At 42.6% G+C, this 55,859-nt stretch carries 71 protein-coding genes, 1 pseudogene and 2 other annotated features (2 of these 74 cut by a window edge); of the genes and pseudogenes, 71 read left to right on the forward strand and 1 reads right to left on the reverse strand.

The window, feature by feature from the left end; all coding sequences use genetic code 11:
* From NST22_RS00570 to salA, 71 genes and pseudogenes are all read left to right on the forward strand, one after another.
* Positions 1-666 carry the 3' portion of a protein arginine kinase gene (locus NST22_RS00570; RefSeq protein WP_003235007.1) on the forward strand. Its footprint begins 426 nt before the window's first position, so 666 of the gene's 1,092 nt are visible here — the last part of the coding sequence; its start codon lies off the left edge, out of view; the stop codon is at positions 664-666.
* Complete coding sequence (gene clpC / locus NST22_RS00575) at positions 663-3,095, forward strand: ATP-dependent protease ATP-binding subunit ClpC (protein ID WP_003235011.1); 2,433 nt, start codon at positions 663-665, stop codon at positions 3,093-3,095. The genes NST22_RS00570 and clpC overlap by 4 nt, the downstream gene beginning before the upstream one ends.
* A gap of 91 nt (positions 3,096-3,186) precedes the next feature.
* Complete coding sequence (gene radA / locus NST22_RS00580; RefSeq protein WP_004399687.1) at positions 3,187-4,563, forward strand: DNA repair protein RadA; 1,377 nt, start codon at positions 3,187-3,189, stop codon at positions 4,561-4,563.
* A 3-nt stretch (positions 4,564-4,566) separates the two neighbouring features.
* Positions 4,567-5,649 (forward strand): DNA integrity scanning diadenylate cyclase DisA, encoded by a 1,083-nt coding sequence (disA, locus tag NST22_RS00585; RefSeq protein ID WP_003225736.1) that lies wholly within the window; start codon positions 4,567-4,569, stop codon positions 5,647-5,649.
* A gap of 115 nt (positions 5,650-5,764) precedes the next feature.
* Complete coding sequence (locus tag NST22_RS00590; RefSeq protein ID WP_003235014.1) at positions 5,765-6,865, forward strand: PIN/TRAM domain-containing protein; 1,101 nt, start codon at positions 5,765-5,767, stop codon at positions 6,863-6,865.
* Between the two features lie 14 nt (positions 6,866-6,879).
* Complete coding sequence (gene ispD, locus NST22_RS00595; RefSeq protein WP_003235019.1) at positions 6,880-7,578, forward strand: 2-C-methyl-D-erythritol 4-phosphate cytidylyltransferase; 699 nt, start codon at positions 6,880-6,882, stop codon at positions 7,576-7,578.
* The gene (gene ispF / locus NST22_RS00600) at positions 7,571-8,047 is read left to right on the forward strand and encodes a 2-C-methyl-D-erythritol 2,4-cyclodiphosphate synthase (RefSeq protein ID WP_003225745.1); all 477 of its coding nucleotides are present in this window, start codon (positions 7,571-7,573) and stop codon (positions 8,045-8,047) included. Before ispD ends, ispF begins: the two co-directional genes overlap by 8 nt.
* 90 nt (positions 8,048-8,137) lie before the next feature.
* Positions 8,138-9,589, forward strand: coding sequence for a glutamate--tRNA ligase (gltX, locus tag NST22_RS00605; protein ID WP_004399675.1), 1,452 nt, complete (start codon positions 8,138-8,140; stop codon positions 9,587-9,589).
* Positions 9,590-9,591: 2 nt separating this feature from the next.
* Positions 9,592-9,822: a binding site (T-box leader), on the forward strand.
* 68 nt (positions 9,823-9,890) lie between these two features.
* Complete coding sequence (gene cysE / locus NST22_RS00610) at positions 9,891-10,544, forward strand: serine O-acetyltransferase (RefSeq protein WP_003225749.1); 654 nt, start codon at positions 9,891-9,893, stop codon at positions 10,542-10,544.
* Positions 10,541-11,941: a cysteine--tRNA ligase gene (cysS, locus tag NST22_RS00615; RefSeq protein ID WP_004399682.1), complete on the forward strand. Its 1,401-nt coding sequence runs from the start codon at positions 10,541-10,543 to the stop codon at positions 11,939-11,941. The genes cysE and cysS overlap by 4 nt, the downstream gene beginning before the upstream one ends.
* A 3-nt stretch (positions 11,942-11,944) precedes the next feature.
* Positions 11,945-12,376: a mini-ribonuclease 3 gene (locus tag NST22_RS00620; RefSeq protein WP_004399685.1), complete on the forward strand. Its 432-nt coding sequence runs from the start codon at positions 11,945-11,947 to the stop codon at positions 12,374-12,376.
* A complete protein-coding gene (rlmB, locus tag NST22_RS00625; RefSeq protein WP_004399684.1) occupies positions 12,360-13,109 on the forward strand; it encodes a 23S rRNA (guanosine(2251)-2'-O)-methyltransferase RlmB in 750 nt (249 codons plus the stop codon). The genes NST22_RS00620 and rlmB overlap by 17 nt, the downstream gene beginning before the upstream one ends.
* A 6-nt stretch (positions 13,110-13,115) precedes the next feature.
* Positions 13,116-13,628 carry a ribosome-dependent mRNA decay endonuclease Rae1/YacP gene (gene rae1 / locus NST22_RS00630; protein ID WP_003235032.1) on the forward strand — a complete coding sequence of 171 codons (513 nt, stop codon included), beginning with the start codon at positions 13,116-13,118 and terminating at the stop codon, positions 13,626-13,628.
* A gap of 62 nt (positions 13,629-13,690) precedes the next feature.
* Positions 13,691-14,347, forward strand: coding sequence for an RNA polymerase sporulation sigma factor SigH (sigH, locus tag NST22_RS00635; protein WP_003225758.1), 657 nt, complete (start codon positions 13,691-13,693; stop codon positions 14,345-14,347).
* A 92-nt stretch (positions 14,348-14,439) separates the two neighbouring features.
* Complete coding sequence (rpmG, locus tag NST22_RS00640; RefSeq protein WP_003156421.1) at positions 14,440-14,589, forward strand: 50S ribosomal protein L33; 150 nt, start codon at positions 14,440-14,442, stop codon at positions 14,587-14,589.
* A 33-nt stretch (positions 14,590-14,622) separates the two neighbouring features.
* The gene (secE, locus tag NST22_RS00645) at positions 14,623-14,802 is read left to right on the forward strand and encodes a preprotein translocase subunit SecE (protein ID WP_004399676.1); all 180 of its coding nucleotides are present in this window, start codon (positions 14,623-14,625) and stop codon (positions 14,800-14,802) included.
* Positions 14,803-14,980: 178 nt separating this feature from the next.
* Positions 14,981-15,514, forward strand: a complete 534-nt coding sequence (gene nusG, locus NST22_RS00650; protein ID WP_003225764.1) for a transcription termination/antitermination protein NusG — start codon at positions 14,981-14,983, stop codon at positions 15,512-15,514.
* Positions 15,515-15,681: 167 nt separating this feature from the next.
* The gene (gene rplK, locus NST22_RS00655; protein ID WP_003156430.1) at positions 15,682-16,107 is read left to right on the forward strand and encodes a 50S ribosomal protein L11; all 426 of its coding nucleotides are present in this window, start codon (positions 15,682-15,684) and stop codon (positions 16,105-16,107) included.
* Between the two features lie 94 nt (positions 16,108-16,201).
* The gene (rplA, locus tag NST22_RS00660; RefSeq protein WP_003235040.1) at positions 16,202-16,900 is read left to right on the forward strand and encodes a 50S ribosomal protein L1; all 699 of its coding nucleotides are present in this window, start codon (positions 16,202-16,204) and stop codon (positions 16,898-16,900) included.
* A gap of 45 nt (positions 16,901-16,945) precedes the next feature.
* Positions 16,946-17,086 (forward strand) — a sequence feature (ribosomal protein L10 leader region).
* Between the two features lie 65 nt (positions 17,087-17,151).
* A complete protein-coding gene (gene rplJ / locus NST22_RS00665; RefSeq protein ID WP_003235042.1) occupies positions 17,152-17,652 on the forward strand; it encodes a 50S ribosomal protein L10 in 501 nt (166 codons plus the stop codon).
* 45 nt (positions 17,653-17,697) lie between these two features.
* On the forward strand, positions 17,698-18,069 hold the full coding sequence (gene rplL / locus NST22_RS00670; protein WP_003156436.1) for a 50S ribosomal protein L7/L12: 372 nt from the start codon (positions 17,698-17,700) through the stop codon (positions 18,067-18,069).
* An 89-nt stretch (positions 18,070-18,158) separates the two neighbouring features.
* A complete protein-coding gene (locus tag NST22_RS00675; protein ID WP_003235045.1) occupies positions 18,159-18,764 on the forward strand; it encodes a class I SAM-dependent methyltransferase in 606 nt (201 codons plus the stop codon).
* Positions 18,765-19,009: 245 nt separating this feature from the next.
* Positions 19,010-22,591, forward strand: a complete 3,582-nt coding sequence (gene rpoB, locus NST22_RS00680) for a DNA-directed RNA polymerase subunit beta (RefSeq protein ID WP_009966326.1) — start codon at positions 19,010-19,012, stop codon at positions 22,589-22,591.
* A 61-nt stretch (positions 22,592-22,652) separates the two neighbouring features.
* On the forward strand, positions 22,653-26,252 hold the full coding sequence (rpoC, locus tag NST22_RS00685) for a DNA-directed RNA polymerase subunit beta' (protein ID WP_004399688.1): 3,600 nt from the start codon (positions 22,653-22,655) through the stop codon (positions 26,250-26,252).
* A 178-nt stretch (positions 26,253-26,430) separates the two neighbouring features.
* Positions 26,431-26,679 (forward strand): 50S ribosomal protein L7ae-like protein, encoded by a 249-nt coding sequence (locus NST22_RS00690; protein WP_003225778.1) that lies wholly within the window; start codon positions 26,431-26,433, stop codon positions 26,677-26,679.
* A gap of 113 nt (positions 26,680-26,792) precedes the next feature.
* A complete protein-coding gene (gene rpsL / locus NST22_RS00695; RefSeq protein ID WP_003225781.1) occupies positions 26,793-27,209 on the forward strand; it encodes a 30S ribosomal protein S12 in 417 nt (138 codons plus the stop codon).
* 41 nt (positions 27,210-27,250) lie between these two features.
* Positions 27,251-27,721 carry a 30S ribosomal protein S7 gene (gene rpsG, locus NST22_RS00700; protein WP_003225784.1) on the forward strand — a complete coding sequence of 157 codons (471 nt, stop codon included), beginning with the start codon at positions 27,251-27,253 and terminating at the stop codon, positions 27,719-27,721.
* A 53-nt stretch (positions 27,722-27,774) separates the two neighbouring features.
* Positions 27,775-29,853: an elongation factor G gene (gene fusA / locus NST22_RS00705; RefSeq protein WP_003235056.1), complete on the forward strand. Its 2,079-nt coding sequence runs from the start codon at positions 27,775-27,777 to the stop codon at positions 29,851-29,853.
* Positions 29,854-29,972: 119 nt separating this feature from the next.
* Entirely contained in the window at positions 29,973-31,163 is a 1,191-nt protein-coding gene (tuf, locus tag NST22_RS00710; RefSeq protein WP_003235058.1) for an elongation factor Tu, read from the forward strand.
* Between the two features lie 98 nt (positions 31,164-31,261).
* On the forward strand, positions 31,262-32,218 hold the full coding sequence (locus tag NST22_RS00715) for an alpha/beta hydrolase (RefSeq protein WP_003235060.1): 957 nt from the start codon (positions 31,262-31,264) through the stop codon (positions 32,216-32,218).
* 236 nt (positions 32,219-32,454) lie between these two features.
* Complete coding sequence (gene rpsJ / locus NST22_RS00720) at positions 32,455-32,763, forward strand: 30S ribosomal protein S10 (protein ID WP_003156464.1); 309 nt, start codon at positions 32,455-32,457, stop codon at positions 32,761-32,763.
* 39 nt (positions 32,764-32,802) lie between these two features.
* Positions 32,803-33,432, forward strand: a complete 630-nt coding sequence (rplC, locus tag NST22_RS00725; protein WP_004399671.1) for a 50S ribosomal protein L3 — start codon at positions 32,803-32,805, stop codon at positions 33,430-33,432.
* 27 nt (positions 33,433-33,459) lie between these two features.
* The gene (rplD, locus tag NST22_RS00730; protein ID WP_004399658.1) at positions 33,460-34,083 is read left to right on the forward strand and encodes a 50S ribosomal protein L4; all 624 of its coding nucleotides are present in this window, start codon (positions 33,460-33,462) and stop codon (positions 34,081-34,083) included.
* A complete protein-coding gene (rplW, locus tag NST22_RS00735; RefSeq protein ID WP_003156467.1) occupies positions 34,083-34,370 on the forward strand; it encodes a 50S ribosomal protein L23 in 288 nt (95 codons plus the stop codon). The genes rplD and rplW overlap by 1 nt, the downstream gene beginning before the upstream one ends.
* A gap of 31 nt (positions 34,371-34,401) precedes the next feature.
* On the forward strand, positions 34,402-35,235 hold the full coding sequence (rplB, locus tag NST22_RS00740) for a 50S ribosomal protein L2 (protein ID WP_003225795.1): 834 nt from the start codon (positions 34,402-34,404) through the stop codon (positions 35,233-35,235).
* Between the two features lie 57 nt (positions 35,236-35,292).
* The gene (gene rpsS, locus NST22_RS00745) at positions 35,293-35,571 is read left to right on the forward strand and encodes a 30S ribosomal protein S19 (RefSeq protein ID WP_003156472.1); all 279 of its coding nucleotides are present in this window, start codon (positions 35,293-35,295) and stop codon (positions 35,569-35,571) included.
* A 16-nt stretch (positions 35,572-35,587) separates the two neighbouring features.
* On the forward strand, positions 35,588-35,929 hold the full coding sequence (gene rplV, locus NST22_RS00750; protein WP_003156475.1) for a 50S ribosomal protein L22: 342 nt from the start codon (positions 35,588-35,590) through the stop codon (positions 35,927-35,929).
* Between the two features lie 3 nt (positions 35,930-35,932).
* The gene (gene rpsC, locus NST22_RS00755; RefSeq protein ID WP_003235068.1) at positions 35,933-36,589 is read left to right on the forward strand and encodes a 30S ribosomal protein S3; all 657 of its coding nucleotides are present in this window, start codon (positions 35,933-35,935) and stop codon (positions 36,587-36,589) included.
* Between the two features lies 1 nt (position 36,590).
* A complete protein-coding gene (gene rplP, locus NST22_RS00760; protein ID WP_003225801.1) occupies positions 36,591-37,025 on the forward strand; it encodes a 50S ribosomal protein L16 in 435 nt (144 codons plus the stop codon).
* On the forward strand, positions 37,015-37,215 hold the full coding sequence (rpmC, locus tag NST22_RS00765) for a 50S ribosomal protein L29 (protein WP_003156482.1): 201 nt from the start codon (positions 37,015-37,017) through the stop codon (positions 37,213-37,215). The genes rplP and rpmC overlap by 11 nt, the downstream gene beginning before the upstream one ends.
* Positions 37,216-37,237: 22 nt before the next feature.
* On the forward strand, positions 37,238-37,501 hold the full coding sequence (rpsQ, locus tag NST22_RS00770; protein ID WP_003225804.1) for a 30S ribosomal protein S17: 264 nt from the start codon (positions 37,238-37,240) through the stop codon (positions 37,499-37,501).
* A 40-nt stretch (positions 37,502-37,541) separates the two neighbouring features.
* On the forward strand, positions 37,542-37,910 hold the full coding sequence (gene rplN / locus NST22_RS00775) for a 50S ribosomal protein L14 (protein ID WP_003225805.1): 369 nt from the start codon (positions 37,542-37,544) through the stop codon (positions 37,908-37,910).
* A 37-nt stretch (positions 37,911-37,947) separates the two neighbouring features.
* Positions 37,948-38,259, forward strand: coding sequence for a 50S ribosomal protein L24 (rplX, locus tag NST22_RS00780; protein ID WP_003156486.1), 312 nt, complete (start codon positions 37,948-37,950; stop codon positions 38,257-38,259).
* A 26-nt stretch (positions 38,260-38,285) separates the two neighbouring features.
* Positions 38,286-38,825 carry a 50S ribosomal protein L5 gene (rplE, locus tag NST22_RS00785; protein ID WP_003225809.1) on the forward strand — a complete coding sequence of 180 codons (540 nt, stop codon included), beginning with the start codon at positions 38,286-38,288 and terminating at the stop codon, positions 38,823-38,825.
* 22 nt (positions 38,826-38,847) lie between these two features.
* On the forward strand, positions 38,848-39,033 hold the full coding sequence (gene rpsN / locus NST22_RS00790) for a 30S ribosomal protein S14 (RefSeq protein ID WP_003156488.1): 186 nt from the start codon (positions 38,848-38,850) through the stop codon (positions 39,031-39,033).
* A 31-nt stretch (positions 39,034-39,064) separates the two neighbouring features.
* Complete coding sequence (gene rpsH / locus NST22_RS00795; RefSeq protein WP_003241998.1) at positions 39,065-39,463, forward strand: 30S ribosomal protein S8; 399 nt, start codon at positions 39,065-39,067, stop codon at positions 39,461-39,463.
* Positions 39,464-39,492: 29 nt separating this feature from the next.
* A complete protein-coding gene (gene rplF / locus NST22_RS00800; RefSeq protein WP_004399690.1) occupies positions 39,493-40,032 on the forward strand; it encodes a 50S ribosomal protein L6 in 540 nt (179 codons plus the stop codon).
* A 32-nt stretch (positions 40,033-40,064) separates the two neighbouring features.
* Positions 40,065-40,427, forward strand: coding sequence for a 50S ribosomal protein L18 (gene rplR / locus NST22_RS00805; RefSeq protein ID WP_003225816.1), 363 nt, complete (start codon positions 40,065-40,067; stop codon positions 40,425-40,427).
* Between the two features lie 24 nt (positions 40,428-40,451).
* A complete protein-coding gene (rpsE, locus tag NST22_RS00810) occupies positions 40,452-40,952 on the forward strand; it encodes a 30S ribosomal protein S5 (protein WP_003328273.1) in 501 nt (166 codons plus the stop codon).
* 13 nt (positions 40,953-40,965) lie between these two features.
* Positions 40,966-41,145 (forward strand): 50S ribosomal protein L30, encoded by a 180-nt coding sequence (gene rpmD / locus NST22_RS00815; protein ID WP_003156497.1) that lies wholly within the window; start codon positions 40,966-40,968, stop codon positions 41,143-41,145.
* A 30-nt stretch (positions 41,146-41,175) separates the two neighbouring features.
* On the forward strand, positions 41,176-41,616 hold the full coding sequence (rplO, locus tag NST22_RS00820) for a 50S ribosomal protein L15 (RefSeq protein ID WP_003225819.1): 441 nt from the start codon (positions 41,176-41,178) through the stop codon (positions 41,614-41,616).
* Between the two features lies 1 nt (position 41,617).
* Positions 41,618-42,913, forward strand: a complete 1,296-nt coding sequence (gene secY / locus NST22_RS00825; protein ID WP_004399662.1) for a preprotein translocase subunit SecY — start codon at positions 41,618-41,620, stop codon at positions 42,911-42,913.
* A gap of 54 nt (positions 42,914-42,967) precedes the next feature.
* On the forward strand, positions 42,968-43,621 hold the full coding sequence (locus NST22_RS00830; protein WP_004399686.1) for an adenylate kinase: 654 nt from the start codon (positions 42,968-42,970) through the stop codon (positions 43,619-43,621).
* On the forward strand, positions 43,618-44,364 hold the full coding sequence (gene map / locus NST22_RS00835; RefSeq protein WP_003225828.1) for a type I methionyl aminopeptidase: 747 nt from the start codon (positions 43,618-43,620) through the stop codon (positions 44,362-44,364). Before NST22_RS00830 ends, map begins: the two co-directional genes overlap by 4 nt.
* A 65-nt stretch (positions 44,365-44,429) precedes the next feature.
* Positions 44,430-44,698 (forward strand): annotated as a pseudogene (locus NST22_RS00840) (ribosome-binding protein ybzG).
* The gene (infA, locus tag NST22_RS00845; RefSeq protein WP_003156508.1) at positions 44,676-44,894 is read left to right on the forward strand and encodes a translation initiation factor IF-1; all 219 of its coding nucleotides are present in this window, start codon (positions 44,676-44,678) and stop codon (positions 44,892-44,894) included. The pseudogene NST22_RS00840 and the gene infA overlap by 23 nt, the downstream one beginning before the upstream one ends.
* 33 nt (positions 44,895-44,927) lie before the next feature.
* Positions 44,928-45,041, forward strand: a complete 114-nt coding sequence (rpmJ, locus tag NST22_RS00850; RefSeq protein ID WP_003156543.1) for a 50S ribosomal protein L36 — start codon at positions 44,928-44,930, stop codon at positions 45,039-45,041.
* Between the two features lie 22 nt (positions 45,042-45,063).
* A complete protein-coding gene (gene rpsM, locus NST22_RS00855) occupies positions 45,064-45,429 on the forward strand; it encodes a 30S ribosomal protein S13 (RefSeq protein ID WP_003235095.1) in 366 nt (121 codons plus the stop codon).
* A 20-nt stretch (positions 45,430-45,449) separates the two neighbouring features.
* A complete protein-coding gene (gene rpsK / locus NST22_RS00860; protein ID WP_009966385.1) occupies positions 45,450-45,845 on the forward strand; it encodes a 30S ribosomal protein S11 in 396 nt (131 codons plus the stop codon).
* A 176-nt stretch (positions 45,846-46,021) separates the two neighbouring features.
* On the forward strand, positions 46,022-46,966 hold the full coding sequence (locus tag NST22_RS00865; protein WP_003225835.1) for a DNA-directed RNA polymerase subunit alpha: 945 nt from the start codon (positions 46,022-46,024) through the stop codon (positions 46,964-46,966).
* 77 nt (positions 46,967-47,043) lie between these two features.
* Positions 47,044-47,406, forward strand: coding sequence for a 50S ribosomal protein L17 (gene rplQ / locus NST22_RS00870; protein ID WP_003225836.1), 363 nt, complete (start codon positions 47,044-47,046; stop codon positions 47,404-47,406).
* 127 nt (positions 47,407-47,533) lie between these two features.
* Positions 47,534-48,379: an energy-coupling factor ABC transporter ATP-binding protein gene (locus NST22_RS00875; protein WP_004399689.1), complete on the forward strand. Its 846-nt coding sequence runs from the start codon at positions 47,534-47,536 to the stop codon at positions 48,377-48,379.
* Complete coding sequence (locus NST22_RS00880) at positions 48,355-49,224, forward strand: energy-coupling factor ABC transporter ATP-binding protein (protein ID WP_003235106.1); 870 nt, start codon at positions 48,355-48,357, stop codon at positions 49,222-49,224. The genes NST22_RS00875 and NST22_RS00880 overlap by 25 nt, the downstream gene beginning before the upstream one ends.
* Positions 49,221-50,018, forward strand: coding sequence for an energy-coupling factor transporter transmembrane protein EcfT (locus tag NST22_RS00885; RefSeq protein ID WP_004399656.1), 798 nt, complete (start codon positions 49,221-49,223; stop codon positions 50,016-50,018). The genes NST22_RS00880 and NST22_RS00885 overlap by 4 nt, the downstream gene beginning before the upstream one ends.
* Before the next feature lie 9 nt (positions 50,019-50,027).
* The gene (truA, locus tag NST22_RS00890; protein ID WP_004399657.1) at positions 50,028-50,771 is read left to right on the forward strand and encodes a tRNA pseudouridine(38-40) synthase TruA; all 744 of its coding nucleotides are present in this window, start codon (positions 50,028-50,030) and stop codon (positions 50,769-50,771) included.
* Between the two features lie 161 nt (positions 50,772-50,932).
* A complete protein-coding gene (rplM, locus tag NST22_RS00895) occupies positions 50,933-51,370 on the forward strand; it encodes a 50S ribosomal protein L13 (RefSeq protein WP_003241966.1) in 438 nt (145 codons plus the stop codon).
* Between the two features lie 20 nt (positions 51,371-51,390).
* Positions 51,391-51,783, forward strand: a complete 393-nt coding sequence (gene rpsI / locus NST22_RS00900) for a 30S ribosomal protein S9 (RefSeq protein ID WP_004399691.1) — start codon at positions 51,391-51,393, stop codon at positions 51,781-51,783.
* 463 nt (positions 51,784-52,246) lie between these two features.
* Positions 52,247-53,014, forward strand: a complete 768-nt coding sequence (locus NST22_RS00905) for a class I SAM-dependent methyltransferase (protein ID WP_004399665.1) — start codon at positions 52,247-52,249, stop codon at positions 53,012-53,014.
* Positions 53,015-53,199: 185 nt separating this feature from the next.
* On the forward strand, positions 53,200-53,643 hold the full coding sequence (locus tag NST22_RS00910) for a YbaK family protein (protein WP_003235118.1): 444 nt from the start codon (positions 53,200-53,202) through the stop codon (positions 53,641-53,643).
* A gap of 59 nt (positions 53,644-53,702) precedes the next feature.
* Complete coding sequence (gene cwlD, locus NST22_RS00915; protein WP_004399672.1) at positions 53,703-54,416, forward strand: N-acetylmuramoyl-L-alanine amidase CwlD; 714 nt, start codon at positions 53,703-53,705, stop codon at positions 54,414-54,416.
* Positions 54,417-54,511: 95 nt separating this feature from the next.
* Positions 54,512-55,570, forward strand: coding sequence for an iron-sulfur carrier protein/transcriptional regulator SalA (salA, locus tag NST22_RS00920; RefSeq protein WP_003235124.1), 1,059 nt, complete (start codon positions 54,512-54,514; stop codon positions 55,568-55,570).
* 35 nt (positions 55,571-55,605) lie between these two features.
* On the opposite strand, the gene gerD is transcribed toward salA, so the two are convergent.
* Positions 55,606-55,859 carry the 3' portion of a spore germination lipoprotein GerD gene (gene gerD / locus NST22_RS00925; protein WP_003235126.1) on the reverse strand. The gene runs 304 nt beyond the window's last position, so the window shows 254 of its 558 coding nt (coding positions 305-558); its start codon lies beyond the right edge, outside the window; it ends in the stop codon at positions 55,606-55,608.

Raw genomic sequence — 55,859 nt, forward strand, 5'->3', positions numbered from 1 at the left:
AACCAGGTCGACGACTGGATTGAAGAAAAAGTTGATTATGCATTCAATGAGCAAAGAGGATACTTAACCAGCTGTCCTACAAACGTAGGTACTGGTTTAAGGGCTTCGGTCATGATGCATCTGCCGGCGCTGGTTTTAACTAGGCAAATAAATCGAATTATACCGGCAATTAATCAATTAGGCTTAGTTGTTAGAGGAATTTATGGGGAAGGCAGCGAAGCAGTAGGGAATATCTTTCAAATTTCAAATCAGATCACGCTTGGTAAGTCAGAGCAGGATATTGTAGAGGATCTTAACAGTGTTGCTGCTCAGTTGATTGAACAAGAACGATCTGCCCGAGAAGCGATTTATCAAACTTCTAAAATCGAACTTGAGGATCGGGTATATCGGTCATATGGGGTCTTGTCTAATTGCCGGATGATAGAATCGAAAGAAACTGCAAAGTGCCTTTCAGATGTTCGGTTAGGCATAGACTTAGGCATAATAAAAGGACTTTCAAGCAACATACTTAACGAACTTATGATTTTGACGCAGCCAGGGTTTTTACAGCAATACTCGGGAGGCGCTTTGCGACCGAACGAAAGGGACATTCGAAGAGCGGCTCTCATCAGAGAACGGCTTCACTTAGAAATGAATGGGAAAAGACAGGAGGATGAATCGATATGATGTTTGGAAGATTTACAGAACGAGCTCAAAAAGTACTGGCGCTAGCACAGGAAGAAGCACTTCGGTTAGGTCATAATAACATTGGCACTGAGCATATTTTATTAGGACTGGTAAGAGAAGGAGAGGGCATTGCTGCTAAAGCTCTTCAAGCGCTTGGACTCGGTTCAGAAAAAATTCAGAAAGAAGTAGAAAGTTTGATCGGGCGCGGGCAGGAAATGTCTCAAACGATTCATTATACTCCTAGAGCTAAAAAAGTCATTGAGCTTTCAATGGATGAGGCAAGAAAACTCGGTCATTCTTATGTGGGAACAGAACATATTCTTCTTGGTCTGATTCGTGAAGGAGAAGGTGTTGCTGCGAGAGTTCTGAATAATCTCGGTGTCAGCTTAAATAAAGCAAGACAGCAGGTGCTCCAGCTTCTAGGAAGTAATGAAACAGGATCATCAGCGGCAGGAACAAACAGCAATGCGAATACGCCTACGCTTGACAGCTTGGCAAGAGACTTAACTGCTATTGCGAAGGAAGACAGCCTTGACCCTGTAATCGGCAGAAGCAAGGAGATCCAGCGTGTCATTGAAGTGTTAAGCCGCAGAACGAAAAACAACCCTGTTCTCATTGGGGAACCAGGTGTAGGTAAAACGGCTATCGCAGAAGGTTTGGCACAGCAAATTATCAATAATGAAGTACCCGAAATTTTGCGTGATAAACGTGTGATGACATTAGACATGGGAACAGTTGTTGCCGGCACAAAATACCGCGGAGAATTTGAGGATCGCCTGAAGAAGGTCATGGATGAAATTCGCCAGGCAGGAAATATCATTCTATTCATCGATGAGCTCCATACATTAATCGGGGCAGGCGGAGCAGAAGGTGCTATTGATGCATCTAATATTTTAAAACCTTCACTTGCTCGTGGCGAACTCCAATGTATTGGTGCAACGACTCTTGATGAGTACCGTAAATATATTGAAAAAGATGCAGCACTGGAACGCCGTTTTCAGCCGATTCAGGTTGATCAGCCATCTGTAGATGAAAGTATTCAAATTTTACAAGGTCTGCGTGACAGATACGAAGCCCACCACCGCGTTTCTATCACTGATGATGCCATTGAAGCTGCGGTTAAGCTTTCTGACAGATATATTTCTGACCGCTTCCTTCCGGATAAAGCAATTGACTTGATCGATGAAGCGGGTTCAAAGGTGAGACTGCGCTCATTTACAACGCCTCCTAACTTAAAAGAGCTTGAGCAGAAGCTTGATGAGGTTCGTAAAGAGAAGGATGCGGCAGTGCAAAGCCAAGAGTTTGAAAAAGCTGCTTCCTTGCGTGATACTGAACAACGCCTGCGCGAGCAAGTAGAGGATACGAAGAAATCATGGAAAGAGAAGCAAGGGCAGGAAAACTCAGAGGTTACTGTGGATGATATTGCGATGGTTGTATCCAGCTGGACCGGTGTGCCTGTATCTAAAATCGCCCAAACTGAAACTGATAAGCTTCTCAATATGGAAAACATTCTTCACTCCCGTGTCATCGGCCAGGATGAAGCAGTTGTAGCGGTTGCAAAAGCCGTCAGACGTGCAAGAGCAGGATTGAAAGATCCTAAACGCCCAATCGGCTCATTCATTTTCTTAGGCCCTACAGGTGTAGGTAAAACAGAACTTGCACGAGCACTTGCTGAATCCATTTTTGGCGATGAAGAATCCATGATCAGAATTGATATGTCTGAATACATGGAAAAACATTCAACTTCAAGACTTGTTGGTTCACCTCCGGGTTATGTGGGATATGATGAAGGCGGTCAATTGACAGAGAAAGTCAGAAGAAAACCTTACTCTGTCGTGCTTCTTGATGAGATCGAGAAAGCGCACCCTGATGTCTTCAATATCCTTCTGCAAGTTCTTGAAGACGGACGATTGACTGATTCTAAAGGACGCACAGTCGATTTCCGCAATACCATTCTGATCATGACATCAAACGTCGGAGCAAGTGAGCTAAAACGCAATAAATATGTCGGCTTTAACGTTCAGGATGAAACTCAAAATCATAAAGACATGAAAGATAAAGTGATGGGTGAATTAAAACGAGCGTTCAGACCTGAGTTCATCAACCGTATTGATGAAATCATTGTCTTCCATTCACTTGAGAAAAAACATCTCACTGAGATTGTGTCATTAATGTCTGATCAATTAACGAAACGCCTGAAAGAACAAGATCTTTCTATCGAATTGACAGATGCTGCAAAAGCGAAAGTCGCGGAAGAGGGCGTTGACCTGGAATACGGTGCCCGTCCGTTAAGAAGAGCGATCCAAAAACATGTCGAGGATCGTTTATCTGAAGAACTCCTCAGAGGAAATATTCATAAAGGACAGCATATTGTTCTTGATGTAGAAGATGGCGAATTTGTCGTAAAAACGACTGCTAAAACGAATTAATATAGAAGACGGAAATGAGGCATACAGCATGTAAGTGTATGCCTCACTTTCATATCAAGAAATAGAACAAGGGAGAGGTCTTACACTATATATGGCTAAAACAAAATCGAAGTTCATCTGCCAATCCTGCGGCTACGAGTCTCCAAAATGGATGGGGAAATGTCCGGGCTGTGGTGCTTGGAATACAATGGTGGAAGAAATGATTAAAAAAGCACCGGCCAATCGGAGAGCGGCTTTTTCTCATTCTGTTCAAACTGTACAGAAACCTTCACCTATTACATCAATCGAAACATCAGAAGAACCCCGCGTCAAAACCCAGCTTGGCGAGTTTAACAGAGTACTCGGCGGAGGTGTCGTTAAAGGCTCCCTCGTTTTAATTGGCGGTGATCCTGGTATCGGAAAGTCAACGCTATTACTGCAGGTTTCCGCTCAATTATCAGGCTCATCAAACAGTGTCCTGTATATTTCGGGAGAAGAATCTGTAAAGCAAACGAAGCTGCGAGCAGACCGTCTCGGCATTAATAATCCGTCACTGCATGTTTTATCTGAAACCGATATGGAGTATATTTCGTCTGCTATACAAGAGATGAATCCATCGTTTGTCGTTGTTGACTCTATTCAAACGGTTTACCAAAGCGATATTACATCTGCTCCAGGCAGTGTGTCACAGGTCAGAGAATGTACCGCTGAGCTGATGAAAATTGCAAAAACAAAAGGTATTCCGATTTTTATCGTAGGGCACGTGACGAAAGAAGGGTCTATTGCAGGTCCGAGACTGTTGGAGCATATGGTTGACACTGTTTTATATTTTGAAGGAGAACGCCACCATACTTTCCGTATTTTGCGGGCTGTAAAAAACCGTTTCGGATCTACAAACGAAATGGGCATTTTCGAAATGCGGGAAGAGGGGCTCACTGAGGTTTTGAATCCTTCGGAAATTTTCTTAGAAGAACGCTCTGCTGGTTCCGCAGGCTCGAGTATCACTGCCTCTATGGAGGGCACTAGACCGATTCTCGTTGAAATTCAGGCACTCATCTCGCCAACAAGTTTTGGCAACCCAAGGCGTATGGCAACGGGAATAGACCATAACAGGGTTTCTCTGTTAATGGCTGTGTTAGAAAAAAGAGTTGGACTGCTGCTGCAAAATCAGGATGCTTATTTGAAAGTGGCTGGCGGCGTTAAGCTTGATGAACCGGCAATTGATCTTGCGATTGTGATTAGTATTGCATCAAGCTTTAGAGACACACCTCCAAATCCTGCAGATTGTTTTATTGGAGAAGTGGGATTAACCGGAGAAGTCCGGCGGGTTTCAAGAATTGAACAGCGTGTGAAAGAAGCGGCAAAGCTTGGTTTTAAACGCATGATCATACCCGCGGCAAATCTGGATGGATGGACAAAACCAAAAGGGATTGAGGTTATCGGAGTAGCAAATGTTGCAGAAGCGCTTCGTACTTCATTAGGAGGATAATAGATGGAAAAAGAGAAAAAAGGGGCGAAACACGAGTTAGACCTGTCATCTATATTGCAGTTTGTTGCTCCGGGTACACCGCTCAGAGCGGGGATGGAAAACGTCTTGAGAGCAAATACAGGCGGTCTGATTGTTGTTGGATATAATGATAAAGTAAAAGAAGTGGTGGACGGCGGCTTTCACATAAACACGGCTTTTTCTCCGGCGCATTTATATGAGCTGGCTAAAATGGATGGAGCGATCATTTTAAGTGATTCTGGTCAAAAGATCCTATACGCGAATACTCAGCTGATGCCGGATGCCACAATTTCTTCATCAGAAACAGGAATGCGGCACAGAACTGCCGAAAGAGTAGCTAAGCAAACTGGCTGTCTTGTAATCGCCATTTCTGAAAGAAGAAATGTCATAACGTTATATCAGGAAAACATGAAGTATACACTAAAAGACATAGGATTTATTTTAACCAAGGCGAACCAAGCCATTCAAACACTTGAAAAATATAAGACAATCCTCGATAAAACGATTAATGCACTGAACGCGTTAGAGTTTGAGGAACTTGTTACCTTCAGTGATGTCTTGTCTGTCATGCATCGTTATGAAATGGTACTGAGAATCAAAAACGAAATTAATATGTATATCAAAGAGCTGGGGACAGAAGGGCATCTGATCAAACTGCAAGTCATTGAATTGATTACGGATATGGAAGAAGAGGCCGCTTTATTTATTAAGGACTATGTAAAAGAAAAGATTAAAGATCCGTTTGTTCTCTTGAAGGAGCTGCAGGATATGTCCAGTTATGATCTGCTGGATGATTCCATTGTGTATAAGCTTCTCGGTTACCCTGCTTCTACTAATCTTGATGATTATGTATTGCCGAGAGGATACAGGCTGTTAAATAAGATACCGCGTCTTCCGATGCCGATTGTTGAAAATGTTGTAGAAGCATTTGGAGTCCTGCCAAGGATTATTGAGGCGAGTGCAGAAGAATTAGATGAAGTAGAGGGAATCGGTGAAGTACGAGCCCAAAAAATCAAAAAAGGATTAAAACGCCTGCAAGAGAAGCATTATTTAGACAGACAACTGTGATTTCGGTTAAAACCTTATGAATACGGGTATATTAATGTTGGTTTTTGTTTATTCTGATATTCGTAGGATGCATAAGACTTTGTGAAATTAAAATGTTAAAAAAGGAGGTGGGGGTATGTTAAAACGAATAGTTCAGGCGTTCTTCATTATTTTTGGCGGCGTTGTTGGTATATTTTTGATACCTGAATTGTTTGTACTGTTAAATATACAGGACATACCTTTAATAACAAACGCATATACGTCTGCGGCAATAGGAGCAATTATCTTTTTTCTCATCAGTATATGGGGTACAGAATACGTTGTGAACTGGGTGAAGTGGATAGAGGATTCATTGTTAAAAGCGCCGGTTCCAGATTTGTTATTTGGAAGTCTTGGCTTAGTTTTTGGACTTATAATTGCTTATCTTATCGTAAATGTTATTCCTTTAGACAATATACCTTACCGCATATTCAGCACAATAATTCCTGTATTTTTGGCTTTCTTCCTCGGTTATCTCGGCTTCCAGGTGGGCTTTAAGAAAAAGGATGAATTGATCAGCCTGTTTTCCATTTCCGCCAGAATGCAAAAGAAAAAAGGAACAGCTGATGAAGAACATGAGGTTCAAGACAAGAAGCTGAAAATTTTGGACACTAGTGTTATTATTGATGGGAGAATAGCAGATATTTGTCAGACTGGTTTTTTAGAGGGAGTTATCGTGATTCCGCAGTTTGTCCTTGAGGAATTGCAGCATATTGCAGACTCTTCAGATGTTTTAAAACGAAACAGAGGACGCCGCGGTCTTGATATCCTGAACCGCATTCAGAAAGAATTAGACATTGAAGTTGAAATTTACGAAGGCGACTTTGAAGATATTCAGGAGGTTGACAGCAAGCTCGTCAAACTTGCTAAGCTGACATCCGGGGTCGTTGTGACGAATGATTTTAATTTAAATAAAGTGTGCGAGCTTCAGAAGGTAGCAGTATTAAACATTAATGACCTTGCCAATGCGGTTAAGCCTGTTGTGCTTCCTGGCGAGGAAATGAATGTTCAGGTCATTAAGGACGGGAAAGAGCATAATCAGGGAGTTGCCTACTTGGATGACGGTACGATGATTGTCGTTGAAGAAGGACGGAATTATATCGGCAAGCATATTGATGTACTCGTCACAAGTGTGCTGCAGACAGCAGCGGGACGAATGATTTTTGCGAAGCCTAAGCTGTTGGAGAAGGCGCTGTAAAGGGAGAAGAAACAATGAGTTATGATGTGGTGATTCCTGCAGCCGGACAGGGAAAGCGGATGAAGGCAGGGAGAAATAAACTGTTCATTGAGCTGAAGGGAGACCCGGTGATCATACACACGTTAAGAGTGTTTGACAGCCACCGGCAGTGCGATAAAATCATTTTGGTGATTAACGAGCAGGAGCGGGAGCACTTTCAGCAATTGCTGTCCGATTACCCGTTTCAAACTTCAATTGAGCTTGTTGCAGGCGGAGATGAGCGACAGCACAGTGTGTATAAGGGGCTGAAAGCCGTAAAGCAGGAAAAGATTGTCCTTGTACATGACGGTGCCCGTCCATTTATAAAACATGAACAAATTGACGAACTGATCGCAGAGGCGGAACAGACAGGAGCGGCCATCCTTGCTGTTCCGGTAAAAGATACGATTAAACGCGTTCAAGATTTACAAGTCAGTGAGACGATTGAACGTTCAAGCTTGTGGGCTGTCCAAACGCCACAAGCTTTTCGTCTTTCTTTATTGATGAAGGCTCACGCTGAGGCCGAGCGCAAGGGATTTTTAGGGACGGATGACGCCAGCCTCGTTGAACAGATGGAGGGCGGTTCGGTCCGTGTTGTAGAAGGCAGCTATACAAATATTAAGCTGACGACGCCAGACGATTTGACGTCAGCTGAAGCTATCATGGAATCAGAAAGTGGGAATAAACATGTTTAGAATTGGACAAGGATTTGATGTGCATCAATTAGTGGAGGGCCGTCCTCTCATTATTGGCGGAATTGAAATCCCGTACGAAAAAGGGCTGCTTGGCCATTCTGATGCAGACGTATTGTTGCATACCGTCGCTGACGCCTGCCTGGGAGCTGTGGGTGAAGGAGACATAGGCAAGCATTTTCCTGACACAGATCCCGAGTTCAAGGACGCAGATTCTTTCAAATTACTTCAGCATGTCTGGGGAATCGTGAAACAGAAGGGGTATGTCCTTGGGAACATTGATTGCACCATCATAGCGCAAAAGCCGAAGATGCTGCCGTACATAGAAGATATGAGAAAAAGAATTGCTGAAGGCCTTGAGGCAGATGTTTCTCAAGTAAATGTAAAAGCAACAACGACAGAAAAGCTTGGATTTACAGGCCGGGCGGAAGGAATAGCGGCTCAGGCGACAGTACTGATACAAAAAGGCTAACTTGTTTTGATGCCGGGTCTATTTGGTGGTAGAATAGATTCATACATTTTTGCCTGAGGCCATACATGACATGAAAGGAAGTATTTGAAAATGGGAAACGAAGTACGCGTCCGTTATGCACCGAGTCCAACCGGACATTTGCATATTGGAAATGCCAGAACGGCGCTTTTTAATTATTTATTTGCCCGCAATCAAGGCGGTAAGTTTATCATTCGAGTTGAGGATACTGATAAAAAGCGCAATATTGAGGGCGGAGAACAAAGCCAGCTGAATTATCTGAAGTGGCTAGGTATTGACTGGGATGAGAGTGTGGATGTCGGAGGAGAGTACGGTCCATACCGTCAGTCAGAGCGTAACGATATCTATAAAGTGTACTATGAAGAGCTTCTTGAAAAAGGGCTTGCTTATAAATGTTACTGTACGGAAGAAGAGCTTGAAAAAGAGCGTGAAGAACAGATTGCCCGCGGAGAAATGCCTCGTTATTCCGGAAAACACAGAGACCTGACTCAGGAAGAACAGGAGAAATTTATCGCCGAAGGCAGAAAACCAAGTATTCGTTTCCGTGTGCCGGAAGGAAAAGTCATCGCCTTCAACGACATCGTAAAAGGCGAAATTTCTTTTGAATCAGATGGCATCGGCGACTTCGTTATTGTGAAAAAGGACGGAACGCCTACTTATAACTTCGCGGTAGCTATTGATGACTACTTAATGAAAATGACACACGTGCTGCGCGGTGAGGATCATATTTCTAACACACCGAAACAGATTATGATCTATCAAGCATTCGGGTGGGATATTCCTCAGTTCGGACACATGACGCTGATTGTAAACGAAAGCCGTAAAAAGCTCAGCAAACGTGATGAATCCATTATTCAATTCATCGAGCAGTACAAAGAGCTTGGCTACCTGCCAGAAGCGCTGTTCAACTTTATCGGCTTGTTAGGCTGGTCACCGGTTGGAGAAGAAGAGCTTTTCACAAAAGAGCAGTTTATTGAAATTTTTGATGTAAATCGTTTATCTAAATCACCAGCTTTGTTTGATATGCATAAGCTAAAATGGGTTAACAACCAATATGTGAAGAAGCTGGATCTTGATCAGGTTGTTGAACTGACGCTTCCGCATTTGCAAAAAGCCGGCAAAGTTGGCACTGAGCTTTCTGCTGAAGAACAAGAATGGGTTCGTAAACTGATTTCCCTGTATCATGAGCAATTAAGCTACGGTGCGGAAATTGTTGAGCTGACTGATTTGTTCTTTACGGATGAGATCGAGTATAATCAAGAAGCGAAAGCTGTTCTGGAAGAAGAACAGGTTCCTGAAGTGCTCAGCACATTCGCAGCGAAGCTTGAAGAGCTTGAGGAGTTCACTCCGGATAATATCAAAGCATCGATCAAAGCAGTGCAGAAAGAAACTGGCCATAAAGGGAAAAAACTGTTTATGCCGATTCGTGTTGCTGTAACAGGGCAAACTCACGGTCCGGAACTGCCGCAATCAATTGAATTGATCGGTAAAGAGACTGCAATTCAGCGTTTAAAGAATATCTAAATAAATGATTGTTGACAGGGAAGAGTATAAAGCTTTAGGCCATTACAGAAAGGATCTTCATTGGCTGAGAGAGATCCATGAGCCGGGTTTTAGAAGTGCGCCCTTAAGACCTTTGAAGAACGTTTTTTGAAATCAGTATTCAAAGGCGGCCGCCGCCGTTACAGGCTGAAGTTGGGAGAGCAGAAGTCTGCTTTTCAAACAGAGTGGAACCGCGCGGTTAAAGCGTCTCTGTCATGTTTACATGCAGAGACGCTTTTTTTATTGGGTAGAGGAAATCAGATAGAGAAACGGGGGGAAGCATGTGTTTTTTAGAATGCTCAAAGAAGACATTGATACTGTGTTCGATCAAGATCCCGCAGCAAGAAGCTATTTTGAAGTGATTTTAACTTATTCCGGTTTACATGCTATATGGGCGCATCGGATTGCACATGCTTTATATAAACGAAAATTTTATTTCCTTGCACGCCTTATATCTCAAGTAAGCCGATTTTTTACCGGGATAGAAATCCACCCCGGCGCTACAATCGGGAGAAGATTTTTCATAGACCACGGCATGGGGGTTGTCATTGGGGAGACATGTGAAATCGGCAATAACGTAACCGTTTTTCAGGGGGTTACCCTCGGGGGAACGGGAAAAGAAAAGGGAAAAAGGCACCCAACGATTAAAGATGACGCATTGATAGCCACAGGTGCTAAAGTGCTCGGTTCTATTACGGTCGGTGAAGGCTCAAAGATTGGCGCTGGTTCAGTAGTGCTGCATGATGTTCCTGATTTTTCAACAGTTGTCGGTATCCCTGGACGGGTCGTTGTACAAAATGGCAAGAAAGTAAGACGCGATTTAAACCATCAGGATTTGCCCGATCCAGTTGCTGACCGCTTTAAGTCTTTGGAACAGCAGATTTTAGAGCTGAAGGCAGAACTTGAAGACAGAAAAGAAAGGATCAATCAAAAATGACAATCACACTTTATAATACATTGACTAGACAGAAGGAAACATTCGTTCCTCTTGAAGAGGGAAAAGTGAAAATGTATGTATGCGGACCCACGGTTTACAATTACATTCATATCGGGAACGCGCGTCCGGCAATCGTTTACGATACGGTTCGAAACTATTTAGAGTATAAAGGCTATGATGTGCAGTATGTCTCTAACTTCACAGACGTAGACGATAAATTAATTAAAGCGGCAAATGAACTCGGTGAGGATGTACCCACCATTTCAGAGCGTTTTATTAAAGCATACTTTGAAGACGTAGGTGCGCTCGGCTGCCGAAAAGCCGACCTTCATCCGCGAGTAATGGAGAACATGGATGCCATTATCGAATTCGTAGATCAGCTCGTGAAAAAGGGCTACGCATATGAATCAGAAGGTGACGTATATTTCAAAACCAGAGCATTTGAAGGGTACGGAAAGCTTTCTCAGCAATCAATCGATGAACTAAGATCAGGTGCACGCATCCGGGTCGGCGAGAAAAAAGAAGATGCTCTTGATTTCGCACTGTGGAAAGCGGCAAAAGAAGGAGAAATCTCTTGGGATAGCCCTTGGGGGAAAGGGCGTCCGGGCTGGCACATTGAATGCTCAGCAATGGTGAAAAAGTATCTCGGTGACCAGATTGATATCCATGCGGGCGGACAGGATTTAACATTCCCTCACCATGAAAACGAAATTGCGCAATCTGAGGCGCTGACAGGCAAAACGTTTGCGAAGTACTGGCTTCATAATGGTTATATCAATATTGATAATGAAAAAATGTCAAAATCACTAGGCAACTTTGTGCTTGTGCATGACATCATTAAACAGCATGATCCGCAGCTTTTGAGATTCTTTATGCTATCTGTTCATTATCGCCATCCGATTAACTATTCAGAAGAGCTTCTGGAGAATACGAAAAGCGCGTTCAGCCGTTTAAAAACAGCGTACAGCAATCTTCAGCACCGTCTGAACAGCAGTACGAATTTAACCGAAGATGACGATCAATGGCTTGAAAAGGTTGAAGAACACCGCAAAGCATTCGAAGAAGAGATGGACGATGATTTTAATACGGCGAATGCCATTTCAGTCTTGTTTGACTTAGCGAAACACGCCAATTATTATCTTCAGAAAGATCATACGGCTGATCATGTGATTACGGCGTTTATTGAGATGTTTGACCGCATTGTTTCTGTCCTCGGTTTTTCGTTGGGTGAGCAGGAACTTCTCGATCAAGAGATTGAAGACTTAATCGAAAAGCGAAATGAAGCGCGCCGGAATCGCGATTTTGCATTGTCAGACCAGATCCGCGACCAGCTGAAAAGCATGAATATCATTCTTGAAGATACGGCTCAAGGCACTCGCTGGAAACGGGGAGAATAACAGATGCTTGAATTTGATACGATAAAAGATTCTAAGCAGCTTAACGGTCTTGCGCTTGCTTATATAGGTGATGCCATTTTTGAAGTGTATGTCAGGCATCACCTGCTTAAGCAGGGCTTTACCAAACCAAATGATCTTCATAAGAAATCAAGCCGGATTGTTTCAGCAAAGTCACAGGCTGAGATCCTATTTTTTCTGCAGAATCAATCATTTTTTACGGAAGAAGAGGAAGCGGTGCTGAAAAGAGGCAGAAATGCCAAGTCAGGGACAACACCTAAAAATACAGATGTTCAGACGTACCGCTACAGTACAGCATTTGAAGCGCTTCTGGGCTACCTTTTTCTAGAGAAAAAAGAGGAACGACTTAGTCAGCTCGTAGCCGAAGCTATACAATTCGGGACGTCAGGGAGGAAAACAAATGAGTCAGCAACATGATTACGTCATAGGGAAAAATGCAGTGATCGAGACGTTAAAATCTGATCGGAAGCTGTATAAGCTGTGGATGGCGGAAAACACCGTAAAGGGACAAGCACAGCAAGTGATTGAGCTTGCCAAAAAGCAGGGAATCACGATTCAATACGTCCCGAGAAAAAAACTCGATCAAATGGTGACAGGACAGCATCAGGGCGTAGTGGCACAGGTTGCAGCGTATGAATATGCAGAACTGGACGATTTATATAAAGCAGCCGAAGAAAAAAATGAACAGCCTTTCTTCCTCATTCTGGACGAGCTTGAAGACCCTCATAATCTTGGTTCCATTATGAGGACAGCAGATGCGGTCGGCGCTCATGGCATCGTCATTCCAAAACGGAGAGCTGTCGGGCTGACAACAACAGTGGCAAAAGCTTCAACAGGAGCAATTGAGCACATTCCTGTAGCAAGAGTCACCAATTTGGCACGGACGTTAGAAGAGATGAAAGAGCGGGGAATCTGGGTTGTCGGAACGGATGCGTCCGCGCGTGAGGATTTCCGTAATATGGACGGCAATATGCCTTTGGCTCTAGTCATCGGAAGTGAAGGAAAAGGGATGGGCCGCCTTGTGAAGGAAAAGTGCGATTTTCTCATTAAACTCCCGATGGCCGGAAAGGTAACTTCACTAAATGCATCTGTCGCGGCTGGTCTTTTGATGTATGAAGTCTACCGGAAACGAAACCCTGTGGGAGAATAAAGACCCATGGATATCCTGTTAGTAGACGGGTACAACATGATTGGAGCCTGGCCGCAGCTGAAGGATTTAAAAGCGAACAGTTTTGAAGAGGCGAGAGACGTACTGATTCAGAAAATGGCGGAATATCAATCGTATACAGGAAACAGGGTTATTGTTGTTTTTGACGCGCATCTCGTAAAAGGGCTTGAGAAAAAACAGACCAACCATAGAGTTGAAGTAATTTTTACAAAAGAAAATGAGACGGCTGATGAGCGGATAGAAAAGCTCGCTCAGGCTTTGAATAATATTGCGACTCAAATTCACGTTGCGACCTCTGACTATACTGAGCAGTGGGCGATTTTCGGACAGGGGGCATTGCGGAAATCGGCCCGGGAGCTTCTGAGAGAGGTAGAAACGATTGAAAGGCGAATAGAGAGACGGGTAAGAAAAATCACTTCCGAAAAGCCGGCGGGTAAAATTGCTTTATCGGAAGAGGTTTTGAAAACGTTTGAAAAGTGGAGGCGGGGAGACTTAGATTAAGTTGACGCTTTTTTGCCCAATACTGTATAATATTTCTATCTACGTGCGCCGGGGGGATCGGAGTGAATCTACAGAACAACAAGGGAAAATTCAACAAAGAGCAGTTTTGCCAGTTGGAGGACGAGCAGGTCATTGAAAAGGTTCATGTTGGGGACAGTGATGCGTTAGATTACTTGATTACGAAGTACCGAAACTTTGTTCGGGCAAAAGCAAGATCCTATTTCTTAATAGGGGCGGACAGAGAGGATATTGTTCAGGAAGGCATGATAGGCCTCTATAAGTCTATTCGTGACTTCAAAGAGGACAAGCTTACCTCATTCAAAGCTTTTGCAGAATTATGTATTACCCGCCAAATTATTACCGCAATAAAGACAGCTACTCGCCAGAAACACATTCCTTTGAATTCCTACGTCTCATTAGATAAACCGATCTTTGATGAAGAATCAGACCGAACGCTGCTGGATGTCATTTCAGGAGCGAAAACCTTAAATCCTGAGGAAATGATCATTAATCAGGAAGAATTTGATGATATTGAAATGAAAATGGGAGAACTATTAAGTGATTTAGAGAGAAAAGTACTCGTCTTATATCTCGACGGGAGAAGTTACCAAGAGATTTCTGATGAACTGAACCGACATGTGAAATCGATCGACAATGCCCTTCAGCGTGTGAAACGCAAGCTGGAGAAGTACTTGGAAATTCGCGAAATCAGTTTGTAATAGGAATTTATGCTATATTGACAGTATTTTTCTGACTATGATATGTTACTAAAGATAAGAACTAATGTCTATTTAGAAAAAGGTGTAATGACATGAGAAAAAAGATTACGTTAGCATGCAAGACATGCGGAAACCGTAATTATACGACAATGAAGAGCTCTGCATCAGCGGCTGAGCGATTAGAAGTAAAGAAATACTGCAGTACTTGCAATTCACATACAGCTCATCTTGAAACAAAATAGTTTTTGCGCTTTTAAATTGTGGAGGTCTTTTACATGCGTATTATGAAATTCTTTAAAGATGTTGGGAAAGAAATGAAAAAGGTAAGCTGGCCTAAAGGAAAAGAGTTAACGCGTTATACCATTACGGTAATTTCAACAGTTATCTTTTTTGTTATCTTTTTTGCCCTCCTTGACACAGGAATTTCTCAATTAATTCGTTTAATAGTTGAATAATGATCAGCAATACGTGCTATAATAGATCATAATATTACTTGCCAAAACCCGTTCAGCGGGTTTTTTATTGTGGCTTAAAATGAAAGTTATCATAGGCTTGCCGCCTATTTTTTGAAGCGTTATGGTAATTCACTAAAACCAAATGCGGGGAGGGAAGGACTGGACAGTCCTGAATAGAATGGAAAAGAATTGGTATGTTGTTCACACGTACTCTGGTTATGAGAATAAAGTAAAAGCCAACTTGGAAAAGCGTGTTGAATCAATGGGGATGCAGGATAAAATTTTCCGTGTAGTCGTACCCGAAGAAGAAGAAACGGATATCAAAAACGGCAAGAAAAAAGTCGTGAAAAAGAAAGTATTCCCTGGTTATGTGCTTGTTGAAATTGTAATGACAGACGACTCTTGGTATGTCGTCCGCAACACGCCGGGCGTTACTGGATTCGTAGGATCTGCCGGGTCAGGTTCAAAACCGACGCCGCTTCTTCCGGGGGAAGCAGAAACCATTCTGAAGAGAATGGGCATGGATGAACGAAAAACTGATATTGACTTTGAACTGAAAGAGACAGTGAAAGTAATAGACGGACCTTTTGCTAACTTTACAGGATCAATTGAAGAGATTGATTATGATAAAAGCAAGGTCAAAGTTTTCGTTAATATGTTTGGCCGTGAAACGCCGGTTGAGCTGGAATTTACCCAAATCGATAAATTGTAATGTGAAAAAACTTGAAATTGCTATATATAAATGATAATATAGCAAAGGTACGTCTTGGACTTATCCAAGGCAACTAGCATGATATTTCGTCATTCATATAAAGAATGAAACCTTGAGTGGGAGGGTTTACCCTATTACCACATCACGGACTTAAGGAGGTGTGTCTCGTGGCTAAAAAAGTAGTTAAAGTTGTAAAATTGCAAATTCCTGCTGGAAAAGCTAACCCAGCACCACCAGTTGGACCTGCACTTGGTCAAGCCGGTGTTAACATCATGGGATTCTGTAAGGAGTTTAACGCTCGTACAGCTGACCAAGCTGGTTTAATCATTCCTGTTGAAATTTCGGTTTACGAAGACCGTTCATTTACATTTATTACAAAAACTCCACCTGCTGCAGTATTGCTTAAAAAAGCAGCTGGAATTGAGTCTGGTTCTGGTGAACCAAACCGTAATAAAGTGGCAACCGTTAAGCGCGATAAAGTACGCGAAATCGCTGAAACGAAAATGCCTGACTTAAACGCAGCAGACGTTGAAGCGGCAATGCGCATGGTTGAAGGTACTGCCCGCAGTATGGGTATTGTAATCGAGGATTAATTTGTTTCTTGTCGGGTTGCGAGTTTTAACAAGTTCGCAACCCTTATTCGTGGGAGGTTATTCCGCTATAACCACATAAGGAGGAAATTTTAAAATGGCTAAAAAAGGTAAAAAGTACGTTGAAGCTGCTAAGCTTGTAGACCGTTCTAAAGCTTACGACGTCTCTGAAGCAGTAGCTCTCGTTAAAAAAACAAACACAGCTAAATTCGACGCTACAGTTGAAGTGGCTTTCCGTTTAGGGGTTGACCCTCGTAAAAACGACCAGCAAATCCGTGGAGCAGTTGTGCTTCCAAACGGAACTGGTAAAACTCAGCGCGTTCTCGTTTTCGCAAAAGGCGAAAAAGCGAAAGAAGCTGAAGCTGCTGGTGCAGATTTCGTAGGCGATACTGACTACATCAACAAAATTCAACAAGGCTGGTTCGATTTCGATGTTATCGTAGCTACACCTGACATGATGGGTGAAGTTGGTAAAATCGGTCGTGTACTTGGACCAAAAGGTTTAATGCCGAACCCTAAAACTGGTACAGTTACTTTCGAAGTTGAAAAAGCTATCGGCGAAATCAAAGCTGGTAAAGTTGAATACCGCGTTGATAAAGCTGGAAACATTCATGTTCCTATCGGTAAAGTTTCTTTCGAGGATGAAAAACTTGTTGAGAACTTCACAACAATGTACGATACAATCCTTAAAGCTAAACCTGCTGCAGCTAAAGGCGTTTACGTGAAAAACGTTGCTGTAACTTCTACTATGGGACCTGGTGTCAAAGTAGACTCTTCAACTTTTAACGTAAAATAATATTGACATGACATCAACATTCTGATATTATTCAAAATGTTGTAAAATAGAATATCATTTATACCGTAGACAGTAGGGGCCTAACCGCTTAATTATCCTACCGAGGTGTATATTATCACAGCTATTACGTTACGTATGCTTGTATATACAGCCTCCATGTCTCATGGAGGCTTTTTATATGGAATCCGTCGTCTCAGTCGTGATCACCTAACGGTATAAGTGTTACACAAGAATCTACAGGAGGTGTAACCATGAGCAGCGCAATTGAAACAAAAAAAGTTGTTGTTGAAGAAATTGCTTCTAAACTGAAAGAAAGTAAATCAACGATCATCGTTGACTATCGCGGACTTAACGTTTCTGAAGTAACTGAACTTCGTAAACAGCTTCGCGAAGCTAACGTTGAGTTCAAAGTTTACAAAAATACGATGACTCGCCGTGCGGTTGAACAAGCTGAGCTTAATGGTTTGAATGATTTCTTAACTGGACCGAACGCGATCGCATTCAGCACTGAAGATGTTGTCGCTCCGGCTAAAGTTCTTAATGACTTCGCTAAAAATCACGAAGCTCTTGAAATCAAAGCTGGCGTTATCGAAGGTAAAGTTTCTACTGTTGAAGAAGTGAAAGCTCTTGCTGAACTTCCATCACGCGAAGGCTTGCTTTCTATGTTGCTTAGCGTACTTCAAGCTCCAGTTCGCAACCTTGCTCTTGCTGCAAAAGCTGTGGCAGAACAAAAGGAAGAACAAGGCGCTTAATCTAATCAGTTTTTCATAAATTAAAACAAAATGGAGGAATTACAAATGGCTTTAAATATCGAAGAAATCATTGCTTCCGTTAAAGAAGCAACTGTACTTGAATTGAACGACCTAGTAAAAGCAATCGAAGAAGAATTTGGCGTAACTGCTGCTGCTCCTGTAGCTGTAGCTGGCGGAGCTGCTGCTGGCGGAGCTGCTGAAGAGCAAAGCGAATTCGATCTTATCCTTGCTGGTGCAGGATCTCAAAAAATCAAAGTTATCAAAGTTGTACGTGAAATCACTGGTCTTGGCTTGAAAGAAGCTAAAGAGCTTGTTGACAACACTCCAAAACCACTTAAAGAAGGTATTGCTAAAGAAGAAGCTGAAGAGCTTAAAGCTAAACTTGAAGAAGTTGGCGCTTCTGTAGAAGTTAAGTAATCTTCACTTACCTGTAGGGGAAGCTCGCTTTTATGAGGCGAGCTTTTTCTTTGCCATTCTTTAAGCCATGAAAAAAGGAGGTTCTAATAATGAGTGAGCACTATTATTCAGAAAAACCTTCAGTAAAAAGCAACAAGCAAACCTGGTCTTTTAGGCTTCGGAATAAAGATTTCACGTTTACCAGCGACAGCGGGGTTTTTTCTAAAAAAGAAGTTGATTTCGGCTCCCGCCTGCTGATTGATTCTTTTGAAGAGCCTGAGGTTGAGGGCGGCATTTTAGATGTAGGCTGCGGATACGGCCCGATTGGTTTATCGCTCGCCAGCGACTTTAAAGACCGGACCATCCACATGATTGACGTTAATGAGAGAGCCGTAGAACTATCAAATGAAAATGCGGAACAGAACGGAATAACAAACGTTAAGATTTATCAAAGCGATTTGTTTTCAAACGTTGATTCTGCTCAAACATTTGCTTCTATTCTTACAAATCCCCCAATCCGAGCCGGAAAAAAAGTTGTCCATGCTATCTTTGAGAAAAGCGCTGAACACTTAAAAGCTTCAGGTGAATTGTGGATCGTCATACAGAAAAAGCAAGGCGCGCCTTCTGCCATTGAAAAGCTCGAGGAACTGTTCGATGAAGTTTCCGTCGTTCAAAAAAAGAAAGGCTATTATATCATAAAAGCAAAAAAAGTTTGACTCGGTATTTTAACTATGTTAATATTGTAAAATGCCAATGTATATATTTTGCTTGATATGATGAATTGTCAATATCTATGTATAAATTATACAAGTATGGAAATGCTAATAAAATCGGTATTTGTTTTTGGATGTGGTTTTCTTAATTAGAAACCCTTTTTTCTTTTGTCTTGTAAAAGTATTTTCTTTCTTTGGAAGAAATGCTTATTACACATATAATACGCATGATTTGAGGGGTGAATCAGTTGACAGGTCAACTAGTTCAGTATGGACGACACCGCCAGCGCAGAAGCTATGCTCGCATTAGCGAAGTGTTAGAATTACCAAATCTCATTGAAATTCAAACCTCTTCTTATCAGTGGTTTCTTGATGAGGGTCTTAGAGAGATGTTTCAAGACATATCACCAATTGAGGATTTCACTGGTAACCTCTCTCTTGAGTTCATTGATTATAGTTTAGGTGAGCCTAAATATCCTGTAGAGGAATCAAAAGAACGTGATGTGACTTACTCAGCTCCGCTAAGAGTGAAGGTTCGTTTAATTAACAAAGAAACTGGAGAGGTAAAAGACCAAGATGTCTTCATGGGTGATTTCCCTATTATGACAGATACAGGTACTTTTATCATTAACGGTGCGGAACGTGTTATCGTTTCCCAGCTTGTTCGGTCTCCAAGTGTATATTTCAGTGGTAAAGTAGACAAAAACGGTAAAAAAGGTTTTACCGCAACTGTCATTCCAAACCGTGGCGCATGGTTAGAATACGAAACTGATGCGAAAGATGTTGTTTATGTCCGCATTGATCGCACACGTAAGTTGCCGGTTACGGTTCTTTTGCGTGCTCTCGGCTTCGGCTCCGATCAAGAGATTCTTGATCTCATAGGAGAAAACGAATACCTGCGAAATACGCTTGATAAAGATAACACAGAAAACAGCGACAAAGCGTTGCTGGAAATTTACGAGCGTCTCCGTCCTGGAGAGCCGCCTACAGTAGAAAATGCGAAAAGCTTGCTTGATTCTCGTTTCTTTGATCCGAAACGATACGATCTTGCCAATGTAGGACGCTATAAAATTAATAAAAAACTTCATATTAAGAATCGCCTCTTCAATCAGAGACTTGCTGAAACGCTTGTTGATCCTGAAACAGGAGAAATCCTTGCTGAAAAAGGCCAGATTCTTGATAGAAGAACGCTTGATAAAGTACTGCCATACTTAGAAAACGGAATCGGTTTTAGAAAGCTGTATCCGAATGGCGGCGTTGTTGAAGATGAAGTGACTCTTCAATCAATTAAAATCTTTGCTCCGACTGATCAAGAAGGAGAACAGGTTATCAATGTAATCGGCAATGCTTACATCGAAGAAGAGATTAAAAACATCACGCCTGCTGATATTATTTCTTCAATCAGCTACTTCTTCAACCTGCTGCACGGAGTAGGCGACACAGATGATATCGATCATCTTGGAAACCGCCGTTTACGTTCTGTAGGCGAGCTTCTCCAGAACCAATTCCGTATCGGTTTAAGCCGTATGGAGCGTGTGGTTCGTGAGAGAATGTCAATTCAAGATACGAATACAATTACGCCTCAGCAGCTGATCAATATTCGTCCTGTTATTGCGTCCATTAAAGAGTTCTTTGGAAGCTCACAGCTTTCTCAATTCATGGATCAGACGAACCCGCTTGCTGAATTAACGCACAAGCGTCGTCTGTCAGCATTAGGACCGGGCGGATTGACACGTGAGCGTGCCGGAATGGAAGTGCGTGACGTTCACTACTCCCACTATGGCCGTATGTGTCCGATTGAAACGCCTGAGGGCCCGAACATCGGTTTGATCAACTCACTATCATCTTATGCAAAAGTAAACCGTTTTGGCTTTATTGAAACGCCATATCGCCGCGTTGACCCTGAAACAGGGAAGGTAACGGGCAGAATCGATTACTTAACTGCTGATGAAGAGGATAACTATGTTGTCGCTCAAGCGAATGCTCGTCTTGATGACGAAGGCGCCTTTATTGATGACAGCATCGTAGCTCGTTTCCGCGGGGAGAACACCGTTGTTTCCAGAAATCGTGTAGACTACATGGATGTATCGCCTAAGCAGGTTGTATCTGCTGCGACAGCATGTATCCCGTTCTTAGAAAACGATGACTCCAACCGTGCCCTCATGGGAGCGAACATGCAGCGTCAGGCTGTGCCTTTGATGCAGCCGGAAGCGCCATTTGTTGGAACTGGTATGGAATACGTATCAGGAAAAGACTCTGGTGCCGCTGTTATTTGTAAACACCCTGGTATCGTTGAACGCGTAGAAGCCAAAAACGTTTGGGTTCGCCGTTATGAAGAAGTAGACGGTCAAAAAGTAAAAGGAAACCTGGATAAATACAGCCTGCTGAAATTTGTCCGCTCTAACCAAGGTACGTGCTACAACCAGCGTCCGATCGTAAGTGTCGGCGATGAAGTGGTAAAAGGAGAAATCCTTGCTGACGGTCCTTCTATGGAGCTTGGTGAACTTGCACTTGGCCGTAACGTAATGGTCGGCTTCATGACGTGGGATGGCTACAACTATGAGGATGCCATCATCATGAGTGAACGCCTAGTGAAGGATGATGTTTATACATCTATCCACATTGAAGAATACGAATCAGAAGCACGTGATACGAAACTTGGACCTGAAGAAATCACTCGCGATATTCCAAACGTCGGTGAAGATGCGCTTCGCAATCTTGATGACCGCGGAATCATCCGTATTGGGGCAGAAGTAAAAGACGGAGATCTTCTTGTTGGTAAAGTAACGCCTAAAGGCGTAACTGAACTGACTGCCGAAGAACGCCTTCTTCACGCCATCTTTGGCGAGAAAGCCCGCGAGGTTCGTGATACTTCTCTTCGTGTGCCTCATGGCGGCGGCGGAATTATCCATGACGTTAAAGTCTTCAACCGTGAAGACGGAGACGAACTTCCTCCAGGTGTTAACCAGTTAGTACGCGTATATATCGTTCAGAAACGTAAGATTTCTGAAGGGGATAAAATGGCCGGTCGTCACGGTAACAAAGGTGTTATCTCTAAGATTCTTCCTGAAGAGGATATGCCTTACCTTCCTGACGGCACACCAATTGATATCATGCTTAACCCGCTGGGCGTACCATCACGTATGAACATCGGGCAGGTATTGGAACTTCACATGGGTATGGCCGCTCGTTACCTTGGCATTCACATTGCATCTCCTGTATTTGACGGAGCGCGAGAAGAGGATGTCTGGGAAACACTTGAAGAAGCCGGCATGTCTCGTGACGCCAAAACAGTGCTTTACGACGGACGTACTGGAGAGCCGTTTGATAACCGTGTATCTGTCGGTATCATGTACATGATCAAACTGGCTCACATGGTTGACGATAAACTTCATGCACGCTCTACAGGCCCTTACTCACTTGTTACGCAGCAGCCTCTTGGCGGTAAAGCGCAATTTGGCGGACAGCGTTTTGGTGAGATGGAGGTTTGGGCACTTGAAGCTTACGGTGCGGCTTACACTCTTCAAGAAATTCTGACTGTTAAGTCTGATGACGTGGTTGGACGTGTGAAAACATACGAAGCCATCGTTAAAGGCGACAATGTTCCTGAACCAGGTGTTCCGGAATCATTCAAAGTATTAATCAAAGAACTTCAAAGCTTAGGTATGGATGTCAAAATCCTTTCTGGTGATGAAGAAGAAATAGAAATGAGAGATTTAGAAGACGAAGAAGATGCGAAACAAGCTGACGGCCTGGCATTATCAGGTGATGAAGAGCCGGAAGAAACAGCATCTGCAGACGTTGAACGCGATGTAGTAACAAAAGAATAATCTCTAGTTATAAAGGCAAGTGACATCGGTTAATCCGAAGATAAAAAGGGAGGTAGGCCCCTTGCTAGATGTGAACAATTTTGAGTATATGAACATCGGTCTTGCTTCACCAGATAAAATCCGTTCATGGTCTTTTGGTGAAGTGAAAAAGCCTGAAACGATAAACTATCGTACGTTAAAACCTGAAAAGGACGGTCTATTCTGCGAACGCATTTTCGGACCGACTAAGGACTGGGAATGTCATTGCGGGAAGTACAAGCGAGTTCGTTATAAAGGCGTAGTTTGTGACCGCTGCGGAGTCGAAGTAACACGGGCTAAAGTCCGTCGTGAGAGAATGGGGCACATTGAACTGGCTGCCCCAGTTTCCCACATTTGGTATTTCAAAGGTATTCCAAGCCGTATGGGTCTTGTGCTGGATATGTCACCTCGTGCTTTAGAAGAAGTCATTTACTTTGCTTCTTACGTTGTAACTGATCCGGCGAATACACCGCTTGAAAAGAAACAGCTTCTGTCTGAGAAAGAATACCGTGCTTATCTTGATAAATACGGTAATAAATTCCAAGCATCTATGGGTGCTGAAGCAATTCATAAACTTCTTCAAGATATCGATCTTGTAAAAGAAGTTGATATGTTAAAAGAAGAGCTGAAAACTTCACAAGGACAACGCCGTACTCGTGCGATCAAACGTCTTGAAGTTTTAGAAGCCTTCCGTAACTCAGGAAACAAGCCTTCTTGGATGATCCTTGATGTGCTTCCTGTTATTCCTCCGGAGCTTAGACCGATGGTTCAGCTAGATGGCGGACGTTTTGCGACTTCTGATTTGAATGACCTTTATCGTCGTGTCATCAACCGTAACAATCGTTTGAAACGCCTTTTGGACCTTGGTGCGCCTAGCATCATCGTTCAAAACGAAAAGCGTATGCTTCAAGAGGCTGTCGATGCCCTAATTGACAACGGCCGCCGCGGACGCCCTGTAACAGGTCCTGGAAACAGACCGTTAAAATCTCTTTCTCACATGCTGAAAGGGAAGCAAGGCCGTTTCCGTCAAAACCTTCTTGGTAAACGTGTCGATTACTCCGGACGTTCTGTAATCGTTGTTGGTCCTCATTTGAAAATGTACCAATGCGGATTACCGAAGGAAATGGCACTTGAACTTTTCAAACCTTTCGTTATGAAAGAACTTGTTGAAAAAGGTCTTGCTCACAACATTAAGAGTGCGAAACGCAAAATTGAGCGCGTACAGCCTGAAGTTTGGGATGTACTAGAATCAGTTATTAAGGAGCATCCGGTACTGCTGAACCGTGCCCCTACACTTCACAGATTAGGTATCCAGGCGTTTGAACCAACGCTTGTTGAAGGACGCGCAATCCGTCTTCACCCGCTCGTATGTACAGCTTACAACGCTGACTTTGACGGTGACCAAATGGCGGTTCACGTACCATTATCTGCTGAAGCACAAGCTGAAGCACGCATCTTGATGCTTGCTGCTCAAAACATCTTGAACCCTAAAGATGGTAAACCGGTTGTAACACCGTCTCAGGATATGGTACTAGGTAACTATTACCTGACACTTGAGCGTGCCGGTGCTGTCGGTGAAGGTATGGTCTTCAAGAATACAGACGAAGCGCTTCTTGCTTATCAAAACGGATATGTTCACCTTCATACGAGAGTAGCTGTTGCAGCTAACTCACTTAAGAATGTGACATTTACCGAAGAACAGCGCTCAAAATTGTTAATTACAACTGTCGGTAAGCTTGTCTTCAATGAAATTCTTCCGGAATCATTCCCTTACATGAATGAACCAACGAAGAGCAACATTGAAGAGAAAACACCTGACCGTTTCTTCTTAGAAAAAGGTGCTGATGTTAAAGCTGTTATCGCACAGCAGCCAATCAATGCGCCGTTTAAAAAAGGCATTCTGGGTAAAATCATCGCGGAAATCTTTAAACGATTCCATATTACGGAAACGTCTAAAATGCTTGACCGCATGAAAAACCTAGGTTTCAAATATTCAACTAAAGCTGGTATTACAGTTGGGGTTTCTGACATCGTCGTACTCGATGATAAACAAGAAATTCTTGAGGAAGCGCAAAGCAAAGTTGACAACGTTATGAAGCAATTCCGCCGCGGTCTTATCACTGAAGAAGAACGCTATGAGAGAGTCATCTCTATCTGGAGTGCTGCAAAAGACGTTATCCAAGGCAAACTGATGAAATCACTTGATGAACTCAACCCGATCTACATGATGAGTGACTCTGGTGCCCGTGGTAACGCATCTAACTTTACGCAGCTTGCCGGAATGCGCGGCCTGATGGCCAACCCGGCTGGACGTATCATTGAGTTGCCGATCAAATCAAGTTTCCGTGAAGGTCTGACAGTATTGGAGTACTTTATCTCCACACACGGTGCGCGTAAAGGTCTTGCCGATACCGCTCTTAAAACTGCTGACTCAGGTTACCTTACACGCCGTCTCGTTGACGTTGCTCAGGATGTTATCATCCGTGAAACTGATTGCGGAACTGACCGAGGCATTCTTGCTAAGCCTCTTAAAGAAGGAACTGAAACAATTGAGCGCTTAGAAGAACGCTTAATCGGACGTTTTGCAAGAAAACAAGTGAAGCACCCTGAAACAGGTGAAGTGCTTGTGAATGAAAACGAACTGATCGATGAAGATAAAGCACTGGAGATTGTCGAAGCCGGCATTGAAGAAGTGTGGATCCGTTCTGCCTTCACATGTAATACGCCTCATGGTGTATGTAAACGATGCTATGGCCGAAATCTTGCAACTGGCTCCGATGTTGAAGTCGGTGAAGCTGTCGGAATCATTGCTGCCCAATCAATCGGTGAGCCTGGTACACAGTTAACAATGCGTACATTCCATACAGGCGGGGTTGCCGGAGACGATATCACACAGGGTCTTCCGCGTATCCAAGAGCTTTTCGAAGCGCGTAATCCGAAAGGTCAGGCAACAATTACAGAAATCGACGGTACAGTCGTTGAGATCAATGAAGTTCGTGATAAGCAACAGGAAATTGTGGTTCAAGGCGCAGTGGAAACACGTTCTTATACGGCACCTTACAACTCCCGCCTGAAAGTAGCGGAAGGAGATAAAATTACTCGAGGCCAAGTACTGACAGAAGGTTCAATCGATCCGAAAGAACTTCTTAAAGTGACTGACCTGACGACTGTTCAAGAGTATCTTCTCCATGAGGTTCAAAAGGTTTACCGTATGCAGGGTGTTGAAATCGGTGATAAACACGTAGAAGTAATGGTTCGCCAGATGCTTCGCAAAGTACGCGTGATTGATGCCGGTGACACTGATGTGCTTCCAGGTACATTGCTTGATATTCACCAATTTACTGAAGCGAACAAAAAGGTATTGCTTGAAGGCAACCGACCAGCTACAGGCCGTCCTGTCTTACTCGGTATTACAAAAGCATCTCTTGAAACTGATTCATTCTTATCTGCTGCTTCCTTCCAGGAAACAACACGTGTCCTTACAGATGCAGCGATCAAAGGTAAGCGTGACGAGCTTCTCGGCTTGAAAGAGAATGTTATCATCGGTAAGCTTGTTCCAGCAGGTACAGGAATGATGAAATACCGTAAAGTAAAACCAGTATCAAATGTTCAGCCGACTGACGATATGGTCCCGGTTGAATAACTGATTTAACTCTGCTGAAAGACTGCAAAAACAGTCTTTCAGCAGATATATTTATGAAAAAGTCACTCTATGAGAAGAACGAATCTAAAAAATGTCATACCTTGTTGACATTCGTCTCCTAGAATGATAATATAACCAAGGTGCTCGAAATAAACCTGTTACTTTGGAGGATATGTTTATGTCTTATGATAAAGTATCACAGGCCAAATCAATTATTATTGGTACGAAGCAAACAGTGAAAGCTCTAAAGCGAGGTTCAGTAAAGGAAGTAGTCGTTGCAAAAGACGCAGATCCGATACTCACGTCAAGTGTTGTTTCACTTGCTGAAGATCAAGGTATCTCTGTCTCAATGGTTGAATCCATGAAAAAGCTCGGCAAAGCCTGCGGAATTGAGGTAGGAGCAGCCGCTGTTGCCATTATTTTATAACGTACTTTTGTTTTTGCGTAAGATTCCATCTTGTGTAAAGACATTGTTTTTTGCCTTTTGATGAACCACCTGGGTATGTGGGTTATAAAACGTAATGAAGGGAGGAAAAATTCATGCCTACAATTAATCAGCTAATTCGCAAAGGACGCGTGAGTAAAGTAGAAAACTCAAAGTCTCCTGCACTTAACAAAGGATACAACAGCTTTAAAAAAGAGCACACTAACGTATCTTCTCCACAAAAACGCGGGGTATGTACTCGTGTTGGTACAATGACACCGAAAAAACCGAACTCAGCACTTCGTAAATATGCTCGTGTTCGTTTGACTAACGGAATCGAGGTTACTGCTTACATTCCTGGTATCGGTCACAACCTGCAAGAGCACAGTGTTGTACTTATCCGCGGCGGACGTGTAAAAGACTTACCAGGGGTACGTTACCACATCGTTCGTGGTGCGCTTGATACTGCTGGAGTTGAAAACCGTGCACAAGGCCGTTCTAAATACGGTACGAAAAAACCTAAAGCAAAATAATATACGAAAATACGCATAATTGATGAAGGGAGGATATTCAGATGCCACGTAAAGGTCCTGTAGCAAAAAGAGATGTTTTACCTGATCCGATTTACAACTCTAAGCTTGTATCTCGTTTAATCAACAAAATGATGATCGATGGTAAAAAAGGTAAGTCTCAAACGATCCTATACAAGTCATTCGATATCATTAAAGAACGTACTGGCAATGATGCAATGGAGGTTTTCGAACAAGCATTGAAAAACATCATGCCTGTACTTGAAGTAAAAGCACGCCGTGTAGGTGGTGCGAACTACCAAGTTCCTGTAGAAGTTCGTCCTGAACGTCGTACGACTCTTGGACTTCGCTGGTTAGTTAACTACGCTCGTCTTCGTGGAGAAAAAACGATGGAAGAGCGTTTAGCTAACGAAATCCTTGACGCAGCTAACAACACTGGTGCTGCTGTTAAGAAACGTGAAGACACTCATAAGATGGCTGAAGCAAACAAAGCATTTGCTCACTATCGCTGGTAGGATTTATAGATTAACAAAACACAATTTCCTAATAAGGAAGGAGAAATTACCCAATGGCAAGAGAGTTCTCCTTAGAAAAAACTCGTAATATCGGTATCATGGCTCACATCGATGCCGGTAAAACGACTACTACAGAACGTATCTTGTTCTATACTGGTCGTATCCACAAAATTGGTGAAACTCATGAAGGAGCTTCACAAATGGACTGGATGGAGCAGGAACAAGAACGTGGTATCACAATCACTTCCGCTGCGACTACTGCACAGTGGAAAGGATACCGCGTAAACATCATCGATACTCCAGGACACGTAGACTTCACAGTTGAAGTTGAACGTTCTCTTCGTGTACTTGATGGTGCTGTTGCTGTACTTGACGCGCAATCAGGCGTTGAGCCTCAAACAGAAACTGTTTGGCGTCAGGCAACAACTTATGGAGTACCGCGTATCGTTTTTGTTAACAAAATGGACAAAATCGGTGCAGACTTCCTTTACTCTGTAGGAACTTTAAGAGACCGTCTTCAAGCAAACGCTCATGCAATTCAATTGCCGATCGGTGCTGAAGATAACTTCGAAGGTATCATTGACCTTGTAGAAAACGTTGCGTATTTCTACGAAGATGACCTCGGAACTCGTTCTGATGCAAAAGAAATCCCTGAAGAGTACAAAGAGCAAGCTGAAGAGCTTCGCAACAGCCTTATTGAAGCTGTATGTGAGCTTGATGAAGAGCTTATGGATAAGTACCTTGAGGGTGAAGAAATCACAATTGACGAGTTAAAAGCAGGAATTCGTAAAGGTACATTAAATGTTGAATTCTACCCTGTTCTTGTTGGTTCTGCCTTCAAAAACAAAGGTGTTCAACTAGTACTTGATGCTGTTCTTGACTACCTTCCTGCACCAACTGACGTTGCTGCAATCAAAGGTACACGTCCTGATACAAATGAAGAGATTGAGCGTCATTCTTCTGACGAAGAGCCATTCTCTGCATTAGCATTTAAAGTTATGACTGACCCTTACGTTGGTAAGTTGACGTTCTTCCGTGTGTACTCTGGAACACTTGATTCTGGTTCATACGTGAAAAACTCTACTAAAGGCAAACGTGAGCGTGTTGGACGTATTCTTCAAATGCACGCTAACAGCCGTGAAGAAATCTCTACTGTATACGCAGGGGATATCGCAGCTGCTGTAGGTCTAAAAGATACAACTACTGGAGATACTCTATGTGATGAGAAGGATCTTGTTATCCTTGAGTCAATGGAATTCCCAGAACCAGTTATCGACGTTGCTATTGAGCCTAAATCAAAAGCTGACCAAGATAAAATGGGTATCGCTTTAGCGAAACTTGCTGAAGAAGATCCTACATTCCGTACTCAAACAAACCCAGAAACTGGCCAAACGATCATCTCTGGTATGGGTGAACTTCACCTTGATATCATTGTTGACCGTATGAAACGCGAATTTAAAGTAGAAGCCAATGTTGGTGCTCCTCAAGTTGCGTACCGTGAAACATTCCGTACCGGTGCAAAAGTTGAAGGTAAATTCGTACGTCAGTCTGGTGGACGCGGTCAGTTCGGACACGTTTGGATCGAATTCGAACCAAACGAAGAAGGCGCTGGCTTTGAATTTGAAAATGCGATTGTCGGTGGGGTCGTTCCTCGTGAATACATCCCAGCTGTTCAAGCAGGTCTGGAAGATGCACTCGAAAATGGTGTACTAGCAGGCTTCCCGCTTATCGACATTAAAGCTAAACTTTTCGACGGTTCTTACCATGATGTTGACTCAAACGAAATGGCATTTAAAGTCGCTGCTTCTATGGCATTGAAAAATGCAGTCAGCAAATGTAACCCAGTTCTTCTTGAACCAATCATGAAAGTGGAAGTGGTTATTCCAGAAGAATATATGGGAGATATCATGGGTGATATCACTTCACGTCGCGGACGCGTAGAAGGTATGGAAGCACGCGGTAACGCTCAAGTTGTTCGTGCTATGGTTCCTCTTGCTGAAATGTTCGGTTACGCTACTGCACTTCGTTCTAATACGCAAGGTCGCGGTACGTTCACTATGCACATGGATCACTACGAAGAAGTGCCGAAGAGCGTCGCAGAAGAAATTATCAAAAAAAATAAAGGCGAATAATTGATTTTGCCGCTTAACTCAAGTATAACTACTATTGTAAGATGAGGAAGTGAAAGCTTTCTTTCACTTCCTATCACTCTATACATTACTAATTAAAAGCTCTTAAGGAGGATTTTAGAATGGCTAAAGAAAAATTCGACCGTTCCAAATCACATGCCAATATTGGTACAATTGGACACGTTGACCATGGTAAAACAACTTTAACTGCTGCTATCACAACAGTACTTCATAAGAAATCTGGTAAAGGTACAGCTATGGCGTACGATCAAATTGATGGTGCTCCAGAAGAACGCGAGCGCGGTATCACAATCTCTACTGCACACGTTGAGTACGAAACTGAAACTCGTCACTATGCACACGTTGACTGCCCAGGACACGCTGACTATGTTAAAAACATGATCACTGGTGCTGCGCAAATGGACGGAGCTATCCTTGTAGTATCTGCTGCTGATGGCCCAATGCCACAAACTCGTGAGCACATCCTTCTTTCTAAAAACGTTGGTGTACCATACATCGTTGTATTCTTAAACAAATGCGACATGGTAGACGACGAAGAGCTTCTTGAACTAGTTGAAATGGAAGTTCGCGATCTTCTTAGCGAATACGACTTCCCTGGTGATGATGTACCAGTTGTTAAAGGTTCTGCTCTTAAAGCTCTTGAAGGAGACGCTGAGTGGGAAGCTAAAATCTTCGAACTTATGGATGCGGTTGATGAGTACATCCCAACTCCAGAACGCGACACTGAAAAACCATTCATGATGCCAGTTGAGGACGTATTCTCAATCACTGGTCGTGGTACAGTTGCTACTGGCCGTGTAGAACGCGGACAAGTTAAAGTCGGTGACGAAGTTGAAATCATCGGTCTTCAAGAAGAGAACAAGAAAACAACTGTTACAGGTGTTGAAATGTTCCGTAAGCTTCTTGATTACGCTGAAGCTGGTGACAACATTGGTGCCCTTCTTCGGGGTGTATCTCGTGAAGAAATCCAACGTGGTCAAGTACTTGCTAAACCAGGTACAATCACTCCACACAGCAAATTCAAAGCTGAAGTTTACGTTCTTTCTAAAGAAGAGGGTGGACGTCATACTCCATTCTTCTCTAACTACCGTCCTCAGTTCTACTTCCGTACAACTGACGTAACTGGTATCATCCATCTTCCAGAAGGCGTAGAAATGGTTATGCCTGGAGATAACACTGAAATGAACGTTGAACTTATTTCTACAATCGCTATCGAAGAAGGAACTCGTTTCTCTATTCGTGAAGGCGGACGTACTGTTGGTTCAGGCGTTGTTTCTACAATCACTGAGTAATAGTATGGTTTTAAACGAGACCCCTGTGGGTCTCGTTTTTTGTTTGCTTATCTTTTTCTTGTATAATAGGATCTATCATATTCGAGGGGTTAATATTTATGATTCCTGAAAAGAAATCAATCGCAATCATGAAAGAACTAAGCATTGGAAATACAAAGCAAATGCTGATGATTAATGGAGTTGACGTGAAAAATCCATTGCTGCTTTTTTTACATGGCGGGCCGGGAACGCCGCAAATCGGATATGTTAGACATTATCAAAAAGAGCTGGAACAGTATTTTACAGTAGTTCATTGGGATCAGAGAGGATCGGGGCTTTCTTATTCTAAGCGAATTTCGCATCACTCTATGACAATAAATCACTTCATTAAAGATACAATCCAAGTCACTCAATGGCTTTTAGCTCATTTTTCAAAATCAAAACTTTACCTAGCCGGTCATTCTTGGGGATCAATACTGGCGCTTCATGTGCTGCAGCAGCGTCCTGATTTATTTTACACGTATTATGGAATCAGCCAGGTTGTTAACCCGCAAGATGAAGAATCAACTGCTTATCAACATATTCGTGAAATTTCCGAATCAAAAAAAGCCAGCATATTATCTTTCCTTACACGTTTCATTGGTGCTCCGCCTTGGAAGCAGGATATCCAGCACCTTATCTATCGGTTTTGTGTTGAGCTAACCAGGGGAGGATTCACTCACCGTCATCGTCAATCTCTCGCTGTATTATTTCAAATGCTTACTGGCAATGAGTATGGAGTGCGGAACATGCACAGCTTCCTTAATGGATTGCGCTTCAGTAAAAAACATTTAACTGATGAGTTGTACCGGTTTAATGCTTTTACATCAGTTCCTTCTATTAAAGTACCGTGTGTTTTCATTTCAGGGAAACATGACTTAATTGTTCCTGCAGAAATATCGAAACAGTATTATCAAGAACTTGAGGCACCTGAAAAGCGCTGGTTTCAATTTGAGAATTCAGCTCACACCCCGCATATTGAGGAGCCATCATTATTCGCGAACACATTAAGTCGGCATGCACGACACCATTTATGATAGATCCTTGATAAATAAGAAAAACCCCTGTATAATAAAAAAAGTGTGCAAATCATGCATATTTTAAATAAGTCTTGCAACATGCGCCTATTTTCTGTATAATGGTGTATGTTGGTCTTTGACTGCGATGAAGTGAGAGGTTGCTGACACACCCGGCCGCTTTGCCATGGCAAGGTGTTCAGGTTTTTCTCACGGAGAACTGTCTAACGTGATGTAGGCGAAAAGGAGGGAAAATAATGGCAAAACAAAAAATTCGTATTCGTTTGAAAGCATATGATCATAGAATCCTTGATCAATCTGCAGAGAAGATTGTTGAAACGGCAAAACGTTCTGGTGCCAGCGTATCTGGTCCGATTCCGTTGCCAACTGAAAAATCAGTTTACACAATCCTTCGTGCGGTGCACAAATACAAAGATTCTCGTGAGCAATTTGAAATGCGTACACATAAACGTTTAATCGACATTGTGAACCCAACACCACAAACTGTTGATGCTCTTATGCGATTAGACTTACCATCTGGTGTCGATATCGAAATTAAACTTTAATTCTAAAATATAGAATGATCTTAATAGGAGGTGTGACGAATGACCAAAGGAATCTTAGGAAGAAAAATTGGTATGACGCAAGTATTCGCTGAGAATGGTGATCTTATTCCGGTAACTGTTATCGAGGCTGCTCCAAACGTTGTTCTTCAAAAGAAAACAGCTGAAAACGACGGTTACGAAGCAATCCAGCTTGGTTTTGACGACAAGCGTGAAAAGCTTTCTAACAAACCTGAAAAAGGGCACGTTGCAAAAGCGGAAACTGCTCCTAAGCGCTTCGTTAAAGAATTACGCGGAGTGGAAATGGATGCGTATGAAGTTGGTCAGGAAGTCAAGGTTGAAATTTTCTCTGCTGGAGAAATCGTAGATGTAACAGGAGTATCTAAAGGTAAAGGTTTCCAAGGTGCGATCAAGCGCCACGGACAATCTCGCGGACCTATGTCTCACGGTTCACGCTACCACCGTCGTCCTGGTTCAATGGGACCTGTAGATCCTAACCGTGTATTCAAAGGTAAATTATTACCTGGACGTATGGGCGGAGAGCAAATCACTGTTCAAAACCTTGAAATCGTAAAAGTTGATGCAGAACGCAATCTTCTTTTGATCAAAGGTAACGTACCTGGTGCGAAGAAATCTTTAATCACTGTTAAAAGTGCTGTTAAATCTAAATAATTCTCTTAGGAAAGGAGGAAATTGATTATGCCAAAAGTAGCATTATACAACCAAAACGGTTCTACTGCTGGTGACATCGAATTAAACGCTTCTGTATTTGGTATCGAACCAAATGAGAGTGTTGTATTCGACGCTATTCTTATGCAAAGAGCTTCCTTACGTCAAGGAACTCACAAAGTAAAAAATCGTTCTGAAGTACGCGGCGGAGGTCGTAAACCATGGCGTCAAAAAGGTACTGGACGTGCCCGTCAAGGTTCAATCCGTTCACCGCAATGGCGCGGAGGTGGTGTCGTATTCGGCCCAACACCACGCAGCTATTCTTATAAATTACCTAAAAAAGTTCGCCGCTTGGCAATCAAATCAGTATTGTCTTCTAAAGTGATCGACAACAACATCATCGTTCTTGAAGATCTTACTCTTGATACGGCTAAAACAAAAGAAATGGCAGCTATCCTTAAAGGATTATCTGTTGAGAAAAAAGCTTTAATCGTAACTGCGGATGCAAACGAAGCAGTAGCATTATCTGCTCGTAACATTCCTGGAGTTACTGTTGTTGAAGCTAACGGAATCAACGTTTTAGACGTTGTCAACCACGAGAAGCTTCTGATTACAAAAGCAGCGGTTGAAAAAGTAGAGGAGGTGCTTGCATAATGAAAGATCCTCGTGATGTTCTAAAGCGCCCCGTCATTACTGAACGTTCTGCCGATTTAATGACTGAAAAAAAATATACTTTTGAAGTTGATGTAAGAGCTAACAAAACAGAAGTGAAAGACGCGGTTGAAAGCATCTTTGGAGTGAAAGTTGACAAAGTCAACATCATGAACTACAAAGGCAAATCAAAACGTGTTGGACGCTACACTGGTATGACTAGCCGTCGCAGAAAAGCGATCGTAAAACTTACTGCAGACAGCAAAGAAATCGAAATTTTTGAAGCTTAATTATCTGTAAAAAGAAGGAGGGAAATTCAAAATGGCGATTAAAAAGTATAAACCGACCTCTAATGGACGTCGTGGCATGACAACTTCAGATTTTGCTGAAATCACGACTGACAAGCCGGAAAAATCCTTGCTTGCTCCCCTTCACAAAAAAGGCGGACGTAACAACCAAGGTAAATTGACTGTACGTCACCAAGGTGGCGGACATAAACGCCAATACCGTGTTATCGACTTCAAACGCGATAAAGATGGTATACCTGGACGCGTTGCTACAGTTGAATACGATCCAAACCGTTCAGCTAACATCGCTCTAATCAACTATGCAGACGGAGAAAAACGTTACATTCTTGCTCCTAAAGGAATTCAAGTAGGTACTGAAATCATGTCAGGTCCTGAAGCTGACATTAAAGTAGGTAATGCACTTCCACTTATCAACATCCCTGTTGGTACAGTTGTGCATAACATTGAATTAAAACCTGGTAAAGGCGGACAGCTTGTACGTTCAGCTGGTACATCTGCTCAGGTTCTTGGTAAAGAAGGTAAATACGTTCTTGTACGTCTTAACTCTGGTGAAGTTCGCATGATCCTTTCTGCTTGCCGTGCTTCTATCGGTCAAGTAGGTAACGAACAGCACGAACTTATCAACATTGGTAAAGCTGGACGTTCTCGCTGGAAAGGCATCCGTCCTACAGTTCGTGGTTCTGTAATGAACCCTAACGATCACCCACACGGTGGTGGTGAAGGACGTGCGCCAATCGGACGTAAATCACCAATGTCTCCATGGGGCAAACCAACTCTTGGATTCAAGACTCGTAAGAAAAAGAACAAATCCGATAAATTTATCGTACGTCGTCGTAAAAATAAATAACGGGGTTGTCTACGGTTCTTTTCGGACCGTAGTGCAATCACGAAGGGAGGTTCCAAAATGGCTCGCAGCTTAAAAAAAGGACCATTTGTCGATGGACACTTGATGACTAAAATCGAGAAATTAAATGAAACAGACAAGAAACAAGTCGTAAAAACTTGGTCTCGTCGTTCTACTATTTTCCCACAGTTTATTGGTCACACAATCGCAGTCTATGACGGACGTAAACACGTGCCTGTATTCATCTCTGAAGATATGGTAGGGCACAAGTTGGGTGAATTCGCTCCAACTCGTACGTACAAAGGTCATGCTAGTGATGACAAAAAAACAAGACGCTAAGAGAGGAGGCTTTTAAATGCAAGCTAAAGCTGTTGCAAGAACAGTCCGTATTGCTCCTCGTAAAGCACGTCTAGTAATGGACCTGATTCGAGGCAAGCAAGTAGGTGAGGCAGTATCAATCTTGAACCTTACACCAAGAGCTGCTTCTCCAATTATCGAGAAAGTATTAAAATCCGCTATTGCAAATGCTGAGCATAACTATGAAATGGACGCTAACAACCTGGTTATTTCTCAAGCATTCGTTGACGAAGGCCCTACGTTAAAAAGATTCCGCCCACGTGCTATGGGACGTGCGAGCCAAATCAACAAACGTACGAGCCACATTACAATCGTTGTATCAGAAAAGAAGGAGGGATAAGTAGTGGGTCAAAAGGTAAATCCAGTCGGTCTTCGTATCGGAGTCATTCGTGATTGGGAATCTAAGTGGTACGCTGGTAAAGATTACGCTGACTTCCTGCACGAAGATTTAAAAATTCGTGAATACATTAGCAAACGCCTTTCTGACGCTTCTGTTTCTAAAGTAGAAATTGAGCGTGCAGCAAACCGCGTTAACATTACGATCCACACAGCTAAGCCTGGTATGGTTATCGGTAAAGGCGGTTCTGAAGTCGAAGCACTTCGCAAAGCCCTTAACAGCCTTACTGGCAAGCGTGTACACATTAACATTCTTGAAATCAAAAGAGCAGATCTTGATGCACAGCTAGTTGCTGACAACATCGCTCGTCAATTAGAAAACCGTGTTTCTTTCCGCCGTGCGCAGAAACAACAAATCCAACGTACTATGCGTGCTGGAGCACAAGGTGTGAAAACAATGGTTTCTGGTCGTCTTGGCGGTGCAGATATCGCTCGTTCTGAATACTACAGTGAAGGAACTGTTCCATTGCACACATTACGTGCGGACATTGACTATGCAACATCTGAAGCTGATACTACTTACGGTAAGCTTGGTGTAAAAGTCTGGATCTATCGTGGAGAGGTTCTTCCTACTAAGAAGAAAAATGAGGAAGGAGGAAAATAATATGTTATTACCAAAACGCGTTAAATATCGCAGAGAGCATCGCGGAAAAATGCGTGGCCGTGCGAAAGGCGGTACTGAAGTACATTTCGGAGAATTCGGTATCCAAGCTCTAGAAGCTTCTTGGATTACTAACCGTCAAATCGAAGCTGCACGTATTGCGATGACTCGTTACATGAAACGTGGCGGTAAAGTTTGGATCAAAATTTTCCCTTCTAAACCTTACACTGCTAAACCACTTGAGGTACGTATGGGATCCGGTAAAGGGGCTCCAGAAGGTTGGGTAGCTGTTGTAAAACCGGGCAAAGTTTTATTTGAAATTTCTGGTGTGTCTGAAGAGGTTGCTCGTGAAGCGCTTCGCCTTGCATCTCACAAATTGCCAATTAAAACGAAGTTCGTAAAACGTGAAGAAATTGGTGGTGAATCAAATGAAAGCTAATGAAATTCGTGACCTTACCACTGCTGAAATTGAACAAAAAGTAAAGTCTCTTAAAGAAGAACTTTTCAATCTTCGCTTTCAATTAGCGACAGGACAACTTGAAAATACTGCTCGCATTCGTGAAGTGCGCAAAGCTATCGCGCGCATGAAAACTGTGATTCGTGAAAGAGAAATTGCTGCTAATAAATAATCACTGAGGGGAGGTCGTGAGCATGAGCGAACGTAACCAACGCAAAGTTTACCAAGGCCGTGTTGTTTCTGACAAAATGGATAAAACCATTACTGTTGTTGTTGAGACATACAAAAAACATACACTTTACGGTAAACGCGTAAAATACTCAAAAAAATTCAAAGCACATGATGAAAATAATCAAGCTAAAATCGGTGACATCGTTAAGATCATGGAAACTCGTCCATTGTCTGCAACTAAGCGTTTCCGTCTAGTTGAAGTTGTCGAAGAAGCTGTTATTATCTAATAAAGTTCGGAATTCTTTTTCCGAAGGGAGGTAACAAATAATGATTCAACAAGAGACTCGTTTAAAAGTAGCTGACAACTCTGGCGCACGTGAAGTACTTACTATTAAAGTTCTTGGTGGTTCTGGACGTAAAACAGCTAACATTGGTGATGTAATTGTTTGCACGGTTAAACAAGCAACACCAGGAGGCGTTGTCAAAAAAGGTGAAGTCGTAAAAGCTGTTATCGTTCGCACTAAAAGCGGAGCGCGCAGAAGTGACGGTTCATACATCAGCTTCGATGAGAATGCATGTGTTATCATCCGTGACGACAAGAGCCCACGCGGAACTCGTATCTTCGGACCAGTTGCTCGTGAATTGCGTGAAAACAACTTTATGAAAATTGTTTCTCTAGCTCCAGAAGTTATCTAATTGAAATAAATGCCTTACTCAAGGAGGTGCGATCAGGATGCATGTAAAAAAAGGCGATAAAGTTATGGTTATCTCTGGTAAAGATAAAGGCAAACAAGGAACAATCCTTGCTGCTTTCCCTAAAAAGGACCGCGTTTTAGTTGAAGGTGTTAACATGGTAAAGAAACACTCTAAACCAACTCAAGCTAACCCTCAAGGCGGTATTTCTAATCAAGAGGCGCCAATTCATGTATCAAACGTTATGCCGCTCGATCCTAAAACAGGTGAAGTGACTCGCGTAGGATACAAAGTGGAAGATGGCAAAAAAGTTCGTGTAGCAAAAAAATCTGGGCAAGTTCTAGATAAATAGTATTAAAAGGAAGGGAGGTCTATCTCATGAACCGCCTTAAAGAAAAGTACAATAAAGAAATTGCACCTGCTTTAATGACTAAGTTCAACTATGATTCAGTCATGCAAGTGCCTAAAATCGAAAAAATCGTAATCAACATGGGTGTTGGTGACGCTGTTCAAAACGCCAAAGCAATCGACAGTGCTGTTGAGGAATTAACGTTTATCGCAGGTCAAAAACCTGTCGTTACTCGTGCGAAGAAATCAATTGCTGGATTCCGTCTTCGTGAGGGAATGCCTATCGGTGCGAAAGTAACTCTTCGCGGAGAGCGCATGTATGATTTCCTTGATAAACTTATTTCTGTATCTTTACCGCGTGTACGTGACTTCCGCGGGGTTTCTAAAAAATCTTTCGACGGTCGCGGTAACTACACACTTGGTATCAAAGAACAGTTAATCTTCCCTGAAATTGACTACGATAAAGTAACAAAGGTTCGCGGAATGGACATCGTTATCGTAACAACTGCTAATACTGACGAAGAAGCTCGTGAGCTATTAACTCAAGTAGGTATGCCGTTCCAGAAATAATCAATGAAAGGGAGGCGAAATCGTGGCTAAAAAGTCTATGATTGCGAAACAACAACGTACACCAAAGTTTAAAGTACAAGAGTACACACGCTGTGAACGCTGCGGACGTCCGCATTCAGTCATTCGTAAATTTAAACTTTGCCGTATTTGTTTCCGTGAGCTTGCATATAAAGGACAAATTCCTGGCGTGAAAAAAGCCAGCTGGTAATCCCCAAGAAAGGGAAGGAGGTAATTATATAATGGTTATGACAGATCCAATTGCAGATATGCTAACTCGTATTCGCAATGCAAACATGGTACGTCATGAGAAGCTTGAAATTCCTGCTTCTAAATTGAAAAGAGAAATTGCTGAAATTTTAAAGCGTGAAGGTTTCATTCGTGACGTTGAGTTCGTAGAAGACAGCAAACAAGGTATTATCCGCGTTTTCTTGAAATACGGACAAAACAACGAGCGCGTTATCACTGGTCTTAAAAGAATCAGCAAGCCTGGTTTGCGTGTTTATGCTAAATCTAATGAAGTACCCCGCGTACTTAACGGTCTTGGAATCGCGATTATTTCTACATCACAAGGTGTTTTAACGGACAAAGAAGCCCGTGCAAAACAAGCTGGTGGAGAAGTTCTAGCATACGTTTGGTAAGAAGTTTAACATGAATGGAGGTGTTTGGTATGTCTCGTGTAGGTAAGAAGCTACTTGAGATTCCTTCTGATGTTACAGTAACGTTAAATGATAACAACACTGTAGCTGTGAAAGGACCAAAAGGAGAATTAACTCGTACGTTTCACCCTGATATGGAGATTAAAGTAGAGGACAATGTGCTTACAGTCGCTCGTCCTTCTGATCAAAAAGAGCACCGTGCCCTGCATGGTACGACTCGCAGTCTGCTTGGCAACATGGTTGAAGGTGTATCTAAAGGATTTGAAAGAGGTTTGGAATTAGTCGGTGTCGGTTACCGTGCTTCTAAATCCGGAAATAAACTTGTTTTAAACGTTGGATACTCTCATCCTGTTGAGATCGTTCCTGAAGAAGGCATCGAAATCGAAGTTCCTTCTCAAACAAAAGTAGTTGTAAAAGGTACAGACAAAGAACGCGTAGGAGCTATTGCTGCTAACATCCGCGCTGTACGTTCTCCAGAGCCTTACAAAGGTAAAGGAATCCGCTACGAAGGTGAAGTTGTTCGCCGTAAAGAAGGTAAATCTGCTAAGTAAGATCGCTTAAAGTGAAGAAAGGAGTGACCTAGATGATTACGAAAACTAGCAAAAATGCTGCTCGTCTTAAAAGACACGCTCGTGTTCGCGCTAAACTTTCCGGTACTGCTGAAAGACCGCGCCTGAACGTTTTCCGTTCTAACAAGCACATTTACGCTCAAATCATCGATGATGTAAATGGTGTAACACTTGCTAGTGCATCTACTCTCGATAAAGACTTGAACGTTGAAAGCACTGGAGATACTTCTGCTGCTACTAAAGTTGGAGAATTAGTTGCAAAACGCGCTGCTGAAAAAGGCATTTCTGACGTAGTATTTGACCGTGGCGGATACTTATACCATGGACGTGTAAAAGCTTTGGCTGATGCCGCTCGTGAAGCTGGACTTAAATTTTAATAAAAGAAGGAGGGACACATGATTATGCGTCGTATTGACCCAAGCAAATTAGAGTTAGAAGAACGCTTAGTTACGGTTAACCGCGTAGCGAAAGTTGTTAAAGGTGGTCGTCGTTTCCGCTTCGCAGCTCTAGTCGTTGTCGGTGACAAAAACGGACACGTAGGATTCGGTACTGGTAAAGCACAAGAAGTACCAGAAGCGATTCGCAAAGCTGTTGAAGATGCGAAAAAGAATTTGATTGAAGTACCAATGGTTGGAACTACAATTCCACACGAAATCATCGGACGTTTCGGTGCAGGTAACATCTTGTTAAAACCTGCTTCTGAAGGTACTGGAGTTATCGCTGGAGGCCCTGTACGTGCGGTACTTGAGCTAGCTGGTGTAGCTGATATCCTTTCTAAGTCTTTAGGTTCTAACACACCGATCAACATGATTCGTGCAACACTTCAAGGTTTAAGTGAACTTAAACGTGCTGAAGACGTTGCGAAGCTTCGTGGAAAATCTGTAGAAGAACTGTTAGGATAAGGAGGGAACATTAATGGCTAAATTAGAAATTACCCTCAAACGAAGTGTAATCGGTCGCCCGGAAGACCAACGCGTTACTGTAAGAACACTTGGTTTAAAGAAAACAAACCAAACTGTTGTTCATGAAGACAACGCTGCGATCCGTGGTATGATTAATAAAGTATCTCATTTAGTTTCTGTTAAAGAACAATAAAAATATTTGATCGGATAAGGAGGTGTCCTAATGAAACTTCATGAATTAAAACCTTCAGAAGGTTCACGCAAAACGCGTAATCGCGTAGGTCGTGGTATTGGTTCTGGCAACGGTAAAACAGCTGGTAAAGGTCACAAAGGTCAAAACGCTCGTTCTGGCGGCGGTGTACGCCCTGGATTCGAGGGGGGACAAATGCCTTTATTCCAACGTCTTCCTAAACGTGGTTTCACTAACATCAACCGCAAGGAATACGCTGTAGTCAACCTAGACAAATTGAACGGTTTTGCAGAAGGAACGGAAGTCACTCCTGAACTTCTTCTAGAGACTGGTGTTATTAGCAAACTTAATGCAGGAGTAAAGATTCTTGGCAACGGTAAATTAGAGAAAAAATTAACTGTAAAAGCCAATAAATTCTCTGCTTCTGCGAAAGAAGCTGTTGAAGCTGCTGGCGGTACAGCTGAGGTGATCTAACTTGTTTAAAACAATCTCCAACTTTATGCGTGTGAGTGATATCAGGAATAAAATCATATTCACTTTACTCATGCTTATCGTCTTTCGCATAGGTGCGTTTATTCCTGTGCCTTACGTTAACGCTGAAGCGTTACAGGCACAGTCTCAAATGGGTGTTTTTGATCTCCTTAATACATTTGGCGGCGGTGCGCTTTACCAATTTTCCATTTTCGCAATGGGAATTACTCCTTATATCACGGCTTCGATCATCATTCAGCTGCTTCAGATGGATGTGGTACCGAAGTTTACCGAGTGGTCTAAGCAAGGTGAAGTTGGCCGCCGTAAATTAGCTCAGTTCACAAGGTACTTTACGATTGTGCTTGGTTTCATCCAAGCGTTAGGTATGTCATATGGATTCAACAATCTGGCAAACGGTATGCTGATCGAAAAATCCGGTGTATCGACATATCTTATCATTGCTTTAGTGCTCACTGGCGGAACTGCCTTTTTAATGTGGCTTGGGGAACAAATTACTTCTCATGGAGTAGGCAACGGAATATCGATCATTATCTTCGCGGGGATTGTGTCTAGTATTCCAAAAACAATTGGGCAAATATATGAGACTCAATTTGTCGGCAGCAACGATCAGTTGTTTATTCATATTGTGAAAGTCGCACTTCTTGTGATTGCGATTTTAGCAGTTATTGTTGGAGTTATTTTCATTCAGCAAGCCGTACGGAAAATTGCGATTCAATATGCTAAAGGCACAGGTCGTTCACCTGCTGGCGGAGGTCAGTCTACACACCTTCCATTGAAAGTGAATCCTGCAGGGGTTATTCCGGTAATCTTTGCGGTTGCGTTTTTGATAACGCCGCGGACGATCGCGTCATTCTTTGGAACAAACGATGTGACAAAGTGGATTCAAAACAACTTTGATAATACGCATCCGGTGGGTATGGCGATATATGTTGCGTTGATTATTGCCTTTACGTACTTTTATGCTTTTGTACAGGTAAACCCTGAACAAATGGCTGATAACCTTAAAAAACAGGGTGGCTATATCCCGGGGGTTCGTCCAGGGAAAATGACTCAAGATAGAATTACGAGCATTTTGTATCGACTTACGTTTGTGGGTTCTATATTCTTAGCCGTGATTTCCATTCTTCCTATCTTTTTCATTCAATTCGCTGGATTGCCTCAAAGTGCACAAATTGGCGGAACATCTTTGTTAATTGTTGTCGGGGTAGCCTTGGAGACAATGAAACAACTAGAAAGCCAGTTGGTGAAACGAAACTACCGTGGATTTATGAAAAACTAGAGGAAATGGATTTATCCATTCCCTCTTAATAAAGAGAGGACGGGGGAAATCCGAATGAACTTAGTCTTAATGGGGCTTCCTGGTGCCGGTAAAGGCACACAGGGCGAACGAATTGTTGAGGATTATGGGATTCCTCATATCTCAACAGGAGATATGTTCCGTGCTGCTATGAAAGAAGAAACACCACTCGGACTCGAAGCAAAATCTTATATTGATAAGGGAGAGCTCGTACCTGACGAAGTCACAATCGGAATTGTAAAAGAGAGACTTGGCAAAGATGATTGTGAAAGAGGTTTTCTTCTGGACGGATTTCCGCGAACAGTCGCTCAAGCCGAAGCTCTTGAAGAAATTCTTGAGGAATACGGCAAGCCGATTGATTATGTCATTAACATTGAAGTCGACAAAGATGTTCTGATGGAACGTCTGACTGGACGCAGAATTTGCAGTGTTTGCGGCACAACCTATCATTTAGTCTTTAATCCGCCGAAAACGCCGGGTATTTGTGATAAAGACGGAGGCGAACTCTATCAACGGGCAGATGATAATGAGGAAACAGTCTCTAAACGGCTTGAGGTAAACATGAAGCAAACTCAGCCTTTACTCGATTTCTATTCAGAGAAAGGTTATCTTGCAAACGTGAATGGCCAGCAGGACATTCAAGACGTTTATGCAGATGTGAAGGATCTTCTTGGAGGATTAAAAAAATGATTATCTGTAAAACCCCACGTGAACTTGGTATCATGCGGGAAGCAGGGCGAATCGTGGCTTTAACTCATGAAGAGTTAAAAAAGCACATTAAACCAGGAATCTCGACAAAAGAATTGGATCAAATTGCCGAACGTTTTATTAAGAAGCAGGGTGCAATCCCATCTTTTAAGGGGTATAATGGGTTTCGCGGGAGCATTTGCGTATCAGTTAATGAAGAACTCGTTCACGGCATACCTGGCAGCAGGGTGCTGAAGGACGGTGACATCATCAGTATTGATATCGGTGCTAAATTAAATGGTTATCATGGTGACTCTGCATGGACATATCCGGTAGGAAACATCAGCGATGATGACAAAAAACTTCTGGAAGTGACAGAGGAGTCTTTATATAAAGGCTTGCAGGAAGCAAAACCAGGTGAACGTTTGTCGAATATTTCCCACGCAATACAAACGTATGTCGAAAATGAGCAGTTTTCAGTTGTTAGGGAGTATGTCGGACATGGTGTTGGTCAAGACTTGCATGAGGACCCGCAAATTCCTCATTACGGTCCGCCCAACAAAGGACCACGGCTTAAACCTGGCATGGTTCTCGCTATTGAACCTATGGTGAACGCTGGCAGCCGCTACGTGAAAACATTGGCTGATAACTGGACGGTTGTAACGGTAGATGGGAAAAAGTGTGCTCATTTTGAACATACGATTGCGATTACGGAAACGGGTTTTGATATACTGACGAGAGTCTAGATGATGAAAATAATTCCGAAGACAGATGTTTTTCAAGCTTGATAGGGCAGAAAGCTTGGGTGAACATTGGCAAGACCGAATTCATCTTGCTTCTTGTCGTTGGAATTTTAACCATCATCAATGTACTAACAGCAGACGGAGAAAAGCGTACATTTCATTCTCCTAAGAAAAAGAATATCAATCATTTAACCCTTTATGATTGCGTATCTCCGGAAGTTCAGAACAGTATAAACGAAACAGGGCGTGTGACAAACTTCTTTTGAAATTTGTCAGAAAGCAAGTTACTGATTTGAAGAAGGGAGAACACTTGAATGGCGAAAGACGATGTAATTGAAGTGGAAGGTACTATAGTCGAAACACTGCCAAACGCGATGTTCAAAGTTGAACTTGAAAATGGCCACACTGTTTTGGCTCATGTATCTGGTAAAATCCGCATGCACTTCATTCGCATTTTACCTGGAGACAAAGTTACGGTAGAATTATCTCCATATGACTTAACTCGTGGCAGGATTACGTACCGTTACAAATAAAGCACTCCGGAAACTGAAGGAGGTTGGAAACACATGAAAGTGAGACCATCAGTTAAACCAATCTGCGAAAAATGTAAAGTTATTCGCAGAAAAGGAAAAGTAATGGTGATCTGTGAAAATCCAAAGCATAAACAAAAACAAGGATAATTTATAAGGAGGTGCCCAGAGAATGGCTCGTATTGCTGGTGTAGATATCCCACGTGACAAACGTGTTGTTATTTCTTTAACATACATCTTCGGAATTGGCCGCACAACGGCTCAGCAAGTTTTAAAAGAAGCTGGAGTTTCAGAAGATACTCGTGTGCGCGATCTTACTGAAGAAGAACTTGGTAAAATCCGTGATATTATTGACAAACTGAAAGTAGAAGGTGACCTTCGCCGTGAAGTTTCTCTTAATATCAAACGTCTGATCGAAATCGGAAGCTACCGCGGAATCCGTCATCGCAGAGGATTACCTGTTCGCGGACAAAACTCTAAAAACAACGCGCGTACTCGTAAAGGTCCGCGTCGTACTGTAGCTAACAAGAAAAAATAAGTAAGGGAGGTTCTTAAACAATGGCTGCTGCTCGTAAATCTAACACGCGTAAACGTCGCGTGAAAAAGAATATTGAGTCTGGAATTGCTCATATTCGTTCAACTTTCAATAACACGATCGTTACGATCACTGACACTCATGGTAATGCTATTTCTTGGTCTAGTGCCGGAGCTTTAGGATTCAGAGGTTCTCGTAAATCTACTCCTTTTGCTGCGCAAATGGCTGCAGAAACAGCTGCTAAAGGTTCAATCGAACATGGTCTTAAAACTCTAGAGGTTACTGTTAAAGGACCTGGTTCAGGCCGTGAAGCTGCAATCCGTGCACTTCAAGCTGCTGGACTAGAAGTCACTGCTATCAGAGACGTAACTCCTGTTCCTCATAACGGATGCCGTCCACCAAAACGTCGCCGCGTGTAATTTGTTTGTATAGATTTTGTGTCCCTGTCAATAATGGGTTATGATACAGTTATTTATGAAACGAATGCACCGACTCGTTGCCTGAGCACATACGGGACTAAACAATGGGGAATTTCGGATGGAATCTCATATGATTCTATTCGAGGTTTCGACGTTTTGAAGGAGGGTTTTAAGTAATGATCGAGATTGAAAAACCAAAAATCGAAACGGTTGAAATCAGCGACGATGCCAAATTTGGTAAGTTTGTCGTAGAGCCACTTGAGCGTGGATATGGTACAACTCTGGGTAACTCCTTACGTCGTATCCTCTTATCCTCACTCCCTGGTGCCGCTGTAACATCAATCCAGATAGATGGTGTACTGCACGAATTCTCGACAATTGAAGGCGTTGTGGAAGATGTTACAACGATTATCTTACACATTAAAAAGCTTGCATTGAAAATCTACTCTGATGAAGAGAAGACGCTAGAAATTGATGTACAGGGTGAAGGAACTGTAACGGCAGCTGATATTACACACGATAGTGATGTAGAGATCTTAAATCCTGATCTTCATATCGCGACTCTTGGTGAGAATGCGAGTTTCCGAGTTCGCCTTACTGCTCAAAGAGGACGTGGGTATACGCCTGCTGACGCAAACAAGAGAGACGATCAGCCAATCGGCGTGATTCCGATCGATTCTATCTATACGCCAGTTTCTCGTGTATCTTATCAGGTAGAGAACACTCGTGTAGGCCAAGTTGCAAACTATGATAAACTTACACTTGATGTTTGGACTGATGGAAGCACTGGACCGAAAGAAGCAATTGCGCTTGGTTCAAAGATTTTAACTGAACACCTTAATATATTCGTTGGTTTAACTGACGAAGCTCAACATGCTGAAATCATGGTTGAAAAAGAAGAAGATCAAAAAGAGAAAGTTCTTGAAATGACAATTGAAGAATTGGATCTTTCTGTTCGTTCTTACAACTGCTTAAAGCGTGCGGGTATTAACACGGTTCAAGAGCTTGCGAACAAGACGGAAGAAGATATGATGAAAGTTCGAAATCTAGGACGCAAATCACTTGAAGAAGTGAAAGCGAAACTAGAAGAACTTGGACTCGGACTTCGCAAAGACGATTGACTAGTTTCCCTTGTGAACTAGGATTTTCGTGTGTTTATTATTCAGAAACAGCATTCCAATAAAGGAGGGGACATCACATGTCATACAGAAAACTAGGACGTACGAGTGCACAGCGTAAAGCTATGCTTCGTGATCTTACAACTGATTTGATCATCAACGAAAGAATCGAAACAACTGAAACACGTGCGAAAGAACTTCGCTCTGTAGTTGAAAAAATGATCACGCTTGGCAAACGCGGTGATCTTCACGCTCGCCGTCAAGCTGCTGCATACATCCGCAACGAGGTTGCAAACGAAGAAAATAATCAAGATGCACTTCAAAAATTATTCTCTGACATTGCAACTCGTTACGAGGAGCGCCAAGGTGGATACACACGTATTATGAAGCTTGGTCCTCGCCGTGGTGACGGAGCACCAATGGCAATTATCGAATTGGTTTAATCACATATTTTTGTGTATCTAAAGAAGGGCGGGACAGTTTCTAACTGGATCTATGCCCTTTTTTTAGATACTGCAACTTTTAATAGAGAGAAAAGCAGAGCATTAGCTGAGAGGAGGCCGGTTTTCCATGAATCAAAATCAGTTGATATCGGTAGAGGATATCGTATTTCGATATCGGAAGGACGCAGAAAGACGAGCACTAGACGGCGTCTCCCTGCAGGTGTATGAGGGTGAATGGCTTGCAATCGTAGGTCATAACGGTTCAGGGAAATCAACACTGGCCCGGGCATTGAATGGTTTAATTCTTCCTGAATCAGGCGACATTGAGGTTGCCGGGATTCAATTGACAGAGGAATCTGTTTGGGAAGTGCGTAAGAAGATAGGTATGGTCTTTCAAAATCCGGATAACCAATTTGTCGGAACGACTGTTCGCGATGATGTGGCTTTTGGTTTAGAAAACAATGGTGTACCGCGGGAAGAAATGATTGAGAGAGTAGACTGGGCAGTAAAACAGGTGAATATGCAAGATTTTCTCGATCAAGAGCCGCACCATCTCTCCGGAGGCCAAAAGCAGAGAGTTGCGATTGCGGGGGTTATTGCCGCACGTCCTGATATTATTATCTTAGATGAAGCAACATCCATGCTTGATCCGATCGGGCGAGAAGAAGTGCTTGAAACGGTAAGACATTTAAAAGAGCAGGGCATGGCGACTGTCATATCCATTACACATGACCTGAATGAGGCAGCAAAAGCAGACAGGATCATTGTCATGAATGGCGGTAAAAAATATGCTGAAGGGCCGCCTGAAGAGATTTTTAAATTGAATAAAGAACTTGTTCGAATTGGGCTTGATTTACCCTTCTCATTCCAGCTTAGCCAGCTTTTAAGAGAAAATGGACTGGCTTTGGAAGAAAACCATTTGACTCAGGAAGGGCTGGTGAAAGAGCTGTGGACATTACAATCAAAGATGTAGAGCATCGCTATCAGATGAAGACCCCGTTTGAGCGCCTAGCACTGTATGATATCAATGCATCGATTAAAGAAGGAAGCTACGTAGCCGTTATCGGGCATACAGGCTCTGGCAAGTCCACTCTTCTACAGCACCTAAATGGTCTCCTGAAGCCGACGAAGGGACAGATATCACTAGGCAGCACTGTCATTCAGGCAGGGAAAAAGAATAAAGATCTGAAAAAACTTCGTAAAAAAGTCGGAATCGTTTTCCAATTTCCTGAGCATCAATTATTCGAAGAAACAGTTCTTAAAGATATTTCATTCGGACCGATGAACTTTGGTGTTAAAAAAGAAGATGCTGAACAAAAAGCGAGAGAGATGCTGCAGCTTGTAGGTTTATCAGAAGAGCTTTTGGACAGGTCACCCTTTGAATTAAGCGGGGGACAAATGCGCAGAGTTGCAATTGCCGGCGTACTTGCAATGGACCCTGAAGTGCTTGTTCTGGATGAACCGACTGCAGGATTGGACCCAAGAGGGCGAAAAGAGATTATGGACATGTTTTATGAGCTTCATCAACGTGGGAACTTGACGACGATCCTTGTGACACACAGCATGGAGGATGCAGCTGCATACGCTGATGAAATGATTGTTATGCATAAAGGAACGATACAAGCATCAGGCAGTCCGCGTGATCTGTTTTTAAAGGGTGAAGAGATGGCCGGCTGGGGGCTGGATCTTCCTGAAACAATAAAATTCCAAAGACACCTTGAAGCTGCACTGGGTGTGAGATTTAATGAGCCTATGCTCACAATCGAAGATGCCGCTGCCGAAATCCGTGCTCTTTTTCAGGGAGAGAAGACTTTATGATGGACAGCATGATTATCGGCAAGTATGTACCGGGGACTTCACTTGTGCACCGGCTTGACCCCAGAACAAAACTGATCACGATCTTTTTATTTGTCTGCATTGTATTCTTAGCCAATAATGTTCAGACATATGCGTTGCTTGGTTTATTTACAATTGGCGTCGTTTCTTTAACAAGAGTTCCTTTCTCTTTTTTAATGAAAGGGCTGAAGCCAATCATCTGGATTGTCCTTTTTACGTTCCTTCTTCACATTCTTATGACACATGAAGGACCGATTATCTTTCAAATAGGTTTTTTCAAAGTCTATGAGGGCGGTCTGGTTCAGGGGATATTCATTTCTCTTAGATTCGTCTATTTGATTTTAATCACAACCTTATTAACGCTTACGACTACACCGATTGAGATTACCGATGGAATGGAGCAGCTGCTGAACCCATTGAAAAAATTAAAGCTTCCTGTTCATGAGCTGGCTCTTATGATGTCAATTTCTTTACGGTTTATTCCGACACTGATGGAGGAGACAGATAAGATCATGAAGGCTCAGATGGCGCGAGGCGTTGATTTTACAAGCGGGCCTGTCAAAGAAAGAGTGAAGGCTATTGTCCCGCTTCTTGTCCCGCTCTTCGTCAGCGCATTTAAACGCGCCGAAGAGCTTGCGGTGGCAATGGAAGCAAGAGGCTATCAAGGCGGAGAAGGACGTACGAAATATAGAAAGCTTGTATGGACAGGAAAAGACACTTCTGTCATTGTCAGCTTAATTGTATTAGCTGCTTTGTTATTTTTCTTAAGGGCTTAGAGGTGCTGTATGAGACTGAAATGCACGATTTCTTATGACGGACATTTGTTTAACGGTTATCAGGTTCAGCCGGGCAAAAGAACGGTTCAGGATGAACTGGAGAAGGCTTTGGCTGTCCTGCATAAGTCAAAAGACAGAATTCCGGTCGTTTCGTCTGGAAGAACAGACAGCGGGGTTCACGCAGCCGGACAGGTGATTCATTTTGACACTCCGCTGTCTATCCCGGCTGAGAGATGGCCATATGCCTTAAATGCACTGCTTCCGGACGATATCGCAGTCAAACAGGCAGAAATTGCGGATGATGGGTTCCATGCACGATTTAGCGCAGTCAAAAAAGAATATCGCTACTTTGTATACACGGAGAAACACCCGGACGTATTTAAACGGCATTACGCTTACCATTTTTCATATCGCCTTAATGTGCAGGACATGAGAGAAGCGGCAAAGCATCTTATAGGGACACATGATTTTACGAGCTTTTGCGCGGCTAAAACAGAAGTGCAGGACAAGGTAAGAACGATATACGAACTTGATTGGACTGAGACGGCTGACGGCCTGCAAATGCGGATCACAGGCAGCGGTTTCTTATATAATATGGTCAGAATTATTGCGGGTACTTTGCTTGATGCAGGTATTGGAAAAATTTCTCCCGATGAGGTGAAATCCATGCTGGAAGCGAAGGATCGCGAAGCGGCAGGGCGCACAGCGCCGGGGCACGGGCTATATTTATGGAACGTTTACTATGACAACTAAACCAGGTGTATAATATTTTCTTGACAGAGTCTGCATAAAGTTATAAGATATCATATGGTATGTATTTCAACCCCACGATAAGCCCCGGAACTTATTGTGTTGTGAAATAGAACGTAATCGAAGTTTATTGAAAATGACAGATCATTTAGGAGGGAAATTCAATGCGTACAACACCTATGGCTAACGCAAGTACTATTGAACGCAAGTGGTTAGTTGTTGATGCTGCTGGCAAGACTTTAGGTCGTCTTTCTTCAGAAGTTGCAGCTATCCTTCGCGGAAAACACAAACCAACTTACACACCACACGTTGATACTGGAGATCATGTGATCATCATCAACGCTGAAAAAATCGAGTTAACTGGTAAAAAGTTAACTGACAAAATCTACTACCGTCACACTCAACATCCAGGCGGATTAAAATCAAGAACTGCTCTTGAAATGCGTACAAACTACCCTGAGAAAATGCTTGAGCTTGCTATCAAAGGCATGCTTCCAAAAGGTTCTCTAGGTCGTCAAATGTTCAAAAAATTGAACGTATACCGTGGTTCTGAGCATCCACACGAAGCACAAAAACCTGAAGTTTACGAACTTCGCGGTTAATTAAAAAGGAGGTTACCAATTTGGCACAGGTTCAATATTACGGTACTGGCCGTCGTAAAAGCTCTGTAGCGCGTGTGCGTTTAGTTCCAGGAGAAGGCCGTATCGTCGTTAATAATCGTGAAATCAGCGAACATATCCCATCTGCAGCTTTAATCGAAGATATCAAACAACCATTAACTTTGACTGAAACAGCTGGCACTTATGATGTTTTAGTAAACGTACATGGAGGCGGCCTATCTGGTCAAGCTGGAGCAATCCGTCACGGTATCGCTCGTGCTTTGCTTGAAGCAGATCCAGAATACCGTACAACTCTTAAACGTGCAGGTCTTCTGACTCGTGACGCTCGTATGAAAGAACGTAAAAAATACGGTCTTAAAGGCGCTCGTCGTGCACCTCAGTTCTCAAAACGTTAATTTTACGTTTTCAAAAAGCTCTCGACCTTGGGTTGGGAGCTTTTTTCTTTCAATAAAACGTGGCAGTCCCGCATAAAAATAACAACTGAATGGACGCTTGACGGGGTTAAGCAAATTGTTTGTTTATAAACGGTCTCTTTGTAATAATCATGGTAGATTTCATTCTTATTCAATTGGAAGTTCGGTCAATGTTTATTATCGTTATGTGATCAGCCCAGCTCCATCTAACCACTGTATCTCATCCGTTAAAGTTCACTGCTGATTCTTAACCCGGAGAAACAATAGCTCTCATTGCTAATGGCTTTATGTAACGAAGTAAAAGTAAATCTGATGATATAAATCACATATCTCCTTTGTGATTTTTTTGCGTTTTTATGAACTTTTTTCTAAATATGCAAAGGGAAAGCGATATCAATCTAGAAATATTTGTTATACTCTATACATTAAAGTAAGGAGAAGATTCATGAATGCGTTAGTAGCTCATAATAGCAAAGCCTGGGATAAAAAAGTAGAAACAGGCAATGAATGGACTGTTGCTGTTGAACAGCAGGTTATCGAACAAGCAAAAAAAGGCAATTGGGATATAAGGGTAACACCAATGAAAGATGTACCGAAGGATTGGTTTCCGCCTATCAAAGGTCTGAAAGTACTCTGTTTAGCATCAGGCGGCGGCCAGCAGGGTCCAGTTTTGGCAGCCGCAGGCGCGGATGTCACTGTATTAGATAACTCAGAAAAACAGCTGAATCAGGATAGAATGATTGCTGAGCGAGATGGTCTGACGATACACACTGTCAAAGGAAGCATGGACGATTTAAGTGTATTTAATGATGAATCATTTGATGTCATTGTACATCCTGTTGCCAATGTTTTTGTTGAGAATGTCCTCCCGGTATGGAAGGAAGCGTACCGTGTGTTGAAAAGGAACGGCATTCTAATCTCGGGTTTTGTCAATCCTGTTGTATTTCTGTTTGATACAGAATTAGAACAGCAAGGTGTTTTAAAAGTAAAACACTCTATTCCATACGCTGACCCAGAAGATCTTCCGAAACATAAAGTGAAAAAACTGATCGAAAATAATGAGGCTCTGGAATTCGGCCATTCCTTAGAAGACCAAATCAAAGGCCAAATTGATGCCGGTTTTATCGTTACTGGTTTTTATGAAGATAAAGGCGGTTTTGTATTAGACCAATATATCCATACATATTCTGCAACAAGAAGCGTGAAAGTATGAAAAGCAGCGACCTGTTAGAGGGGCTGCTTTTTTCATAACCAATTACAGAACATTTGTTCCTCACCCTGCAGAAAGCTGATTTTTTATCAATGTTACACCTTCATTTGGGCGAATTTCCAACCGAATTCGGGCATTGTTTCATCATCCAAACCTCAAAATAATCGGTAAAAGGAGAGTGAATTTATATGGCAGAAGTACTGTCTTTTATGGATGTGAAACGCCAAAAGGATTTTGAATTAGAAAAGAACTTGCTCAAAGAACTCTCTCTGAGACAAATTATCCAGTCTGTTAAGGATTGTTTGGAACCATTATTTCCATTTTTACATGATGAACGAGATATTATTACCGAAGGCTGTATTGATTTTGCGATTGAAGCTTATTTGTTAGGCGGGCGTTTTGGGATATTCGGCTATTACGGAGAATCAATGCAGAGTATCAGTGCCCGCTCTGCAAGAGAAGAAGAAGAGCTGCGTATGGAGTTTTTTGATTATCTCTATAATTGGATACACGAGCAATACGCAACATTTGATAAAAACACTGTTTATGAAGCGGCACGCAAGTTCATTAAAGATTGGTGGACAGCAGGGTTTGTTCAAAGAGAAAAACAGTGTAAGCTTCGCATGCGGTAATCATATTTCCCGACCCTGTCCCATAGTTATGTAATAACGGACAAGCGGGAGGGGAAGGGATGAGGAAAAAGCTTAAATGGCTCAGTTTTTTGCTAGGCTTCATCATATTACTATTTCTGTTCAAGTATCAGTTCAGCAATAACGACTCTTGGAAGCCGTGGAGCCTGCCCTTGAGCGGTAAAATCATTTATCTAGATCCAGGTCATGGCGGGCCTGACGGCGGAGCAGTCGGCGGAAAGCTGTTAGAGAAGGATGTTACCCTGGAAGTGGCCTTTAGAGTCAGGGATTATCTTCAAGAACAAGGAGCGCTTGTTATCATGACCAGAGAAAGTGATACTGATCTCGCTCCAGAAGGAACAAAAGGCTATAGCCGACGAAAAGCTGAGGATCTAAGACAACGAGTCAAATTAATAAACCATTCAGAGGCGGAGCTCTATATCAGCATTCATCTTAATGCGATTCCGTCACAAAAATGGAGCGGAGCCCAAAGCTTTTATTACGGGAAATATGCGGAAAATGAGAAAGTCGCAAAATACATTCAGGATGAGCTGAGAAGAAATCTGGAAAACACAACCCGGAAAGCAAAGCGGATTCATGGTATCTACTTAATGCAAAACGTCACCAAACCGGGGGCGCTTATAGAAGTCGGATTTTTATCCAATCCAAGTGAAGCAACGTTGCTCGGTAAACCGAAATATCAAGACAAGGTGGCATCTTCCATATATAAAGGCATTTTGCGATATTTCACAGAAAAAGGAGACCCTCCGGAGTAATGGAGGGTTTTCTTGTGGTTCTAAGCATAAGACACCCGCCATTTATGTATGATATAATAATAATTGTAAACGAATACACAAAAGGGTGAGGTTCGATGATAAGAGAAGATGAAGTAAGAAAACTAGTCGGAGAAATGCGCGAACCTTTTCTTCAAAGACCTCTGGGAGAATTGGATGCCGTTAAGGAAATTAAAATAAAGCCTGAAAAACGGCATATCAGTGTAAAAGTCGCTCTTGCAAAAACAGGAACTGCAGAACAAATGCAGATTCAGCAAGAGATCGTAAACGTATTAAAAGGGGCAGGAGCTGAGACAGTCGGCCTTCGATTTGAAGAGCTGCCTGAAGAAACGGTTGCTAAATTCCGGGCGCCGTCAGCTGAGAAAAAAACATTATTAAATATGGATAACCCGCCAGTCTTTCTTGCTGTAGCAAGTGGAAAAGGCGGCGTAGGCAAGTCAACTGTGTCAGTAAACCTAGCTATTTCTCTGGCTCGTCTAGGGAAAAAGGTTGGTTTAATTGATGCGGATATTTATGGGTTCAGTGTGCCGGACATGATGGGTATCACTGTGCGTCCAACAATTGAAGGAGAGAAACTTCTTCCTGTTGAACGCTTTGGAGTAAAGGTCATGTCAATGGGCTTTTTCGTAGAAGAAAATGCCCCGGTCGTATGGAGAGGGCCGATGCTCGGCAAAATGCTGAATAATTTTTTCCATGAAGTAGAGTGGGGAGAAGTAGACTATATCGTTCTTGATCTTCCGCCTGGTACAGGGGACGTTGCTCTCGATGTACATACAATGCTTCCGAGCTGCAAAGAAATTATCGTATCTACGCCACATCCGACAGCTGCTTTTGTCGCGGCCAGAGCGGGCTCTATGGCGATTAAAACCGATCATGAGGTCGTGGGTGTCATAGAGAACATGGCTTATTATGAAAGTGCAAAGACAGGGGAAAGAGAATATGTGTTTGGAAAAGGCGGAGGAGATAAACTGGCTGAGGAACTAAACGTGCCTTTGCTCGGCAGAATCCCATTGAAACAGCCCGATTGGGATAAGGACCAATTTGCTCCGTCTGTTTATGACGAAAATCATCCAATCGGAGAAATATATCAGGACATCGCAAAAAAAATAGATGCAAAAATGTCAGTGCAGGTATAAAAGGTGAACCGGGATTCCAGATCCCGGCTTTCCCTTTATTCACTTTCTTTTGCTGTGTCTTTTGCTGCTTTTTTCAGCTCATCTTCGAACTGCTTTTTGTAAAGCGGACTAGAAAGTGTTTCGTTAATAACCTCTTCTAAATAACTGCGGAATTCTTGGCTTTTTGCCAGCTGGCTGTACTTTTTATCCATGCCGGGATCCTGCATAACGCTCATCAGCATCTTCTGGTAATCTGGATCCTTCATCAGCTTTTTAATCACTTTTTCATGCTCTGTCTGAAGAGTTTTGG

Origin of the sequence: Bacillus sp. PS237 (genome assembly GCF_037963345.1) — a bacterium.
Lineage (GTDB): Bacteria > Bacillota > Bacilli > Bacillales > Bacillaceae > Bacillus > Bacillus subtilis.

Bases quoted from the DNA above. Each gene is read 5' to 3' on its own strand.
- rpsJ (WP_003156464.1), top strand. From the start codon at position 32,455: ATGGCAAAACAAAAAATTCGTATTCGTTTGAAAGCATATGATCATAGA.
- rplV (WP_003156475.1), top strand. From the start codon at position 35,588: ATGCAAGCTAAAGCTGTTGCAAGAACAGTCCGTATTGCTCCTCGTAAA.
- NST22_RS00865 (WP_003225835.1), top strand. From the start codon at position 46,022: ATGATCGAGATTGAAAAACCAAAAATCGAAACGGTTGAAATCAGCGAC.
- rplD (WP_004399658.1), top strand. From the start codon at position 33,460: ATGCCAAAAGTAGCATTATACAACCAAAACGGTTCTACTGCTGGTGAC.
- salA (WP_003235124.1), top strand. From the start codon at position 54,512: ATGATAAGAGAAGATGAAGTAAGAAAACTAGTCGGAGAAATGCGCGAA.
- rpsH (WP_003241998.1), top strand. From the start codon at position 39,065: ATGGTTATGACAGATCCAATTGCAGATATGCTAACTCGTATTCGCAAT.
- rplN (WP_003225805.1), top strand. From the start codon at position 37,542: ATGATTCAACAAGAGACTCGTTTAAAAGTAGCTGACAACTCTGGCGCA.
- rpsL (WP_003225781.1), top strand. From the start codon at position 26,793: ATGCCTACAATTAATCAGCTAATTCGCAAAGGACGCGTGAGTAAAGTA.
- rplP (WP_003225801.1), top strand. From the start codon at position 36,591: ATGTTATTACCAAAACGCGTTAAATATCGCAGAGAGCATCGCGGAAAA.
- ispF (WP_003225745.1), top strand. From the start codon at position 7,571: ATGTTTAGAATTGGACAAGGATTTGATGTGCATCAATTAGTGGAGGGC.
- rpmC (WP_003156482.1), top strand. From the start codon at position 37,015: ATGAAAGCTAATGAAATTCGTGACCTTACCACTGCTGAAATTGAACAA.
- rplL (WP_003156436.1), top strand. From the start codon at position 17,698: ATGGCTTTAAATATCGAAGAAATCATTGCTTCCGTTAAAGAAGCAACT.
- map (WP_003225828.1), top strand. From the start codon at position 43,618: ATGATTATCTGTAAAACCCCACGTGAACTTGGTATCATGCGGGAAGCA.
- rplQ (WP_003225836.1), top strand. From the start codon at position 47,044: ATGTCATACAGAAAACTAGGACGTACGAGTGCACAGCGTAAAGCTATG.
- NST22_RS00910 (WP_003235118.1), top strand. From the start codon at position 53,200: ATGGCAGAAGTACTGTCTTTTATGGATGTGAAACGCCAAAAGGATTTT.
- fusA (WP_003235056.1), top strand. From the start codon at position 27,775: ATGGCAAGAGAGTTCTCCTTAGAAAAAACTCGTAATATCGGTATCATG.
- NST22_RS00885 (WP_004399656.1), top strand. From the start codon at position 49,221: ATGATGGACAGCATGATTATCGGCAAGTATGTACCGGGGACTTCACTT.
- rpsE (WP_003328273.1), top strand. From the start codon at position 40,452: ATGCGTCGTATTGACCCAAGCAAATTAGAGTTAGAAGAACGCTTAGTT.
- tuf (WP_003235058.1), top strand. From the start codon at position 29,973: ATGGCTAAAGAAAAATTCGACCGTTCCAAATCACATGCCAATATTGGT.
- rpmD (WP_003156497.1), top strand. From the start codon at position 40,966: ATGGCTAAATTAGAAATTACCCTCAAACGAAGTGTAATCGGTCGCCCG.
- clpC (WP_003235011.1), top strand. From the start codon at position 663: ATGATGTTTGGAAGATTTACAGAACGAGCTCAAAAAGTACTGGCGCTA.
- rlmB (WP_004399684.1), top strand. From the start codon at position 12,360: ATGAGTCAGCAACATGATTACGTCATAGGGAAAAATGCAGTGATCGAG.
- cysS (WP_004399682.1), top strand. From the start codon at position 10,541: ATGACAATCACACTTTATAATACATTGACTAGACAGAAGGAAACATTC.
- rplJ (WP_003235042.1), top strand. From the start codon at position 17,152: ATGAGCAGCGCAATTGAAACAAAAAAAGTTGTTGTTGAAGAAATTGCT.
- NST22_RS00715 (WP_003235060.1), top strand. From the start codon at position 31,262: ATGATTCCTGAAAAGAAATCAATCGCAATCATGAAAGAACTAAGCATT.
- NST22_RS00830 (WP_004399686.1), top strand. From the start codon at position 42,968: ATGAACTTAGTCTTAATGGGGCTTCCTGGTGCCGGTAAAGGCACACAG.
- gltX (WP_004399675.1), top strand. From the start codon at position 8,138: ATGGGAAACGAAGTACGCGTCCGTTATGCACCGAGTCCAACCGGACAT.
- radA (WP_004399687.1), top strand. From the start codon at position 3,187: ATGGCTAAAACAAAATCGAAGTTCATCTGCCAATCCTGCGGCTACGAG.
- infA (WP_003156508.1), top strand. From the start codon at position 44,676: ATGGCGAAAGACGATGTAATTGAAGTGGAAGGTACTATAGTCGAAACA.
- rplX (WP_003156486.1), top strand. From the start codon at position 37,948: ATGCATGTAAAAAAAGGCGATAAAGTTATGGTTATCTCTGGTAAAGAT.
- rpsS (WP_003156472.1), top strand. From the start codon at position 35,293: ATGGCTCGCAGCTTAAAAAAAGGACCATTTGTCGATGGACACTTGATG.
- rplW (WP_003156467.1), top strand. From the start codon at position 34,083: ATGAAAGATCCTCGTGATGTTCTAAAGCGCCCCGTCATTACTGAACGT.
- NST22_RS00690 (WP_003225778.1), top strand. From the start codon at position 26,431: ATGTCTTATGATAAAGTATCACAGGCCAAATCAATTATTATTGGTACG.
- disA (WP_003225736.1), top strand. From the start codon at position 4,567: ATGGAAAAAGAGAAAAAAGGGGCGAAACACGAGTTAGACCTGTCATCT.
- rplE (WP_003225809.1), top strand. From the start codon at position 38,286: ATGAACCGCCTTAAAGAAAAGTACAATAAAGAAATTGCACCTGCTTTA.
- rplO (WP_003225819.1), top strand. From the start codon at position 41,176: ATGAAACTTCATGAATTAAAACCTTCAGAAGGTTCACGCAAAACGCGT.
- ispD (WP_003235019.1), top strand. From the start codon at position 6,880: ATGAGTTATGATGTGGTGATTCCTGCAGCCGGACAGGGAAAGCGGATG.
- NST22_RS00590 (WP_003235014.1), top strand. From the start codon at position 5,765: ATGTTAAAACGAATAGTTCAGGCGTTCTTCATTATTTTTGGCGGCGTT.
- rpsG (WP_003225784.1), top strand. From the start codon at position 27,251: ATGCCACGTAAAGGTCCTGTAGCAAAAAGAGATGTTTTACCTGATCCG.
- rae1 (WP_003235032.1), top strand. From the start codon at position 13,116: ATGGATATCCTGTTAGTAGACGGGTACAACATGATTGGAGCCTGGCCG.
- rpsK (WP_009966385.1), top strand. From the start codon at position 45,450: ATGGCTGCTGCTCGTAAATCTAACACGCGTAAACGTCGCGTGAAAAAG.
- rpsQ (WP_003225804.1), top strand. From the start codon at position 37,238: ATGAGCGAACGTAACCAACGCAAAGTTTACCAAGGCCGTGTTGTTTCT.
- nusG (WP_003225764.1), top strand. From the start codon at position 14,981: ATGGAAAAGAATTGGTATGTTGTTCACACGTACTCTGGTTATGAGAAT.
- NST22_RS00620 (WP_004399685.1), top strand. From the start codon at position 11,945: ATGCTTGAATTTGATACGATAAAAGATTCTAAGCAGCTTAACGGTCTT.
- cwlD (WP_004399672.1), top strand. From the start codon at position 53,703: ATGAGGAAAAAGCTTAAATGGCTCAGTTTTTTGCTAGGCTTCATCATA.
- rplB (WP_003225795.1), top strand. From the start codon at position 34,402: ATGGCGATTAAAAAGTATAAACCGACCTCTAATGGACGTCGTGGCATG.
- rpmG (WP_003156421.1), top strand. From the start codon at position 14,440: ATGAGAAAAAAGATTACGTTAGCATGCAAGACATGCGGAAACCGTAAT.
- rplC (WP_004399671.1), top strand. From the start codon at position 32,803: ATGACCAAAGGAATCTTAGGAAGAAAAATTGGTATGACGCAAGTATTC.
- rpsM (WP_003235095.1), top strand. From the start codon at position 45,064: ATGGCTCGTATTGCTGGTGTAGATATCCCACGTGACAAACGTGTTGTT.
- truA (WP_004399657.1), top strand. From the start codon at position 50,028: ATGAGACTGAAATGCACGATTTCTTATGACGGACATTTGTTTAACGGT.
- secE (WP_004399676.1), top strand. From the start codon at position 14,623: ATGCGTATTATGAAATTCTTTAAAGATGTTGGGAAAGAAATGAAAAAG.
- NST22_RS00675 (WP_003235045.1), top strand. From the start codon at position 18,159: ATGAGTGAGCACTATTATTCAGAAAAACCTTCAGTAAAAAGCAACAAG.
- NST22_RS00875 (WP_004399689.1), top strand. From the start codon at position 47,534: ATGAATCAAAATCAGTTGATATCGGTAGAGGATATCGTATTTCGATAT.
- rplR (WP_003225816.1), top strand. From the start codon at position 40,065: ATGATTACGAAAACTAGCAAAAATGCTGCTCGTCTTAAAAGACACGCT.
- NST22_RS00905 (WP_004399665.1), top strand. From the start codon at position 52,247: ATGAATGCGTTAGTAGCTCATAATAGCAAAGCCTGGGATAAAAAAGTA.
- rplF (WP_004399690.1), top strand. From the start codon at position 39,493: ATGTCTCGTGTAGGTAAGAAGCTACTTGAGATTCCTTCTGATGTTACA.
- rplA (WP_003235040.1), top strand. From the start codon at position 16,202: ATGGCTAAAAAAGGTAAAAAGTACGTTGAAGCTGCTAAGCTTGTAGAC.
- rpmJ (WP_003156543.1), top strand. From the start codon at position 44,928: ATGAAAGTGAGACCATCAGTTAAACCAATCTGCGAAAAATGTAAAGTT.
- rplM (WP_003241966.1), top strand. From the start codon at position 50,933: ATGCGTACAACACCTATGGCTAACGCAAGTACTATTGAACGCAAGTGG.